At 67.4% G+C, this 57,671-nt stretch carries 47 protein-coding genes (2 of these 47 running past the window's edge); 32 read left to right on the top strand and 15 right to left on the bottom strand.

What is annotated here, in order from left to right; translation table 11 throughout:
* Together AB0K21_RS12715 and AB0K21_RS12720 are read left to right on the top strand one after the other, a co-directional pair.
* A protein-coding gene (locus AB0K21_RS12715; RefSeq protein ID WP_343968930.1) for an ABC transporter ATP-binding protein crosses the window boundary here: on the top strand, nucleotides 1-211 show its end. 554 nt of this gene lie to the left of the window's left edge; only the last 211 of its 765 coding nucleotides appear in the window; the start codon falls outside the window, past its left edge; it ends in the stop codon at nucleotides 209-211.
* Nucleotides 201-974 carry an ABC transporter ATP-binding protein gene (locus AB0K21_RS12720; protein ID WP_343968749.1) on the top strand — a complete coding sequence of 258 codons (774 nt, stop codon included), beginning with the start codon at nucleotides 201-203 and terminating at the stop codon, nucleotides 972-974. The genes AB0K21_RS12715 and AB0K21_RS12720 overlap by 11 nt, the downstream gene beginning before the upstream one ends.
* A 70-nt stretch (nucleotides 975-1,044) precedes the next feature.
* Here AB0K21_RS12720 and AB0K21_RS12725 read toward each other — a convergent pair whose 3' ends face one another.
* A complete protein-coding gene (locus tag AB0K21_RS12725) occupies nucleotides 1,045-1,593 on the bottom strand; it encodes a DUF4352 domain-containing protein (RefSeq protein WP_343968751.1) in 549 nt (182 codons plus the stop codon).
* A 242-nt stretch (nucleotides 1,594-1,835) separates the two neighbouring features.
* Between AB0K21_RS12725 and AB0K21_RS12730 the strand changes: the two genes are divergently transcribed.
* From AB0K21_RS12730 to AB0K21_RS12740, 3 genes are read left to right on the top strand one after another with little or no spacing between them, the layout of a single operon-like run.
* Nucleotides 1,836-2,699, top strand: coding sequence for an ABC transporter substrate-binding protein (locus tag AB0K21_RS12730; protein WP_343968753.1), 864 nt, complete (start codon nucleotides 1,836-1,838; stop codon nucleotides 2,697-2,699).
* A gap of 3 nt (nucleotides 2,700-2,702) precedes the next feature.
* Nucleotides 2,703-3,551, top strand: coding sequence for an amino acid ABC transporter permease (locus tag AB0K21_RS12735; RefSeq protein ID WP_364149598.1), 849 nt, complete (start codon nucleotides 2,703-2,705; stop codon nucleotides 3,549-3,551).
* Nucleotides 3,548-4,309, top strand: a complete 762-nt coding sequence (locus AB0K21_RS12740; protein ID WP_343968757.1) for an amino acid ABC transporter ATP-binding protein — start codon at nucleotides 3,548-3,550, stop codon at nucleotides 4,307-4,309. Before AB0K21_RS12735 ends, AB0K21_RS12740 begins: the two co-directional genes overlap by 4 nt.
* 215 nt (nucleotides 4,310-4,524) lie before the next feature.
* On the opposite strand, the gene AB0K21_RS12745 is transcribed toward AB0K21_RS12740, so the two are convergent.
* Entirely contained in the window at nucleotides 4,525-4,905 is a 381-nt protein-coding gene (locus tag AB0K21_RS12745) for a hotdog fold thioesterase (RefSeq protein WP_343968932.1), read from the bottom strand.
* A 106-nt stretch (nucleotides 4,906-5,011) separates the two neighbouring features.
* On the opposite strand from AB0K21_RS12745, the gene polA reads away from it, so the two are divergent.
* From polA to AB0K21_RS12790, 9 genes are all read left to right on the top strand, one after another.
* Complete coding sequence (gene polA, locus AB0K21_RS12750; RefSeq protein ID WP_343968759.1) at nucleotides 5,012-7,705, top strand: DNA polymerase I; 2,694 nt, start codon at nucleotides 5,012-5,014, stop codon at nucleotides 7,703-7,705.
* A 351-nt stretch (nucleotides 7,706-8,056) separates the two neighbouring features.
* Nucleotides 8,057-9,178 (top strand): polysaccharide deacetylase family protein, encoded by a 1,122-nt coding sequence (locus AB0K21_RS12755; RefSeq protein ID WP_343968761.1) that lies wholly within the window; start codon nucleotides 8,057-8,059, stop codon nucleotides 9,176-9,178.
* 221 nt (nucleotides 9,179-9,399) lie between these two features.
* Nucleotides 9,400-10,896: a 30S ribosomal protein S1 gene (gene rpsA, locus AB0K21_RS12760; protein ID WP_343968763.1), complete on the top strand. Its 1,497-nt coding sequence runs from the start codon at nucleotides 9,400-9,402 to the stop codon at nucleotides 10,894-10,896.
* Between the two features lie 246 nt (nucleotides 10,897-11,142).
* Complete coding sequence (locus AB0K21_RS12765; RefSeq protein ID WP_343968765.1) at nucleotides 11,143-11,592, top strand: GNAT family N-acetyltransferase; 450 nt, start codon at nucleotides 11,143-11,145, stop codon at nucleotides 11,590-11,592.
* 311 nt (nucleotides 11,593-11,903) lie between these two features.
* A complete protein-coding gene (coaE, locus tag AB0K21_RS12770; protein ID WP_343968767.1) occupies nucleotides 11,904-12,503 on the top strand; it encodes a dephospho-CoA kinase in 600 nt (199 codons plus the stop codon).
* Between the two features lie 129 nt (nucleotides 12,504-12,632).
* Entirely contained in the window at nucleotides 12,633-13,820 is a 1,188-nt protein-coding gene (locus tag AB0K21_RS12775; protein WP_343968769.1) for an SLC13 family permease, read from the top strand.
* 313 nt (nucleotides 13,821-14,133) lie between these two features.
* Nucleotides 14,134-17,163, top strand: a complete 3,030-nt coding sequence (locus AB0K21_RS12780) for a BTAD domain-containing putative transcriptional regulator (RefSeq protein ID WP_364149602.1) — start codon at nucleotides 14,134-14,136, stop codon at nucleotides 17,161-17,163.
* A gap of 163 nt (nucleotides 17,164-17,326) precedes the next feature.
* Nucleotides 17,327-22,351, top strand: coding sequence for a LamG-like jellyroll fold domain-containing protein (locus tag AB0K21_RS12785; RefSeq protein ID WP_364149604.1), 5,025 nt, complete (start codon nucleotides 17,327-17,329; stop codon nucleotides 22,349-22,351).
* Nucleotides 22,352-22,477: 126 nt separating this feature from the next.
* Complete coding sequence (locus AB0K21_RS12790; protein WP_364149606.1) at nucleotides 22,478-22,828, top strand: hypothetical protein; 351 nt, start codon at nucleotides 22,478-22,480, stop codon at nucleotides 22,826-22,828.
* 224 nt (nucleotides 22,829-23,052) lie between these two features.
* Here the strand turns inward: AB0K21_RS12790 and AB0K21_RS12795 are convergent, their stop codons facing one another.
* A complete protein-coding gene (locus AB0K21_RS12795) occupies nucleotides 23,053-23,226 on the bottom strand; it encodes a DUF397 domain-containing protein (protein ID WP_364149750.1) in 174 nt (57 codons plus the stop codon).
* Between the two features lie 265 nt (nucleotides 23,227-23,491).
* Here AB0K21_RS12795 and AB0K21_RS12800 point away from each other — a divergent pair, with 265 nt between their 5' ends.
* Entirely contained in the window at nucleotides 23,492-23,806 is a 315-nt protein-coding gene (locus tag AB0K21_RS12800; RefSeq protein ID WP_364149608.1) for a GNAT family N-acetyltransferase, read from the top strand.
* Here the strand turns inward: AB0K21_RS12800 and AB0K21_RS12805 are convergent.
* On the bottom strand, nucleotides 23,787-24,806 hold the full coding sequence (locus AB0K21_RS12805; RefSeq protein WP_343968783.1) for a peptidoglycan-binding domain-containing protein: 1,020 nt from the start codon (nucleotides 24,804-24,806) through the stop codon (nucleotides 23,787-23,789). The genes AB0K21_RS12800 and AB0K21_RS12805 overlap by 20 nt on opposite strands.
* A 757-nt stretch (nucleotides 24,807-25,563) precedes the next feature.
* Here AB0K21_RS12805 and AB0K21_RS12810 point away from each other — a divergent pair.
* Both AB0K21_RS12810 and AB0K21_RS12815 read left to right on the top strand, forming a co-directional pair.
* Complete coding sequence (locus tag AB0K21_RS12810; RefSeq protein WP_364149610.1) at nucleotides 25,564-26,520, top strand: helix-turn-helix domain-containing protein; 957 nt, start codon at nucleotides 25,564-25,566, stop codon at nucleotides 26,518-26,520.
* A 176-nt stretch (nucleotides 26,521-26,696) separates the two neighbouring features.
* Entirely contained in the window at nucleotides 26,697-32,321 is a 5,625-nt protein-coding gene (locus AB0K21_RS12815) for a LamG-like jellyroll fold domain-containing protein (protein WP_364149612.1), read from the top strand.
* Between the two features lie 401 nt (nucleotides 32,322-32,722).
* Here AB0K21_RS12815 and AB0K21_RS12820 read toward each other — a convergent pair whose 3' ends face one another.
* Together AB0K21_RS12820 and AB0K21_RS12825 are read right to left on the bottom strand one after the other, a co-directional pair.
* The gene (locus tag AB0K21_RS12820) at nucleotides 32,723-32,941 is read right to left on the bottom strand and encodes a DUF397 domain-containing protein (RefSeq protein ID WP_364149614.1); all 219 of its coding nucleotides are present in this window, start codon (nucleotides 32,939-32,941) and stop codon (nucleotides 32,723-32,725) included.
* On the bottom strand, nucleotides 32,923-33,750 hold the full coding sequence (locus AB0K21_RS12825) for a helix-turn-helix transcriptional regulator (protein ID WP_343968789.1): 828 nt from the start codon (nucleotides 33,748-33,750) through the stop codon (nucleotides 32,923-32,925). Before AB0K21_RS12825 ends, AB0K21_RS12820 begins: the two co-directional genes overlap by 19 nt.
* A 252-nt stretch (nucleotides 33,751-34,002) precedes the next feature.
* Between AB0K21_RS12825 and AB0K21_RS12830 the strand changes: the two genes are divergently transcribed.
* Nucleotides 34,003-34,422, top strand: a complete 420-nt coding sequence (locus AB0K21_RS12830) for an ATP-binding protein (protein ID WP_364149617.1) — start codon at nucleotides 34,003-34,005, stop codon at nucleotides 34,420-34,422.
* Entirely contained in the window at nucleotides 34,419-34,655 is a 237-nt protein-coding gene (locus tag AB0K21_RS12835; RefSeq protein ID WP_364149619.1) for a hypothetical protein, read from the top strand. The genes AB0K21_RS12830 and AB0K21_RS12835 overlap by 4 nt, the downstream gene beginning before the upstream one ends.
* Before the next feature lie 195 nt (nucleotides 34,656-34,850).
* On the opposite strand, the gene AB0K21_RS12840 is transcribed toward AB0K21_RS12835, so the two are convergent.
* Nucleotides 34,851-35,864 (bottom strand): hypothetical protein, encoded by a 1,014-nt coding sequence (locus AB0K21_RS12840; RefSeq protein ID WP_364149621.1) that lies wholly within the window; start codon nucleotides 35,862-35,864, stop codon nucleotides 34,851-34,853.
* Nucleotides 35,865-36,261: 397 nt separating this feature from the next.
* Here AB0K21_RS12840 and AB0K21_RS12845 point away from each other — a divergent pair, with 397 nt between their 5' ends.
* The 3 genes from AB0K21_RS12845 (at nucleotide 36,262) to AB0K21_RS12855 (ending at nucleotide 38,591) form a co-directional block, all read left to right on the top strand.
* The gene (locus AB0K21_RS12845; protein ID WP_343968797.1) at nucleotides 36,262-37,839 is read left to right on the top strand and encodes a hypothetical protein; all 1,578 of its coding nucleotides are present in this window, start codon (nucleotides 36,262-36,264) and stop codon (nucleotides 37,837-37,839) included.
* Between the two features lie 117 nt (nucleotides 37,840-37,956).
* Complete coding sequence (locus AB0K21_RS12850) at nucleotides 37,957-38,376, top strand: ATP-binding protein (RefSeq protein ID WP_343968799.1); 420 nt, start codon at nucleotides 37,957-37,959, stop codon at nucleotides 38,374-38,376.
* On the top strand, nucleotides 38,373-38,591 hold the full coding sequence (locus AB0K21_RS12855) for a hypothetical protein (RefSeq protein ID WP_343968801.1): 219 nt from the start codon (nucleotides 38,373-38,375) through the stop codon (nucleotides 38,589-38,591). The genes AB0K21_RS12850 and AB0K21_RS12855 overlap by 4 nt, the downstream gene beginning before the upstream one ends.
* Nucleotides 38,592-38,721: 130 nt before the next feature.
* On the opposite strand, the gene AB0K21_RS12860 is transcribed toward AB0K21_RS12855, so the two are convergent.
* The 3 genes from AB0K21_RS12860 to AB0K21_RS12870 are packed head-to-tail and all read right to left on the bottom strand — an operon-like array spanning nucleotide 38,722 to nucleotide 42,377.
* Nucleotides 38,722-39,495 (bottom strand): sporulation protein, encoded by a 774-nt coding sequence (locus AB0K21_RS12860; RefSeq protein WP_343968803.1) that lies wholly within the window; start codon nucleotides 39,493-39,495, stop codon nucleotides 38,722-38,724.
* 17 nt (nucleotides 39,496-39,512) lie between these two features.
* Complete coding sequence (locus tag AB0K21_RS12865; protein ID WP_343968805.1) at nucleotides 39,513-40,763, bottom strand: SPFH domain-containing protein; 1,251 nt, start codon at nucleotides 40,761-40,763, stop codon at nucleotides 39,513-39,515.
* Nucleotides 40,764-40,811: 48 nt separating this feature from the next.
* Entirely contained in the window at nucleotides 40,812-42,377 is a 1,566-nt protein-coding gene (locus AB0K21_RS12870; protein ID WP_343968807.1) for an SPFH domain-containing protein, read from the bottom strand.
* Between the two features lie 199 nt (nucleotides 42,378-42,576).
* On the opposite strand from AB0K21_RS12870, the gene uvrB reads away from it, so the two are divergent.
* Together uvrB and AB0K21_RS12880 are read left to right on the top strand one after the other, a co-directional pair.
* The gene (gene uvrB / locus AB0K21_RS12875) at nucleotides 42,577-44,688 is read left to right on the top strand and encodes an excinuclease ABC subunit UvrB (RefSeq protein WP_343968809.1); all 2,112 of its coding nucleotides are present in this window, start codon (nucleotides 42,577-42,579) and stop codon (nucleotides 44,686-44,688) included.
* Between the two features lie 136 nt (nucleotides 44,689-44,824).
* Nucleotides 44,825-45,136 (top strand): PadR family transcriptional regulator, encoded by a 312-nt coding sequence (locus tag AB0K21_RS12880; protein ID WP_343968811.1) that lies wholly within the window; start codon nucleotides 44,825-44,827, stop codon nucleotides 45,134-45,136.
* 28 nt (nucleotides 45,137-45,164) lie between these two features.
* Here AB0K21_RS12880 and AB0K21_RS12885 read toward each other — a convergent pair whose 3' ends face one another.
* Complete coding sequence (locus AB0K21_RS12885) at nucleotides 45,165-45,914, bottom strand: hemerythrin domain-containing protein (RefSeq protein WP_343968813.1); 750 nt, start codon at nucleotides 45,912-45,914, stop codon at nucleotides 45,165-45,167.
* A gap of 222 nt (nucleotides 45,915-46,136) precedes the next feature.
* Here AB0K21_RS12885 and AB0K21_RS12890 point away from each other — a divergent pair, with 222 nt between their 5' ends.
* The gene (locus tag AB0K21_RS12890) at nucleotides 46,137-47,402 is read left to right on the top strand and encodes an APC family permease (protein ID WP_364149626.1); all 1,266 of its coding nucleotides are present in this window, start codon (nucleotides 46,137-46,139) and stop codon (nucleotides 47,400-47,402) included.
* A gap of 45 nt (nucleotides 47,403-47,447) precedes the next feature.
* On the opposite strand, the gene AB0K21_RS12895 is transcribed toward AB0K21_RS12890, so the two are convergent.
* From AB0K21_RS12895 to AB0K21_RS12910, 4 genes are all read right to left on the bottom strand, one after another.
* Complete coding sequence (locus AB0K21_RS12895) at nucleotides 47,448-48,062, bottom strand: hypothetical protein (RefSeq protein ID WP_364149628.1); 615 nt, start codon at nucleotides 48,060-48,062, stop codon at nucleotides 47,448-47,450.
* A 52-nt stretch (nucleotides 48,063-48,114) separates the two neighbouring features.
* Nucleotides 48,115-48,714: a DUF4126 domain-containing protein gene (locus AB0K21_RS12900; protein ID WP_343968819.1), complete on the bottom strand. Its 600-nt coding sequence runs from the start codon at nucleotides 48,712-48,714 to the stop codon at nucleotides 48,115-48,117.
* Between the two features lie 238 nt (nucleotides 48,715-48,952).
* Nucleotides 48,953-50,086, bottom strand: coding sequence for a nitronate monooxygenase (locus AB0K21_RS12905; protein WP_343968820.1), 1,134 nt, complete (start codon nucleotides 50,084-50,086; stop codon nucleotides 48,953-48,955).
* Between the two features lie 70 nt (nucleotides 50,087-50,156).
* Complete coding sequence (locus tag AB0K21_RS12910) at nucleotides 50,157-50,954, bottom strand: acyltransferase (protein ID WP_343968821.1); 798 nt, start codon at nucleotides 50,952-50,954, stop codon at nucleotides 50,157-50,159.
* 155 nt (nucleotides 50,955-51,109) lie between these two features.
* On the opposite strand from AB0K21_RS12910, the gene AB0K21_RS12915 reads away from it, so the two are divergent.
* The 7 genes from AB0K21_RS12915 to AB0K21_RS12945 all read left to right on the top strand — a co-directional run.
* The gene (locus tag AB0K21_RS12915) at nucleotides 51,110-52,780 is read left to right on the top strand and encodes a CTP synthase (protein ID WP_343968823.1); all 1,671 of its coding nucleotides are present in this window, start codon (nucleotides 51,110-51,112) and stop codon (nucleotides 52,778-52,780) included.
* On the top strand, nucleotides 52,777-53,424 hold the full coding sequence (locus AB0K21_RS12920; RefSeq protein ID WP_343968825.1) for an NUDIX hydrolase: 648 nt from the start codon (nucleotides 52,777-52,779) through the stop codon (nucleotides 53,422-53,424). Before AB0K21_RS12915 ends, AB0K21_RS12920 begins: the two co-directional genes overlap by 4 nt.
* Nucleotides 53,425-53,436: 12 nt before the next feature.
* Nucleotides 53,437-54,363: a tyrosine recombinase gene (locus AB0K21_RS12925; protein ID WP_343968936.1), complete on the top strand. Its 927-nt coding sequence runs from the start codon at nucleotides 53,437-53,439 to the stop codon at nucleotides 54,361-54,363.
* Nucleotides 54,364-54,462: 99 nt separating this feature from the next.
* Complete coding sequence (locus AB0K21_RS12930; RefSeq protein ID WP_343968827.1) at nucleotides 54,463-55,410, top strand: ParA family protein; 948 nt, start codon at nucleotides 54,463-54,465, stop codon at nucleotides 55,408-55,410.
* Between the two features lie 30 nt (nucleotides 55,411-55,440).
* A complete protein-coding gene (locus tag AB0K21_RS12935) occupies nucleotides 55,441-56,265 on the top strand; it encodes a segregation/condensation protein A (RefSeq protein ID WP_343968829.1) in 825 nt (274 codons plus the stop codon).
* Complete coding sequence (gene scpB, locus AB0K21_RS12940; RefSeq protein WP_343968831.1) at nucleotides 56,258-56,836, top strand: SMC-Scp complex subunit ScpB; 579 nt, start codon at nucleotides 56,258-56,260, stop codon at nucleotides 56,834-56,836. The genes AB0K21_RS12935 and scpB overlap by 8 nt, the downstream gene beginning before the upstream one ends.
* Nucleotides 56,833-57,671 carry the beginning of a pseudouridine synthase gene (locus AB0K21_RS12945; protein WP_343968833.1) on the top strand. 1,054 nt of this gene lie beyond the right edge of the window, so only the first 839 of its 1,893 coding nucleotides appear in the window; it begins with the start codon at nucleotides 56,833-56,835; its stop codon lies beyond the right edge, outside the window. Before scpB ends, AB0K21_RS12945 begins: the two co-directional genes overlap by 4 nt.

Genomic DNA, 57,671 nt, shown 5'->3' on the forward strand with positions numbered 1-57,671 from the left:
GGTGGCGCTGCAGCAGCTGATCCGGGACATCCGCGACGCCGGGCGGACGATTCTGATCATCGAGCACGACATGAGCCTCATCATGGGCATCAGTGACCGCATCGCGGTGCTGGACTTCGGCCAGAAGATCGCCGATGGCCTGCCGGACGAGGTGCGGACCGACCCCCGGGTCGTCGAGGCGTATTTGGGAGCTCCCGCCGATGCTTCTTGAGGTCAAGGACATCCATGTCCACTACGGCAAGATCGAGGCGCTCAAGGGCATCTCGGTCGAGGTGAACGAGGGCGAGATCGTCACGCTCATCGGGGCGAACGGGGCGGGTAAGACCACCACCCTGAAGACGATCTCGGGCCTGCGCCCGCTGTCGTCGGGGAGCATCACCTTCGACGGCAACGACATCAGCAAGATGCCCGGCCACCAGCGGGTCGTCGCGGGTCTGGGGCAGGCGCCCGAGGGCCGGGGCGTGTTCCCGGGCATGACGGTGCAGGACAACCTGCTCATGGGCGCCTACACCCGCTCGGGTGATTTCAGCGCCGACCTGGACGAGGTCTACGAGCTCTTCCCTCGCCTGCTGGAGCGCAGGACCCAGATGGGCGGCACGATGTCCGGAGGTGAGCAGCAGATGCTCGCCATCGGCCGCGCGCTGATGGCCAAGCCCAAGCTGCTCCTGCTGGACGAGCCGTCGATGGGTCTGGCGCCGCTGATCGTGCAGCAGATCTTCTCGATCATCGAGGAGATCAACCGCCGGGGCACCACGGTGCTGCTGGTGGAGCAGAACGCCCAGCAGGCGCTGAAGCTGGCCCACCGCGCCTACGTCCTGGAGACCGGGCAGGTGGTCAAGAGCGCGCCCGCGGACGAGCTGCTCAACGACCCGGCCGTGCAGGCCGCCTATCTGGGCGGTGGAGCGGCGCACGACCTGGTCGAGGAGGCGGCGGGTGCTCCCGGCTCCGCCTCCGTGCCGGAGGAGCCGGCCTGATCGGTGCCTTTCACGGCAGAGGTGAGCCCGCCGCGCGTCGGCGCGGCGGGCTCACCCATGTCGGGGCGGCTCAGGACAGTGGCACCTGCACGCCGTCGGTGGTGCCTCCCACGCCGAGGGGCGGATCGCCGAACAGCCTGATCGCGGTGACCTTCGCCTCCTTGGGGATGTCGTACCACAGGTCCATTTCGATCCTGACGCCGGCGCCGAGCGGGAGGGTGTCCGGCTGGCGCTTGATGGCCTGCGCGAACTTGTCGATCGGGTGGCCGGTGCCGTCGGCGGTGATGAGCCGCTGCCGCTTGGCGTCGAAGCGCGAGTTGGTGCGCCCGGGGTTCTCCACGAGAATCCGCACGACCACGTACTGGCCCTTGGCCTGCCATTCGGCGTGGCTGCCGAAGAAGCCGCTCAGGCCCTTCTGCAGGCCGATCACTTGGAACCGGGTGTCGCCGTCGGTCACCGGCGCGGCCCTGATGGGGCTCTCGCCCGGTCGTACCGGGCGCGGCGGGAGCTCGTAGGTGGAGGTGGGGGAGGCGGTTGGAGCCGGCTCCTCCGCGGTGCAGCCGGACAGCGCGGCGACGACGAGAGCGACACCGGTGAACAGGGCTAGGGGGGCACGCACATCGGGCAATGTAACCGGGGCGGACCCCGAAGTTCAACGACCGGCCCGGCCGGCGTTGACGATCCGGCAAGTGCCCGTATCCCGGTCCGCGGTGGGAGCAGGGTGTGGGTCGGGGGGCTCCTGACACGGTTGTTGTCCGAATTGTGTCATACCGGTGATCTGCACGATTACGCAGGTGATGGAGCATGACCTGCATTGAGGTATCCATAAAAGAAGCGACATTTGACCGTAAGGAGGCCTTTGTGGGCCTGAGTTTTGTTTCCCGTCGTGCGATCACGGTGGGCGCCATGGTCGTCGCCGGTGCGCTCGGCCTCACGGCCTGCGGCGGTGGCGAGACCACCAGCGCGAGCCCGAGCGATGGTGCCTCGGCAAGCGCTCCCGCGGCCGCGGCCGGCCCGCAGGTGATCACCCCCGGCAAGCTGACCACCTGCACCAACCTGCCCTACGAGCCCTTCCAGTTCAAGGAGGGCGAGAAGGTCGTCGGCTTCGACGTCGACATCGTCGACCTGGCGGCCAAGAAGCTCGGCCTGACGCAGGAGATCGTCGACATCGACTTCGCCGTCATCAAGAGTGGTGCGGCGATGGCGGCGGGCAAGTGCGACGTGGCCGCCGCCGGTATGACGATCACCGAGGAGCGCAAGGCCAACATCGACTTCTCCGAGCCCTACTTCGACGCCACGCAGGCACTGCTGGCCAAGAAGGGAGCCGGCGTGGCGACCCTTGACGAGGTCAAGGCCAAGGGCCTCAAGCTCGGCGCCCAGGCCTCGACCACCGGCCTCGACTACGTCAAGGGCAAGGGCCTGGACCCGAAGGAGTTCGCCGACTCTCCCAAGGAACTGCTCGGCCTGCAGTCCGGCCAGGTCGACGTGATCGTCCAGGACCTTCCCGTCGTCCTGACCTGGCTGAAGAAGCCCGAGATCGCGGAGAAGTTCGAGCTGGTCGCCAGCCTCGACACCGGCGAGCAGTACGGCGTCGGCCTGAAGAAGGGCGCCGACCCGGTCCTGCTCAAGGCGATCAACGACGCGATCACCGAGGCCAAGGCGGACGGCACCTACGAGCAGATCTTCGTCAAGTGGTTCGGTAAGAAGCCCGGGGAGCTCGGCTAACCGATGACGGACCAGTCAACGACGACCGAGCCCACTCCCGGCGGGGGCGCCCCCGCCAGGAGTGGGCTCAGTCCCCGTAAGAGACAGCAGATCAGCCGGGCCGTCCAGTACGTCGTACTGGCGGCCGTGGCCGTCTTCCTGGCCCTGACCATCGAGTGGGGCGAGCTCGGAAAGAACTTCGCCAGGCTCGACGTCGCGGAGAAGACGCTTCCCGAGCTGTTCACGATCGCGCTGAAGAACACCATCATCTACTCGGTCGGTGGCTTCGTCTTCGCCTTCCTGCTCGGTCTGCTGTTCGCGCTGATGCGGATGTCGTCGGTGCGGCCCTACCGGTGGATCGCGATCGCCTACATTGAGATCTTCCGCGGCCTGCCCGCGCTGCTGATCTTCCTGCTCATCCTGTTCCTGCCGCTGGCCCTGAGCGGCTTCCAGGTGCCGGGCGGCACCTACGGTGAGGGCATCCTGGGTCTGACGATCGTCGGTTCGGCCTACATGGCGGAGACGCTCAGGGCGGGCCTCCAGGCGGTGCCCAAGGGGCAGATGGAGGCGGCGCGCTCGCTGGGCATGTCGTACACGCGGGCCATGGTCTCCATCGTCATCCCGCAGGCCGTGCGCATCGTGATCCCGCCGACGACCAACCAGTTCGTCTCCCTGCTCAAGGACTCCTCGCTGGTGCTGTTCCTCGGCGTCTCCGGTGACTACGTCGAGCTCACGAAGTTCGGCAACGACATGGCCTCGACCCATGCCAACGCCACGCCCATCCTGGTCGTGGGCGTGACATACCTTCTGGTCACCATCCCGCTGGGCTATCTCGCGTCCCGGCTGGAGAAGCGCCAGGCGAAGGGACGGTGACTCCGGTGAACCACGCGGTTGAGATCCGTGACCTGCACAAGCGCTTCGGCAAGCTCGAGGTTCTCAAGGGCATCGACTTCGCCGTCGACCCCGGCCAGGTGGTCTGCGTCATCGGCCCCTCGGGGTCGGGAAAGTCCACCCTGCTGCGCTGTGTGAACCTGCTGGAGCAGCCGACGTCGGGCAGGGTGGTCGTCCACGGGGTGGAGCTGACCGACCGCGACGTCGACATCGACGCCGCCCGCCGCGGCATCGGGATGGTCTTCCAGCAGTTCAACCTGTTCCCGCACATGACGGTCCTGCAGAACGTGATGATCTCGCAGCGCCGGGTGCTGAAGCGGGGCAAGGCCGAGGCCGAGAGGATCGCCAGGGAGAACCTGGACAAGGTCGGCATCGGTGAGAAGTGTGACGCCTACCCCGTTCAGCTCTCCGGTGGCCAGCAGCAGCGGGTGGCCATCGCCAGGGCGCTGGCCATGAGCCCGGCGCTGATGCTCTTCGACGAGCCCACCTCGGCGCTCGACCCCGAACTCGTCGGTGACGTGCTCACGGTCATGCGCAAGCTCGCCGAGGAGGGGATGACGATGCTCGTGGTCACCCACGAGATGGCGTTCGCCCGCGACGTGGCCGACCGGGTGGTCTTCATGGACGGCGGCGTGATCGTGGAGGACGGCCCGGCGGAGCAGGTGATCGGCGCTCCGCGGCACGAGCGCACGAAGACCTTCCTGAGCCGGGTGCTCGACCCGACGCACACGGACATCTGAGTCTCGTACCACAGGGCCCGCACCCGCCCGGTGCGGGCCTTCGCGCGATGAGGGTCGAGGTAGGCCGAGGTCAGGGAGCCCGGGGGAGGCCTTTGGCGCCGTACGGAGCTTCCCCGACCCCGTACGTTTTCTACTCGGCCTCCCCGCGGGCATCGCCGTCACCCACCGTAGCGGAATCGTCGCTCGATGATGGCAAAAAGGCGGCCCGGGTGTGTTCAGGCGTCGCGCAGCATGCAGGTGAGACGCGCGGTGCACACCTTGCGGCCCCGGTCGTCGACGATCTCGATGTCGTAGGTGGCGAGGGTACGGCCGCCGTGCAGCCGGGTGGCCACGCCGGTGACCAGACCGGAGGTGGCCGAGCGGTGGTGGGTGGCGTTGATCTCGATGCCCACCGCGATCCGCTCGCGGCCCGCGTGCATCGCCGCGCCGACCGAGCCCAGGGTCTCGGCCAGCACGCATGAGGCGCCGCCGTGCAGCAGGCCGTACGGCTGGCTGTTGCCTTCGACCGGCATCGTGCCGACCACCCGTTCCGGGGTGGCCTCGGTGATCTCGATGCCCATCCGCTCCACCAGCGTGTTCGCGTGGGCGACGCTCATCTGCTCCTGGAGGGACCGGGTCTCGTCGGGGTCGGTCATGGTCAAGGGGACGTCTCCTGTCAGGTGAGTCAGACGTTCTGTCGTACCAGGAGACTAGGCTTTCGCTGTGCCGAAGAACGAAGCGACCCCCACTCGTCCGTGTCTCCTGCTGCTGGATGGGCATTCACTCGCCTATCGGGCCTTCTACGCCCTGCCGGAGGAGAACTTCTCCACCACCACGGGCCAGACGACCAACGCGGTCTACGGGTTCACCTCGATGCTGGTCAACGTGCTCCGCGACGAGCGGCCGACCCACGTGGCGGTCTGCTTCGACCGTTCCGAGCCGACGTTCCGCCACGAGGAGTACGCCGACTACAAGGCGAACCGGAGTGCGAGTCCGGACAGCTTCCGCAGCCAGATGAGCCTGATCCACGAGGTGCTCGACGCGGTGCGCGTGCCGCACCTGTCGCTGGCCGGATACGAGGCCGACGACCTGATCGCCACCCTCGCCACCCGCGCCGCCGAGCAGGGCATGAACGTGCTGATCGTCACCGGCGACCGCGACGCGCTGCAACTCGTCGACGAGCGGGTGACCGTGCTGATGACCCGTGTCGGCATCAGCAACATGACCCGCTTCACCCCCGAGGCGGTCCTGGAGAAGTACGAGCTGACCCCGGCCCAGTATCCCGACTTCGCGGCCATCCGCGGCGACTCCAGCGACAACCTGAAGAACATCCCCGGTGTCGGGGAGAAGACCGCGGCCAAGTGGATCCGCGAGTTCGGCTCGCTGGAGGAGCTGGTCAACCGGGTGGACGAGGTCAAGGGCAAGGTCGGCGACAAGCTCCGCGACCACCTCGACCAGGTGCTGATGAACCGGCGCCTGACCCAGCTGATCCGCGACGTCCCGCTGGAGCAGGAGATCTCCGGGTTGACGGTCGGCGCGGCCGACCGCGACGAGATCAACAAGATCCTCGACACGCTGGAGTTCCGCGGCGAGATCCGTGACCGGCTGTTCAAGACGATCGGTTCGCCCGAGGCGGAGACCGAGGAGGGCTTCGAGGTCGAGGTCGTCACCCTCGGCCCCGACGAGGTGGACCCGTGGCTGCGCGCGCTGCCCGAGGGCCGCGCCGGCCTGGCCTTCAAGGGCACGTACGGCAGCGGCACCGGCCGCGTCGACAGCATCGCCATCGCGGCGGTCGGAGCCGGGGCCGCGTTCATCGACCCGACCACGCTGACCGAGGCCGACGAGGCGGCCCTGCGCGCGTGGCTGGCCGACGCCGGAAAGCCCAAGGCGGTGCACGACGCCAAGGGCCCGATGCTCGCGCTGTGGGCGCAGGGAATGGAGCTGTGCGGCCTCACCTGTGACACCGCGCTCGCCGCCTACCTGGCGACGCCCGGGCAGCGCTCGTTCCCGCTGGAGGACCTCGTGCGGGTCTATCTGCGGCGCGAGCTGCGCGGTGAGGCCGACAACGGCGGCCAGGCCAGCCTCTTCGACGACCAGGACGAGGACGCCGCCCGCGACCTGGCCCTGCGGGCACTGGCGGTCGGCGAGCTCGCCGACGCGCTGGAGGCGTTCCTGGAGCCGCTGGGCGGCATCCATCTGATGCGCGACGTGGAGCTGCCGCTCGTCACCGTGCTGGCCGAGCTGGAGCGGGCCGGCATCGCCGCCGACAAGGAGTATCTCAGCGGCCTGGAGGCCGAGTTCGGCGCCGCGGTCAAGCAGGCGGTCGAGGCGGCGCACGCCTCCGTGGGCGGTGAGCAGTTCAACCTGGGCTCGCCCAAGCAGCTTCAGGAGATCCTGTTCGTCAAGCTCAACCTGCCCAAGACCAAGAGGACCAAGACGGGCTACACCACCGACGCCGGCGCGCTGGCCTGGCTGGCCGCCCAGACCGAGCACGAACTGCCGACGATCATGCTGCGCCACCGTGACCAGGCCAAGCTGAAGGTCACGGTCGAGGGCCTGATCAAGGAGATCGCCGACGACGGCCGCATCCACACCACGTTCAACCAGATCGTGGCGGCCACCGGCCGGCTCAGCTCGGAGAAGCCCAACCTGCAGAACATCCCGATCCGCACCGCCGAGGGCCGCCGCATCCGGCAGGGCTTCGTGGTCGGCAAGGGCTTCGAGACCCTGCTGACCGCCGACTACAGCCAGATCGAGCTGCGCATCATGGCTCACCTGTCCGGCGACGAGGCGCTGATCGCGTCCTTCGAGTCCGGGCACGACTTCCACAAGGCCACCGCGGCCCGGGTCTTCGACACCGAGCCCGAGCAGGTCACCGGGGAGATGCGGGCCAAGATCAAGGCGATGAACTACGGCCTGGCCTACGGACTGTCCGACTTCGGGCTGTCGGAGCAGCTCAACATCCCCGTCTCCGAGGCCAGAGCGCTCAAGGAGGGGTATTTCGAGGAGTTCGGCGGCGTCCGCGACTTCCTCAACGCGATCGTCGCGCAGGCCAGGAACGACGGCTACACCGAGACGATCATGGGTCGGCGCCGCTACCTGCCCGACCTCAACAGCGACAACCGCCAGCGCCGTGAGATGGCCGAGCGGATGGCGCTCAACGCGCCCATCCAGGGCTCGGCGGCCGACATCATCAAGGTCGCCATGCTCAACGTGCAGGGCGCGCTCAAGGAGGCGGCGCTCGGCTCCCGGATGCTGCTGCAGGTCCATGACGAGCTCGTCTTCGAGGTGGCTCCCGGTGAGTTGGAGACGTTGCGCGAGCTGGTCACGGACCGGATGAACGCCGCCTACGCCCTGCGCGTCCCGCTGGCGGTCTCGGTGGGCGTCGGCCGTACCTGGGAGGACGCCGGGCACTGACGCCGGGCACTGACGCCGGACGCCGACGCGGGGCACTGCCACGGGCCGCTGACACGGGCCACCCAGGCCCGGGCACCGACGACCGCCCCAAGCGCCGGGGGCCGCTGGGAGCCGCTCACCGGCCGGGTGAGGGCCGCCTGCCTGCTCGGTGCCCCGCCGGGGACGGTCACCGACGGCCGCCTTCTCGGTGCCCGCTCAGTGTCCCTCCGGGGGAGGGGCGGGCACTGACGACGCCTCCGAGTGGGCGGCTGACCTCCCCGGGAGGGCTGAACTCCGCCGATTGGTCGGGCCTGTCCGAGTCTGTTCTAGGCTGGTGATCCAGTCGATAAGCTCAACGGGCGCGGGAGTGCTGTGCGGAGTCCAATCCCCCTGACGCAGATCATCATGCTCACCAATGTGGTGGTCGTCGCGGTGGCGGTGGTGGTGCTCCTGGTGCTCCCGGCACCACCCGGTCCGCCGGGCGCGGCCGGGGTCTCCGGGACGGGCCGGGTGTCCAGTCCGCCCCCGCCGTCCGCGACCCCCTCGCCGACACCGGATCTTCCCTCGGCCGAGCTGCCGCCGCCGGTCACCGCCACGCCGGAGTTCGCGCGGCAGGTGAAGGCCAACGAGGCCGGCATGGTCCCGATCCTGATGTACCACCGGATCATCGGCAAGCGGCTGGCGTCGATCGACCGTACGCCCGCCCAGCTGCGCAAGGAGCTGGAAATGCTCGCCAGGGACGGTTACGTACCGGTCACCGCGCGGGAGTTCGCCACCGGGAGGATGGACATCCCCGCGGGCAAGTACCCGGTGGTGCTGACCTTCGACGACGGTCATCCCAGCCACTTCGCGCTGGAGGCGGACGGCACCCCGGCCAGGAACACCGCGGTCGGAATCATCTATCAGGTGGCCAAGAAACACCCAGATTTCCGGCCCGTCGCCACTTTCTGGGTCAACCAGCAGCCTTTCGGCTTGCGGAACGCCAAGGATCAGGCGCGGGCCGTGCAGTGGCTGAACTCACGGGGTTTCGAGGTGGCCAACCACACCTGGGGCCATCCCCACCTGCCGAGCCTGCCCAAGAAGAAGATCGCCGAGCAGCTCGCCCGGGTCGAGCGGCTGCTGAAGCAGCTCGGCGTGCCCCCCTCCGAGACGATGGCGCTGCCGTTCGGCGCGATGCCCCGCAAGAGGTCCACGGTGCAGTCGGGAAGGTGGCAGGGTGTCTCCTACCGGTTCAAGGCCGTCTTCCTGGCCGGTGCCGAGCCGTCGGTCTCGCCGTTCGCCAAGAACTACGACCGGCGATCGGTCCAGCGGATCCAGAGCAATGGTAAAAAAGGCGAGTGCCGGAAATGGTGTTCCCAATACTGGCTGGAGTGGCTGAACAAGCACCCCCGGCAGCGCTACACGGCGGACGGCGACCCCGAGCGCATCTCCGTCCCACGGGCGCTTCGGGGTAGTATCAGGGTTGATCGGAGAGAGATGATCAACGCCTATTAGGCGAGATCGTTATCCTTTCGGCACGCGGGAGCGTAGTGTCGTCGGATTGACCACACCCGTCTGGTCTCATATGCTGATCGCTGCGTTGTGGGCTCGCGCGTGTCTCGGACGGAGTGGGCTCGCGCTCGATCACGCCGATGTGAATTCATTCGGCTGACGGTAAGAAGCCTGCCGCGCGTTCGCCACATCGACATCTGTCCGCGTTCGGAGCAACTCCACACATGACGAGCAGCACTGAGGCCACCTCGAGCACCCCGCAGGTAGCGGTCAACGACATCGGCTCCGAGGAAGAGTTCCTCGCAGCGATCGACCTGACCATCAAGTACTTCAACGACGGCGACATCGTCGAGGGCACCGTCGTCAAGGTCGACCGAGACGAAGTTTTGCTCGACATCGGCTACAAGACCGAGGGCGTCATCCCCTCGCGTGAGCTCTCGATCAAGCACGATGTCGATCCGGCGGATGTCGTCGAGGTTGGCGAGCACGTCGAGGCCCTTGTTCTCCAGAAGGAGGACAAGGAAGGCCGCCTGATCCTGTCCAAGAAGCGCGCTCAGTACGAGCGGGCCTGGGGCACGATCGAGAAGATCAAGGACGAGGACGGCATCGTCACCGGCACCGTCATCGAGGTCGTCAAGGGTGGTCTCATCCTCGACATCGGCCTGCGTGGCTTCCTGCCGGCGTCCCTGGTCGAGATGCGGCGCGTCCGCGACCTCCAGCCTTACGTGGGCCGCGAGCTCGAAGCGAAGATCATCGAGCTCGACAAGAACCGCAACAACGTGGTTCTGTCCCGCCGCGCCTGGCTTGAGCAGACCCAGTCCGAGGTTCGCCAGACGTTCCTCAACACCCTGCAGAAGGGTCAGGTCCGCAAGGGCGTCGTCTCCTCGATCGTCAACTTCGGTGCGTTCGTCGACCTCGGCGGCGTCGACGGTCTGGTTCACGTCTCCGAGCTCTCCTGGAAGCACATCGACCACCCCTCCGAGGTCGTCGAGGTCGGCCAGGAGGTCACCGTCGAGGTGCTCGACGTCGACATGGAGCGCGAGCGCGTCTCCCTGTCGCTCAAGGCGACGCAGGAAGACCCCTGGCAGCAGTTCGCCCGTACCCACCAGATCGGTCAGGTCGTCCCGGGTCGCGTCACCAAGCTGGTGCCGTTCGGTGCGTTCGTCCGCGTCGAGGAGGGCATCGAGGGCCTGGTCCACATCTCCGAGCTGGCCGAGCGCCACGTCGAGATCCCCGAGCAGGTCGTCCAGGTCGGCGACGAGATCTTCGTGAAGATCATCGACATCGACCTGGAGCGTCGCCGGATCTCGCTCTCGCTCAAGCAGGCGAACGAGGGTGCGATCGGCGCCGACGTCGAGTTCGACCCCACGCTGTACGGCATGGCGGCGACCTACGACGAGTCGGGCAACTACATCTACCCCGAGGGCTTCGACTCCGAGACCGGCGAGTGGCTCGAGGGCTTCGACAAGCAGCGCGAGGAGTGGGAGCGGCAGTACGCCGAGGCTCAGACCCGCTTCGAGGCTCACAAGAAGCAGGTCGAGGAGGCCCGCAAGGCCGAGGCCGAGGCGGGCGAGGCTGCCCCCACGTCCTACTCCGGCGAGACCCCGTCCTCGGGTGCCGGCAGCTCCACCAGCGGCTCCTCCGCTCCGGCGTCGGGTGCCCTCGCCTCCGACGAGGCTCTCGCGGCCCTGCGCGAGAAGCTCGCGGGCGGCCAGAGCTGACCTGTGCGGTAGAAGTTCCAACGGAAGGGCCCCGCTCCGGCGGGGCCCTTCCCGCGTTCCCGGCGTCTTTTCGGTACCGCGTGGCTGTTCGAGCCCTTGGACCCGATGCCTCCCCGCCGACGCGGCGTCTTGGGAACCGCCCTCCGTCGTGTCTCCTGGGTATGACCCGGTGTTCCGGGTAGCCCCGGGCGCTCTTCAGGAGGCCGCTACGAACCTTGATCGCCCGCTAGGGTAGGTGCCGTGGTCATGATCGAGTGGGCGGAGCCCGAGGACGTAGGCGAGATCCTGACCGTGCAGCGCGCCGCCCACGTGGGTGAGGCCCAGCTCTACGGCGATCCCTTCATCGCGCCCCTGGTGGAGTCGGTCGACCAGGTCCGCAGCGCGGTCGAGACGGCCATCGTGCTCGTCGCCCGGGACCGGACGCGGATCGTGGGCGCGATCCGGGGTCGGATGTCCGGCACGACCTGCCTGGTCGGCCGCCTGGCGGTCGCCCCGGACAGGCAGGGCGCGGGGATCGGCGGCGAGCTGCTGGCGGCACTGCACGACGAGGCCGCCGCGGCACTCGCCTTCGATCTGTTCACCGGGCACCTGTCGGAGGGCAACCAGCGGCTCTACCGCCGTCACGGCTACCGCGAGACCCGCAGGGAGCGGATGAGCGACCACCTGACGCTGGTGCACATGCGCAGGGAGCCGTAGGGGCCTTCAGAGGCCCTCCGATACGGCGGATGGAAAGGGGTCGCAACCGACACAAAGGGGCGGCAGAAGCCACCTCTGGCGCCGCGAAGGGCGGCTCCGGCCACCCGTCGACGGACTACCAGGGTGCGCGAGACGGGACGTGATGACCCCTCCCGGGCGACAGGGGAGACACCGACCGTCCTGTGTGGCAGCCGGTGAGGCGGGGGAGAGCAGGGGACGTAAGCGGCGAGGCGGCCTTCCGGCGCGGACCGGCGGAAGGATGTGGGGACCACGCCGCCGGTGGGCGATCCGTACCGCGTATGCTGCGGATCATGTTGAAGGTGGGTCTTACCGGCGGTATCGGGTCGGGCAAGAGCGAGGTCTCCCGGCGGCTGTCCTCCCGAGGCGCCGTGGTCATCGACGCCGACAAGATCGCCCGTGAGGTGGTCGAGCCGGGGACCCCGGGCCTGGCGCGCGTGATCGGGGTCTTCGGCACCGAGATCCTGCACGAGGACGGCTCGCTCAACCGGGAGAGACTCGGCTCGATCGTCTTCGCCGACCCGGAGAAGCTGGCCTCGCTCAACGCCATCGTCCACCCGCTGGTCGGTGCGAGGGTCGCCGAGCTGCAGGAGCAGGCGGCCCCCGGCAGCATCGTGATCTACGACGTCCCGTTGCTGGCGGAGAACAGGCTCGCCCCCATGTACGAGGTGGTGATCGTCGTGGACGCCGCCGACGAGGTGCGGGTGGCCCGGCTGGTCGAGCTGCGCGGCATGAGCGAGCAGGACGCCAGGGCCAGGCTCGCCGCCCAGGCGACCCGCGAGGAGCGCCTGGAGATCGCCGACATCGTGGTACCGAACGAGGGGACCCTGGAGGAACTGGAGGCCAGGATGGACGGCCTCTGGAAGGACCTCACCGCCCGCGCCGCCGGCTGACCGAGGTCGGGGCCGATCCCACCCCGCGGTCTCCGGCCTGGTCGGATCCAGGTGATCTGCGTCGCCCGTGCCACCGACCGAGCGCGATCACCCCTCCTGGGCCGGTCCGCCCAGGTGAGGCGTGCGATCATGGCCGATGTGCTGCGACGACTGGGCATCCTGGATTGGATCCGCTTCGGACTATTGGGCCTCGGACTCCTGTTCGTCGCGACCGGTCTGCTTCCCGTACGGGAGGCGTGGAGCGAGATGGAGCGGATCGCGTCGATCCTGCTCTTCCTGGCCGCAGTGGTCGTCCTCGCGGACCTGGTCAAGGAGGCCGGGCTCTTCGACGCGATCGCGACCCGGCTGGCGATGCTGGGACGGGGAGACCACGCCGCGCTGTTCCTGCTCTGCACGGCCTTCGCGTCGCTGGTCACCATCTTTTTGAACCTGGACACCACCGCGGTGCTGCTGACGCCCGTCATGCTCGCCCTGGCGGCCAGGACCGGGATCGCCGCGCTGCCGCTGGCCATGACGACACTCTGGCTGGCCAACACCGCCAGCCTGCTGCTGCCGGTCTCGAACCTGACGAACCTGCTGGTCGTGGGGCGGGTCGGGATGTCCGCCCGCGAGTTCGCCGGAAGGCTCTGGTTCCCCCAGCTCGTCGCGATCGCGATCACCATGATCTTCCTGTGGGTTTTCTTCTGGCGCCGGGGCCGCCGCGGCGCCGACCGCTACGTCCCGCCGATCCCCGAGCCGATCGCGGACCCGGTGCTGTTCCGGACCGCGACCGGGGTGTGCGTACTGTTCATCGCCGCGATCCTGCTGGAACTGCCGATCCAGTTCGCCGCCCTGGCCGGGGCGGCCCTGATGGTCGCCGCCTTCGCCTGGCGCGACCGCGCCAAGCTCACCTTCGCCCTGGTCCCCTGGCAGTTGCTCATCTTCGTGGTGGCCCTGTTCCTGGTGGTGCCCACCCTGAGCCGGCACGGCCTGGCCGCCCTGATGGGTACCCTGATCGGTGCCGACACGGGCGACGGAGCCTACCGGGTGGCGGCCGCCGGCGCGGTGCTGTCCAACCTGATCGACAACCTGCCCGCCTACACCGCGCTGGAGCGGGTCGTTCCCACCGACGATCGGGAACCCCTCCTCGCCCTGCTCATCGGCACCAACGTCGGCCCTGTGATCACTCCGTGGGCCTCCCTGGCCACCCTGCTGTGGTTCGAGTGGTGCCGCCGCAGGGGAGTACGGGTGCCGATGCGAACCTTCATGCTGACCGGGACCGTACTGGTCACGGTGGCCGTCCCGGCCACCGTGGCGGCACTGCTGTTCACCGCCTGAACCGTCCGGGCGACCGACGCCCATTTCGGTTTCACCGGGACACCGACGAGTGGCCCATGTGCTGGTATCGCATTCAGCGGTGCTCACCTCTCCTCCGCCCCCTATAAAGCAGGGAAAAGATCCTCATATGGATCCGGGAGAGGTTTCACCACTTCGGTTTTTGTAAATATCTTGATCTTGTATGGTTTGACACGCTACGTCGGTGTATTACGACGGCCCCGAAGGCGATGTGACTGTATGCACATGTGTTGAAACAGTACGCCAGAATTGCCGTGCTTTTTGAGACGCATCGAAGGAATCCAGAAAGGAAGACATGGAGTTTCGCGTACTCGGACCGGTGGGGATCTGGCGTGACGAGCGGTTCGTATCAATCGTCGGGCAAAAACAGCGGACCCTGTTGGCAGTCCTGGTGCTGAACGCGAACCGCGTGGTCTCACATGATCGGCTGCTGGTCGCACTGTGGGGAAGTGCCGTCCCGGCCTCCGGGCGGCGGCTGCTCCACAACCATCTGTGGTCCCTGCGCCGCCTACTGGGTGATATCGCCGCTCTCGCGAGCTCACCCGCGGGGTACGCGCTACAGCTCCCCGCCGGTTCCTCGGACCTTGACGTCTTCGACACCAAAGTAGAACAGGCTCGGACGGCCTTGTCCGCAGGTGATGCCGCACAGGCGGCGGAGCGGTTCCGCGAGGCCCTGTCGCTCTGGCGTGGTCCTGCGCTCGCCGGTACTCACCCCGAGTTCCAACTGACCGAAGGTCCCGGGCTGGAAGAACGGCGGGTCGTCACTCTCACCGAGCGAATCGACGTCGATCTCGCCCTGGGCGGGAACTCGGAACTCATCGCCGAGCTGAGGCGATTCGTTGCCGAGAATCCACTGCATGAAAAATTCCGCGGCCAGTTGATGCTTGCCCTCTATCGTGAGGGGCGGGCAGCGGAAGCGTTGGAGGAATACCGGATCGTGCATCGGCACTTCCGGAACGAATTGGGGCTGGAGCCGGGGGAGGACCTGGCCAGACTTCATCAGGCGATTCTCTCGGCCGATCCGTCACTCGATCCGGAGCCACGGCGCCTTGAAGTGCCTGTTGCTCCGCGCTCGCTGCCGATTCCCCGCCAGTTGCCCTCCGACATCGCCCGGTTCACCGGTAGGAAGGATAATCTGCGGCAACTGGACCTGATGTTGTCCACAGGCAAAGGCGGTGTCCCGGCCATGGTGATCACCTCCATCGCCGGTACGGCAGGGATCGGGAAGACCGCGCTCGCGACACACTGGGGACACCGGGTGGCCGGACTGTTTCCCGATGGACAGTTGTACGTGAACCTTCGCGGCTATTCGCAGGGGCAGCCCGTAGCGGCGGCACAGGCACTGCATCGCCTCCTGCGCGGACTGGGTGTGGCCGTGGAGGAGATTCCGCAGGAGGTGGATGAACGGGAGACCCTCTATCGGTCACTCCTGGCCGACAGGCGGGTTCTCGTCGTGCTCGACAACGCGGCGAGTCCCGATCAGGTCCGCCCGTTGCTCCCCGGCTCGCCTTCGTGCAAGGTGATCATCACCAGCCGGGATTCCTTACGAGGGCTCTGGGTCACTCACGATGTTCGCGGCATGACTCTCGACGTCCTCTCGGCCGATGAGGCACGGGACCTGCTCGTGGCCATCCTGGGAACCGAGCGGGTCCGCGGAGAAGCCGAGGCCCTGTCCCAACTGGCCCGGCTCTGCGGTCACCTGCCCCTGGCGCTCCGCCTGGCCGCCGCGCACCTCACGGGCCAGCCAAGCCTGTCCGTTGACGACATGGTGGCAAGGCTCCGGGATGAGAACCCACTGGTCGCCCTGGACATCGGAGAGGATCCACACTCCGGGGTCCGCGCCGCTTTCGAGCTCTCCTACCGGGCGTTACCCGAAACCGCTCGGCGGGTCTTTCGGCTGATGGGCTTCCATCCCGGACCCGACATCGGAGTCGACGCCGTTCTGGTCCTGGCAGGTCTGCCTTCCAGCGAGGGGCGAGCGGCGATCGACAGGCTTGTCGCAGCCCACCTGATCCAGCGAGGGGAGGTGGGACGGTTGGCGATGCACGATCTGGTGCGTGTCTACGCGCGCGACCGCAGCGAACTCGACGACCGGACGGTTGACCGGCGTGACGCACTGTCGCGTCTCTTCGACTGGTATTTGTACACGGCTGACGGGGCTATGAACCTCTTCGACCCCGGCCGACTCAGCATGCTGACGGACACTCCATCCGAGTATGGCTTGAAGAAGACGTTCGACCGGCCTGAGGCGGCGACCTCCTGGTTGGACGAGGAATATCTGTCGCTCGTGTCCATGATTTCTTACTGCGCCCTTCAAGGCTGGCATGACCACGCTTGGAAGACGGCGCGAACCCTGTCTCGTTTCTTCTATCTGCGTGATCGTATAGATGATTGGATCACCACTCACAGGATCAGCCTTGTCGCGACCCAGGAGCTCGATGACCTGCATGGCGAAGCTGAGGTTCTGGGCTCCCTGGGGTACGCTTATATTTTTGTTGGAAATTATGACGACTATCTGGAACTCCAGCAGCGAGCCCTGTCTCTGCGGCGTGCGACAGGAGACCGCAGAGGTGAAGCCAAGGCGTTACGGGACATTGGGTACGGTCTTATCCGTACGGGGAGGCCCGGCGAGGCGATTGAAATCTGTGAGCAGTCTCTCGTAATCGAACGAGCGCTCGGTGAACGCCCCGACGGGCAAGGCGCGCTATACCATCTGGCAATAGCGTACCTTCAGGTAGGGCGATTCGAAGAGGCTGCCGAGAGCCTACAGGAGTGCCGTTCTTACGTGCGGAAGGAAGACAGCCGGCATAAAGATGCTTACATTCTCCTGTACCAGGGAGACGCCTACCTGCGGCTCGGTAAGGTCGAGGCGGCTCTGAAATGTCATATGGAAGCCCTGCAGATCGGGCGAGAGATGGAAAATCCTCGCCTTGAAGCCGATGCCATCAATAATCTTGGCAGGGATCACGGGTGGAACGGGTTTCATGCCAAGGCCATTGAGTATCATGAGAGGGCTCTCGTCCAGGTGAGAGAACTGCGTGACCGGGAGCTCGAATGCGAAATTCTCTGTGACCTGAGTCGCGCTTTTCTCGTCAGCGGTGATCCGCTTGAGGCTCTGAAGCACTGTTGGTCCGCTCTGCGGTTGGCCACGGACCTGAGGTATGTCTACTTTCAGGGGCGTGCGCACCAGAGGGTCGCCGAAGCGATGGAGGTTTTAGGCGAAAAAGAGGACCTCAAGATTCATCTAGAGAAAGCCCTCGCCGTTTTCGCTCCGATGGGGGTGCCCGAGGCGGATACTGTCGCCGAACGGTTGGCGACGCTCTGAATAAAATGTTCGGCGGGGAATTCCCGCGCCGTGCGTTCCGGGGAGACGGCGCTCCAAGGCCCTGGCAAGCCCAAGGTTCGCTCTGATCTGTTCGGTGGTCGTTGAGCCGTTGCCTCTGGCCGATCATCGCCTCGCCCGGAGGTTCCCTTGCCGGGACGCATGTGTGATCCACGAGCGAAGCGCGAACATGCGGAGCCTTGACGGTGCTCTGCGGCGGACGTCGAAGCGGTTGTTCGGATGCGGCCTGATCGCGACCAAGATCGCGACATTTTGCCAGACAAGATCAACAGCACTGTTCGGCATGCTTGCCGTGATCATCTCCGGCCGGGCTTCCCATCCCACCGCCTGGCCGGTCAAGTTCCCTTTCACGATGGAGGCACCGGTGGGGTTTCCCTTACCGAACCGTCCTTCCGCGCCGCCCCCACGGCGCGGACCGAACAGACGGGTCACAACCACGGTCGTGACCGTCTCAGCCCTGGCCGCCTCGCTCCTGGTGTCGGGCAGCGCCCTGCCCGCGCAGGCCGACCCGACACCCACGCCTGCCCCTTCGGCGCCGGTCCAGACGCCGTTTCCCCTCCCGGAGGACCCCGACGCCCCGCTGCGCGCGGCGGTCGCGGAGGCCAGGAAGCAGAACAGGCCGGTCGAGGCCACAGGCGCGTTCACCGAGACCACACGCACCTGGGCCTTCCCGGACGGCAGCCTGAAGACGGAGTCGTACTCGGGTCCCGCCCAGGTCAAGCAGGACGACGGCAGATGGGCGTGGATCGACACCACGCTGGTGGAGAAGGACGGTGTCCTCAAGCCCAAGGTGGCCAAGGCGGATGTGGCCTTCTCCCTCGGCGGGGACGGTGCCCCGTTCGCCGTGATGAAACGCGACGCGAAACAGAGCCTCAGCCTGTTGTGGGACGGGGCACTGCCCCGTCCCACGGTGAAGGGCAACGTCGCCACCTACCCGGACGCCGCAGGAGCCGGGGCGGACCTGGTCGTCACGGCGCTGCCCACCGGTTTCCGGCATGACGTGGTGCTGCGTGAGCGCCCCAAGGGGCCGTTGGAGATCCGCATTCCGGTGGAGTCGCCGGAGTTGACCCTCACCAAGTCCAAGCAGGGCGGCCTGCAGCTCACCGACGACAAGGACAAGGTCGTCGCCCAGGCGCCGCGACCGGTGATGTGGGACAGCACGGGCGCCGGCGCGGTCTCGCGGAGCGCCCCGATCTCCACCTCCGTCGTCGATGACGGAGGCAGGCGGACGCTGGTCCTCAAGCCGGACGCCGGCTGGCTGGCCGACCCCGCCACCACCTTCCCGGTCGTGGTGGACCCCACCTCCACGCTGACCGTCAAGACCGACACGCTGCTGTCCAGCGGGGCGGACTGCAACACCAACGACCAGCCGGGCGCCACGCTGCTGAAGATCGGTGCGGCCTACTACGGCTGCAACGGGGTGGACGCGGTCAACTACTGGCGCTCGTACCTGAGGTTCGATGTCGCCGGCCTGGTCGGTAAGCCCATTATTTCCTCCACCATGCAGCTTTGGCGTACCGAGTCACCCGCCTGCCACCAGCGCGGCAACGGCAAGGTGTACGCCACCCGTGTCAACACTGCTTGGACTCCGGGCAGGATGACCTGGTCCAACAAGCCCGGCACTCTCGACTTCGTGGCCACTCCCTGTCCGACTACGAATGTCCTCACCCCTGGCGTGATGACCTGGCCTATCACCAACTGGGTCAAGGACTGGGTCGCGGGCCAGCCCAACTATGGCATCGGGCTTGAGGGCCCTACCGAGAACGTCGATCGCTACAGCGGCTACTCGGCGGTCTTTCACTCCGCGGAGACGACCGGCACCGGCGCCACCCCGCCCAAGCTGATCACCCAGTACATCCTGCCGCCGGAGATCCCCAGGGTGACCGCCGAGTCGGTCGACTCGACGGACGGCGAGCACGCGATCGTGCGTGAGAGCTCGGCCAAGGTCGGTTACACGAGCACCTCCGTCGACGGCAGGAACATCGACTACTACGTCTCCGTCGTCGAATCCACCGCTCCGCTCCCGACCTGGACCACGGGTGGCGGCGAGGTCGGCAAGTGGAGCTTCACCGAGGGGACCGGGGGCACCGACTCCAGCGGCAAGGGCAACACTCTGGTCTTCATCGCCAACCGCTACTCGTGGATCGACGGCAAGGACGGCAAGGCCCTGTTCCTCAACGGCGCCGCCGGCACCCCGTCCACCGCCTCCACCGAAGAACCGGTACTGCGTACGGACAAGAGCTTCTCCGCGGCCGGTTGGGTACGCCTGGACGTCGGGACCAGCACCATCCCGCTGATCAGCCAGAGCGGCACCGTCAACAGCGCCTTCAGCGTCGGCTATGAATCCACCGGTGGTAAGTGGAACATGCAGATGCACCACGACAACACCGCCGGCAGCGCGGTGACGGAGATCAAGTCCTCCGCGGCGGCGCAGATCGGCACCTGGACCCACCTGGCAGGCGTCTATGACGCCGTCGCGAAGAAGATCCGCCTGTACGTCAACGGCGTCCAGGCCGCGGAAGCCGACTACACCGCCACCCCCTGGCAGGCCGACGAGACCTTCGAACTCGGCAACGGCAAGCACGCCGGAATCAGCTACTCCTCGGTCAAGGCCGTCTACGACGAGATCCGCGCCTACGACCGTGCCCTGAGCCCCACTGAGATCCAGTGGATGCTCAACCTCACTCCGCCTACCAACGCCAACCTGCCCTCCGGCCAGGCCGCGTCCATCACCTACGACGTCAGCAACGTCGACAGCTTCAAGATCTCCGTCCGGGCCTGCATCAACGGGGCCACCCCGATGACCTGCAGCGAAAGCCCCTACTACCGCATCACCACCGACGCCCCCTACCTGCCCACCGACACCGAGACCGGCATGGCCGACCCGAACCAGCCGATTCTGTCTGGTGTGGTCAATCGTCCATCCGGAGGACAGGTCACTGCCAAGTACTACCTGTATGACAGCGTCGGCGCGCCGGTTGGCTCCAGCCCACTCGCTGAACTCACTGTTAATGGTGGTCAACGGGCTTCATTGAAGATCCCCGCGAATATCGTTCACTCGGGGCGAACCTACACTTGGCAGATGCAAACCTGTACCCAGGAGGTATGCACGCCTAAGATCGATCCAGTGAGTTTCACTGTGCCGGGTGAGGCGCCACCGGAGGAATACGAGCCAACGCCGATTGCACTCCAGCAGGATCACTTTGTCATGAAGATGGCGAAGATCGATCCTAACGCCTGTAACGGCTCCGCCTGTACGTTCGCTGACAGCTCGACGATCCAGGTTGGTGGACTAGGCGGCGACAAACTGGCAAGTGTCGTGAAAATTAGGTTGAATGAGATTCCCGATGGATCCATTCCTATTGAGTCATTGCTAGATCTCGGCACACCGAACTGTGGTGAGAGCGCTTGCCCGACAGACGCTACGATCAAGATAACACGCCTGGATAACGAAGTTGCCGCCGAGACCAAGACCGCTGATCTGTCCAGGAGCACTAACGCAGGCTCGATCCACAACATCAGCATTACCGATCCTAAACGAGACATCGTCGGGGATGAGTCAGCATGGCTGCTGCTGGAATCCGACAGTGAATTTGTGATCAATTTCGGTACATCGAACGCGATCACAAAGATGTCGCTCACGGTCGGCTATCTGGCGCCTGGGCCACCGAGTAAGGTGCGCAACCTGACGGCTTCTCCTGGGGACGGCGGGGCTATCGCAACATGGGGAGTGCCGGAAAATACTGGGTCACTGGCTCTTCTAAACGGTTACGATGTGGAAGTTCTCTTACCTGGTGATGAGATCGTGCGCACGCTTCAGGTTGAGAACCCTTCGGCCACTGTCACGGGCCTGTCCAACGGTACTGTCTACACTCTCCGCGTAGCAGCACGAACCCGTTTCGGTAAAAGCGATTGGGAGAACATCACAGTGACTCCCAAGCAGGTAGAGTTGCCGCCTCAGTCACCAGGATCCAGGATGTGTCCGACATCAGTCGGGACGCAAATGCTAACTGCGAAGCTAGAAGATTACTACAACATCCAAAACGGCGTGGTGGAAGGTCACTACCCGGATGTATGGAGCGGAGCTATCGGCGGTGGCACCTCACGGCTAGAAGTTCAATCCAACGGAACGCTTGATCCTAGTCACCCAATGGCTGCCAAACTTGCTTTGATCAACGCGAACCTGATCGCTGCGAAGCAGGGCATGGATGCTATAGATAGACGGCGAGAGGACTCCTCGGTCTCCATCAGTGATGCTACGGCCTACAATGCGCCAAACGGTGACGTCACTCTTAGGGCAACAGTCCAACACACATGGACTGAAGTAAGTGTTAATAGCGAGGGGGATGAGCACCGACAGTCTAATTCCATGGGCGGTTCCTATGATTTCTCCTTCGGTAAGTGCGGTGGCTGGGGAACGGTCGTCTCCGTGGTAATCGAGGTAGATACCACAGGGATGGATATGGTCATCGAAGGTCCCGGCCCCGATGGGGAAGGCGATACATGCGGTTCACGGGCGGGCGTCGCGGCGAGGACTTTACAGTCGAGTGGATGCAGTGCGGCAGGCGGCCCTAGAGGGCCTAATCCGAACGATGTCACGGCTTACCAGTTCGACTGTGCTGGAGATGGCTGTAGGTTCGACACCTACGGAAAGCAAACTGTCATGGCTGGAATGGTCCTCGAAGCTGGAGGAGCCCTCCGCTATAAGGGATATAACAACTGGCTCGTGGGTGGTCCAACTGCGATCGATGTTAATGACCTCAGAGGGTGGGCCAGGGTCAATGTCACTCCAGCGTTCGAGAAGGCTAAAAAGAACAAAGCCCTACTCAAGAGCATCTCGCTGAAGCTGGATAGCATCGCCGGGTTCTCCATCAAGCTTGGCAGTTTGGCTTTTGATGGAGGAGGTCCAGGAGTGGGCTTCAGTGTTTCGAAGGACTCGGCTCAGTATTCGAAGCAAGGTAGTGCTGGTAGCCGATCTATTATGATCCCGCCGCCGGACAAGGTCAGACCGTTTACGGTGGGTTGCGATAACTTCGCATGTGCGTTCATGTTCGTTCGGCACTCGATGAATGTGAATCTGGACTACAAGAGCGGTGGCTGGGATCTAGGGGACCCCATGAGGCTGGAGTCTCCATGGCGTCAAGCCATCACGAAGATATATCCGGGCTAAGCTATTCTCCGCGGCAGTAACCATAGGCTGGGTGGATGCAGAATACACATGCTGCGTCCACCCGGCCTACAACTTGAGAGGGAAGGCTCAATGGTCCAGCCAGACCACGTTAAACGGAACTCAAAGATGGCTAAGGTGCAGACTCTTTTGTGGGCCCAATCTGCCATCTGGTTTTCTTGCCTCGCAATCCTCTTTGTTGCGCCGTTCAGCCCACTTTGGGCGCAGTGGGCCTTGCCGCCTCTTACCGTTTTTTCTGTCTTCTTCGGGGTTCTTTGTGGAGTGCTTGCTGCCCTTCGCTCCTTTCGGTGGGACTGGATAAGAATCACAGTTATTGTCGTGGGCGGACTTTCGGTCCTGTACGGGCTGTTCTACGCGATCTTTGCTAAGAACATCGCCACGCTGGTCGCAGCGGTACTGATGGTCATGACCATCTCCTTGCTGCGCGGAGTCGAAGCCAAGGAATGGTTCAGTAAGTAGTTTACTACTGCCATCACCATATGAGTCGGCAGCAAGCCGAAGCCACATCTTTCATGCCTACCAGTCGTTTTTTGCTATTTTTGCCTATAGTCTGAACCTGCCGCCGGGAAGCTGTGCATCCCATCAAAGTCGGCACCCGACCGTTGAAGCGGTTGGGTGTGGGTGATTCTTTGAAAGGGAGGGTTCTCTGGTTAGATCTAGATGCTTAGAATCTGTAGGGGCTATCAGTCGAAGTAGCCCGACTTTACGGCATTGAGGAAGGTGTGCCATCCGCCTGGGGTGAAGGTGAGAGCTGGGCTGGCGGGGTTTCTGCTGTCGCGGATGGCGATGGTTCGGGGGAGTTCGGCGACTTCGACGCAGTTTCCGCCACTTCCGCTGCTGAGGGACTCTTCCTCCAGGTGGCCTTGGAGAGGTCGAGGCCGGTCGGGTCTGTTGCTTCCATTGGTCTCTCGCTTCTTTGATCATTTCTAGTACGGCAGCGGCCATTTGCTGTGTGAGCTGGGATGATGCGGTCATAGTCGATGCGGTCTTGTGACGGGATCCCGGCGCAACGAGAGCAGCCGCTCATGATCAAGTACAAGATCCAGAGCGGCTGCCGCCCTCACAGTAGAGGCCGCGCGGGGCCAGCGGAGCACCGAGGAACTCATGACCACACTCGCTCCGATGTTCACGGCATCAACACCGTGCACCTGGCCTACGTCTGGGGAGGGCCCGGATCGCCTGGTCGGCTACGTCCAGGCCACCGTGGCCGCCGGCCAGGCGTCCGTGGCCTGGGTCGTCGGCACCCCCTGGCAGGGCAGGGGGATCGCCGGCGAGGCCGCGCTCGCCCTGCTTTCCTGGCTCAGGGAACACGGCGTCACCGACGTCGTCGCGACGATCCACCCCGACCACGGCGCCTCCTCGGCCCTGGCCCGCCGCCTCGGTCTCGTGCCGACCGATGCCCGGATGGACGGCGAGGTCATCTGGCGCTCCGAGTGACCTCTCTGTCCGGGGTCACCGGCAGCGCCCCCGGCTGGCACGACCAGTGCCGGAAGTCTCCGGTGCGCCGCCACAGGGCATGGGCGGCGCGGATGTTCCACTCAGGGTCGAGGGCCATCGCCTGGGTTGCGTCGGCGCGATAAACCTCCAGGTCGGTGAACTGGAACAGGCCCCACCTGCGCACGCCGGGCTCGGTGCTGTAGATCCACAGGGGGTCGGCGTTGGACAGGCAGTGCACCAAGGCGACCGCCCCCGAGGGGTCGGCGGTGAACACCTCGCGCAGCCGCCGCTCGACCCGGGAGGCCGGCCACCGGGCGCCGACCTCGAACCCGGCGGAGGTGAGCGCTGACCACGTCTCGTCGTCCGCCATTCCGGTGTTCGCCAGCCCCACGAGGGTCTGGAAGGCGACCATGCGCATCTTGGTGTACGGGCCGTACCACGCGTCGGCGGGCAGATCCAGGCCGCGCCGTCGCAGCTGTTCCTGCAGCCTTCTGACACACGTGCCGTACGCGCCGACCATGAGCGGGCGCGGGCACTCCTCGACGGCGATGCTCCCTTGGGAGAAGGCGGACGAGGAGACGTACGCCGAGCCACCGGCAACGGCGAGCAGCAGCGCGGTCCCTGACGCCACCACGGCGAGCCACCGCCGCCGGGGCGGGCGGGGTGCCGGGCGGGGCGTGACCGCCGGGGAGACGTCGGCCGGTGCGGCCTCGGCGACCGCGAGTCTTCTACGGGCGGTGACCCACGCGGTGACGGCCTCCGGCCCGCATCCGCACGCACGGGCGTACGCCCGCAGCAGCTCCTCCCGTGGCAGCCGGTCCCTGCGTAGCACGGCCACCAAGGTGCTGTGCGGAAGAACGTCACCCGCCCCCGCCGCGTTGCGCTCCAACTGGCGGAAGGTCAGTCCCGACCACGCACGCAACCGTCGCATCTCACCGACGAACTCCGCCGCGCTCCCCGCGCGCCCTGGGTCGGGCGGCTCCTCCGCTCGCTCGGCCATCGTCCCTTCCCTCCGCCGGTCCGATGAACAGCTCTACCTGCAGGGACAAACCAAACCATAGTGGACCACTCATATGCCTTGCCGCGAAGGAGGCGTCCAGCACAGTGTCGGGCCCAGCACCCGCCGATCACCTCGATGAAGGAGTATCCTTGCGCCGCCGTATCGCCGCCGCTCTCTTCGCCGTCCCGACGACCCTGGGCGCCGTCGCCGCCGCTCCCGCCGCCGGGGAGTGACCCCCTGCTGCTGAGCCCCGGGGGCCCGCGATACCGACCAGGGGATCACCGAAGGTGGCGGGCTCCGGCCTCGCCTCGGACGATGGCGGGTTCATGCCGGCGTTATGCCAGGTGAGTGAGGCGGAGAACCGGCCCGGCGGGTAGCGGGTTCGGGTCCTTGGTCGGGCATCGCGAGGCGTCGTTCCCGGCCGCACTGTTCACCGACACCTGTCCCTCACGTGGCGGGCGCCTCGGCACGCCGCCGCAGGCGCCGGCCGCGATGCTGCCGTTGCAGACGCTGTACGGCGCCGCACGAACGGGGGCCGGGCCCTTGGCCACCCCACTTACCCTCGCGCAGCACCCGGTAGGGCGCCGCATGGATGGACGCCCCTGGAGCGGAGCGGAGGTGAACGGGGGCCGTTACCGGCGGAACCCGTACACCACATCCGTGGACTTGACCTGAATCACAGGGGGCACACATGGTAGTCACGGAATTGCAGACAGATAACCTGGCTCCAGAGGATCGTTTTCCCTCCTGGTTCGAGATGGCATCGAAGTCTCACCTGCCCTCCCGGGTTCGCATCGACGGCGACGCCGACTTTCAGGCTTCGGTGCGGGTGCTGAACCTCGGCGAGGCGCAGGTGTCGACGCTGACCCACCCGGCGCTGTGGTCGGAGCGGACCGCCAAGCTCGTCCGGCAGTGCGATCCGGAGGTTTACCAGCTCCATCTCATCGTCAGTGGTGGTGGCACGCTGGCGCAGGGCGGCCGGGAAGCCGTGTTCGGCGCCGGGCAGTTCATTCTCATCGATTCCTCTCATCTCTACCGGGCCTGGCGGTCGGCGAAGGACGGCAGGAGCGAGACCGTGGTCGTCCAGTTCCCCCGGGCTTCGCTGGGCCTGCGCTCCAGCACCGTCGGCCGGCTCGCCGCGGTGCCGTTCTCCGCCCGCGGCGGGATCGGCGCCGTACTGGCCGGCCACCTGTTCGAGCTGATGAGAAACGCCGAGGACTACACCGAGGCCGACAGCGCCGCCCTGGGCGGCATCACGCTGGACCTGATCGCGGCCGGCTGCGCCCACCAGCTCGACGCCGCCGCCTGCCTGTCGCCCGAGGCGCGGCAGCGGGCTCTGCTGGCCCAGGTCCATCGTTTCATCCGCGACCGCCTCGGCGACCCGGCTCTGACCGCGGATCTCATCGCGGCCGCTCACCAGATCTCCATCCGGCACCTGTACAAGCTGTTCCAGGCACAGGGCATGACGGTCGCGGCCTGGATTCGCCAGTGCCGTCTGGAGCGATGCCGCCGCGACCTGGCCGACCCCGCCTTGGACTCCCGTCCGATCCAGGCCATCGCCACCCGCTGGGGCTTCATCGACGGTGCGCACTTCAGCAGGGTCTTTCGCGCCGCGTACGGCACCTCGCCCCGCGACTACCGGCACCTGGCCCGGCACGACGAAGCCGTGCACGAATTGACAATAACCGCGCAGAAAACGTCAACAACGTCCTAACCGGTTTCCGGCATGATCATGGAACAAAGGTGCCGGAACATCAGCGGCCTGTCGACAAGCTTCACCTTGAAGGCTGTGCTCACCCAGCATTTATGGTGATTCTCCTTGTATTGCTATGTGAACTTGGCTAAAGGTGAGGCTTGTTTGCTGGTTGCCCCTTAAAGGAAAGGGTGTCAGTGAACAAGCTGGTCAGCGTGGCGAGGCGGTCAAAACCACCTCGTCTTTTCCTGCCTGTGGCGATGGTGCTCACAGTCACGGCATCGGTGCTGGTGGCAGGCGTATCAGCGTCCGCCCAGGCCGATCCGCAACCGACCCCGCCCTCCACACCTTCGACAACCACCTTCCCGCGTCCGGAGGACCCGGACGCGCCGCTGCGTGCGGCGGTCGCGGAGGCCAGGAAGCAGAACAAACCGGTGGCGGTGGAGGCCGCCTTCACCGAGACCTCACGCACCTGGGCGTATCCGGACGGGCATCTGTCCACCCAGTCCTACAACGGCCCTGCCCAACTGCGGCAGGCGGACGGCTCCTGGGCGTGGATCGACACCGCGCTCGTCGAAGAGAACGGCGTGCTCAAGCCGCGTCTGGCCAAGGCCGGTCTGCGGCTGTCGGCCGGGGGTACCACACCGTTCGCCACCATGCGGCTGGGCCGTACGGACAGCTTCGGCCTGTCCTGGCCCACAGCGCTGCCGAAGCCGCAGGTCAACGGCAACGTGGCCACCTACGCCGGCGCCGCCGGCCCGTCGGCGGACCTGGTGGTGACCGCGCTGCCGACCGGGTTCCGGCACGATGTGGTGCTGCGTGAGCGGCCGAGTGGGCTGGTGGAGTTCCGGCTGCCGGTGCACGCTCCGGGGCTCACACTTCGTGAGACGAAGTCCGGCATGCTCACCTTGTCAGCGGGCAAGGGCCGCAAGGTGGCCTCCGCTCCCGCGCCACGCATGTGGGACGCGACCGCCGCCAAAGCCGACGCCAAGCAGCCGGGCCGGGAAGCCAGGGTCGACACCGAGGTGAGGACCGAGAACGGCGGCACCGTGCTGGTGCTCAAACCGGATCCGAAGTGGCTGGCCGACCCGGCCACCCGGTATCCGGTGCGGGTGGACCCCACCACCACGCTCGGGGTGACGCAGGAGGTGTCGGTCAAGTCCCCCGTCTACCAGCAGGGGCCGGGCCTGGTCTCCCGCTCCAACCACAGAAGCTGCCCGACGCCAGGCAGCTGCGGCTACCCCAACGAGCAGGCCACCCGCGCGCTGCTGGCGTTCGACACCGCCGCCATCACCGGCCGCCATGTGGTCAAGGCGACCATGCAGCTGTACCTGAACGGCAACGCCACGTGCGGCACCCTGCAGTCGGTCGCGGCCCATCGGATCACCGAGGCGTGGGTCGCCGATGACACCTTTTGGGAGAACCAGCCGGCCACCAGCCCCAACGAACGCTCCTCGCTCGACCCGTGCGCCCAGGTCACCACGGACGGCGCGGTCTGGAGCTGGGACCTGACCACGATGACCCGCGCCTGGGCCTCCGGCACCCCCAACCACGGCCTGCAGCTGCGGCTGGGCAGCGAGCTCCCGGTCCCCAGGGACACCGGAGAGAGCTACTCGTTCTGGGCCCAGTTGTGGGGCGGCCCGAAGGTGCCCAAGCTGAGCGTGGACTGGGTACTGCCGCCGGTGATCCCCACCGTCTCCGCCGAGTCGATCGACTCCATGGTCGGCAACGACGCCATCGCCCGCAGCACCAACGTCAAAGTCACCTACAGGTCCAGCGTCCCGGAGACGGCCAACCTGGACTACACCGTCACCGTCAACGACTCGACCATGGCGCCCCCGGCCGCGCAACTGCCCGTCGGGGAGGCGGCCTGGTGGAAGCTGGACGAGACCTCCGGCACCAGCGCCGCCGACGCCACCGGCAAGGGCTTCAACGCCACCCTGAGCGGCACCTACAGCCGCGTCCCCGGCCAGCTCGGCCAGGCGGTCAAACTGTCCCCCGGCGGGCGGGCCCGCACCAGCGGACCTGTCCTGAACACCAACCAGAGCTACACGGTCACCGCCTGGGCCCGGCTCGACAGCGGCGCCGCCGACCAGGCCGTGTTCTCCCAGAGTGGTACCAACCAGCCCGCCTTCAGCCTCGGCTACCTCACCTCCAACGCCGCCGAGCTGGACCAGCGCTGGATCTTCAATGTGATGGACAGCGACAGCGCCACCGACATCGATCCCATCCCCGTCGGGTCGAAGAAGCTGGCGAGCGTCGGCCGCTGGACCCATCTCGCGGTGCAGTACGACGCGACCGCGCACAAGATGCGCCTGTACGTCGACGGCGAGCTCAACGCCGAACGCGACCACACCGTCACCTGGAACGGCCGTGGCGCCTTCGAACTCGGCCGCGGCAGTCTCTTCGGTGAAGAGGACACCACCTTCGACGGCGCCGTCGACGACGTGCACGCCTACCAGCGCGTCCTGACCGGTGACGAGATCCGCTCACTGGTCGGCGTGCCCGGCACCACCACCCACAACGACATCCCCTCCGGCCAACCGCTGGACAAGGTCTTCACCCTCGACAACCCGGCCAGCTTCAAGTTCGTCGTCAAGGCCTGCCGCAGTGGCGTCACCCCGCCCTCCTGCAACGAGAGCCCGGCCTACCGCATCACCAGCGACGCCCCGACGCTGCCCTCCGACACCGAGACCGGCATGGCCGACCCGATCCAGCCGATCCTGTCTGGCATGGTCAACCGCCCCTCCGGCGGCGCGGTGACCGCCAAGTACTACCTCTACGACAGCAACGGGCTACCGGTCGGCTCCGCCCCCCTCGGCGCCCGTACCGTCAACGGCGGCGAACGCGCCTCCTTCCAACTCCCGGCCAACACCGTGCAGCCCGGCAGCACCTACAAGTGGCAGATGACCGCCTGCGTCACCGGCCCGCAGGACGGGGGCGACCCCGGCACCGATCCCACCCCCAACCCGACACCCACCCCCAACCCGACACCCACCCCCACACCGACTCCGACTCCGACCCCGACGCCTGCCGGACTGGTGGCGGCCTACGGCATGAACGAAGGCACCGGCACCGCCATCGCAGACGCGACCGGCACCAACAACGGCACCGCAAGCGGCACCACGTGGACCACCGGCAAATTCGGCCAGGCCCTGTCCTTCAACGGCACCACCAGCTGGGTCACCGTCAACAGCTCCCCCTCCCTGCGGCTGACCAACGCGCTGACCCTGTCGGCCTGGGTCAGGCCCACCGCGCTGGACGGCTGGCGCACCGTCATCGCCAAGGACCACAACGGTTTCAACGACCTGTCCTACAGCCTGTACGCCACCGCCGAAGGAGCCCCCACCGGCTGGTTCACCATCGACGACGTACCTGAAGTCGTCACCGCGACCACCGCCCTGACCACCAACACCTGGGCCCACCTCGCCGTCACCTACAACGGCAGCACCGCCCGCCTCTACCACAACGGCACCCAAATCGGCCAAGCGGCCATCACCGGCGCGATCATGAACGACGCCGGAAAGCTCCACATCGGCGGCAACACCGCCTACGGCGAATATTTCAAGGGCGCCATCGACGACGTCCGCATCTACAACCGCGCCCAAACCGCCGCCGAGATCACCACCGACATGAACACCCCCCTCGGTGGCACCACGGCCTCAACTGTTACGTCGAAGACGACGACCAGCGCCACCACATCAGACGATTCAGGCATCGAAGAAGTCTGCACCCCCAAGACCGCCCCCGCTTCCTTCACCACACCTGGCACACCCCCGCCGCCCCCGGTGGAGGATGTCCGGCATCTGACACTGGGCAAGGACAGCTTCGTCATCAAAACCGCCAAGGTCGATCCGACCGCCTGCGACGGCTCACCCTGTACAGTGACGGACTCGACCGTCATGCAGATCGGCGGTAGCGGTGTTGACAAGACCGCAGCGGTGATCGCATTCCGGCTGGACGAGCTTCCGGACGGTGCGGCCGTATCGGAGGGCATACTCAAGATGGGCACCCCGGTCTGCGCCGGAGGTGTGTGCCCTGCGGACGCGGCAATCACCGCCACACCGCTGAGGAGCCCGGTCACCGGTGACAGTAAGGGCTCGGATTTGGCGGCTGACGCTGACACCAGTGCCACGCCGTTGTCTCTGCCGTTGAACACTCCGCAGGCCGACATCGCAGGCAGCGAGTACCAATGGATCCTGCTCACCTCCAACACCGACGCGACGATAACCTTCGGCGACACGGTAGCCATCGAGCAACCGACGCTTGCCCTCACCTATCTGCTCGCCGGCCCACCCAGCAGGGTGCTCAATCTCACCGCATCCGGCGGCGACGGCAGCGCTATAGCCAGTTGGGGGATACCGGAATCCAACGGCAGCGTTGCGATGCTGGACGGCTACGACATCGAGGTCGCCAATAGCAGCGGCACCGTGGTGAAGACTCTCGACGTCAAAGAGCCGTACGGGGCAATCACCGGGCTGACGAACGGGGAATTCCACACGGTAAAGGTTCGCGCCAAGACCGCATTCGGACAGGGTGACTGGGAGGCGACGACGGTCACGCCGAAGGCCGTGCCGCCACCGCCGGTCAAGGACGCGACCCAACCGTGCATCCCATTCCTGGACGGCGAGCAGCCGCAGACCAAGGCCGCCGCCGAAGAGTCAGGGGCGGCGGAGTACATCCAGCGCGTCAAGGCCTACTATCAGGCGCAGGACGCTGTACTGGAGGGGCGGGCTGCGACGATCTGGGACGTGTCAGGTGTGACCCCTGATGCGCCGAGCACCGCGAAGTTGTCGCTGCTGAACACGGCCCTTGTGCAGTACGACGCCAGCATGGAGCAGATGGAAGAGACACGCAGCGACTCCAGTGTCACGCTGGACGACGTGGTTATTCAGCCCGGTCCGGGGGGATCGGTTCACGTTGTCGCCTCCGTCACGCGGGCCTGGACTCAAACCTCGCCAGACCCTGGTTCAGGGATGGGGGCCAGTACGAAGGGTGTCGTCCATCCGAGCGAGTCGACCATCTCGATTCACGTGTTCGACCGGTGCGGCAATATGACCGAGATTCAGGCTCCAATGCCGAAATATCAAGACTCCACGGACGGTTATGACCGCTGCGCCGGGTTCGTCGACCCAGGCGGCGGCGAACACGAGGTGTGTGAAGACTCGGCAGGTGGTGCCGGCGGGAGCGCAGGGCCGGTGGGGCCGGAGGGATGGGGCGCCCTCAGAGTCTGCTCTGGTGCCGCCTGTAGGTCGGATATCTTCGGCTGGAACTATGTCACGAAGGGACTCCCGTTTGAGGCCGGCGGCGTCCTCAGATGGCAATATGAAAACACCATACTTCCTCTTCAAGTGAAGGAATGGAGCGTATACGCAGAGGTCAAACCATCGGGGTCGTTCGGCAAGAGCAAGGTCGACAAGCTGATCCTCGACAATCTTCAGCTGAAAGTCGATACGAGCTTGACGTTCAGATCCCCCCTCTGGTCCCCCTCCATCTCGTGGCCTCCTGGGTTGGGCATCGCGCAAACCGATACAACCGGCACTCTCTCCTACGACGGCCCGACCCGTGTGAAACAGTTGTTCCCGGAGCCTCTCAGGTCGTTCTCCCTAACATGCGGAAATCTGTTCTGCGATGGGTTTAGCGGGGTCAAGCATACAGTGAGGGGAACGCTCAAGGTTCTTGCGTTGTGCAAGGATGACGCCACCGAACCGTCGCACTGCGCCAGTCGAGACAAGACGATTTCGATCAATGAGTTCGGTGGAAAATTCTGGTGGGCTAAAACCGTGTGGCCTTATAACTACGACGACAGGATTAATGGGTAAGTCTGGCGCTGCGCATCGTGCACCCTCATTGAGGCGACGGGCGCGAGCGCGATCGGCCACGCGGTTCACCGGACGATAAGAGGTGGCTGGGGGGGTGGGTAGCCCACACCCCCGGCCACCTGTGGCGTGTAGATTTGAACGCGGCGCGAGGTAAAGTCTATGGCTTCATTGCCACCTTACATAGCCGTGACCTGGTGCTTGAACTGCTTGCAAAGCCGGAGGTCCGCACCATTCACATCGTTGAGCGCGGGCGACAGCCCGAGTGAGTTGTACCTACGGGAAGCTGCACCATATCAAAACGGCACCCGACCGTTGGGACGGTCGGGTGCATGTGGTTTTCAGGCGCGAGTGGATCTCTGAGCAGGAATTTGAGGTCCGGCCGCGAAGAGAGGTCCGGCTGGTCAGTCGAAGTGGCCGGACTTTACGGCGGTGAGGAAGGTACGCCATTCGGTGGGGGTGAAGGTGAGGGCTGGGCCGGTGGGGTTTTTGCTGTCGCGGATGGCGATGGTTCGGGGGAGGTTGGCGACTTCGACGCAGTTTCCACCGCTCTCGCCGCTGAGGGAGCTCTTCTTCCAGGTGGCCTTGGAGAGGTCGAGGCCGGTCAGGTCTGCTGCTTCCATTGGTCCCTCGCTTCTTTGATCATATCTAGCGACTGGCTGGGACGAAGTGCCTCTGTTCGAATCCTGTCATATCTATCCCAGACGACACTTACCAGACTGTGTTCCGCTGAAACTTCGCCTTCTCCCGCCGACTCTATGGAGACGGCGGTCGGCGCGTCCGAGAGTTCGGCGAGAACGAATCCGGACAGCAGCCCTGTCGTGCAGGAGGTGTCGTGGGGAACGATCTGCACCTTTACGTTCTGCCAGTCGGCGGCGGAGGCGAGATGGTCGAGTTGCTCGTACATGACCTCCGGACCTCCCATAGGGCGGCGGAGCACCCACTCGTCGAGAAGCGCCCACAGGATGGTCGGGGTCTCCCTTTTGAAGATCAGCTGTCGTCGGACGCGAGCGCTGACCTGGTTTTCGACCTCCTGTTCCGAGGCGGCCAGGCCGCCACGGACAACGGCTCGTGCGTAGTTCTCCGTCTGGAGCAGGCCGGGGACCAGGAGCGGGTCCCAGCAGCGCAGCACGCGGGCGCGGGGTTCGATCTCTTCGGACCATCTCAGGAACCAGCGTGGTCCGGTGGGGGCGGTGATGTTCCGGCAGAGGTGGGTGAAGTGGTCGTCCGTCTTGAAGAACCTGTCGCAGCGGGCCGCCAGGTCAAGGCTGGGGTTCCGGTTGCCGATCTCGATGTGGCCGATGAGCGACGACGAGACGCCCAGGTGAGTGCCGAGCCGGGTCTGTGACAGGCCCGCCTCCCTGCGGGCCCGTGCCAGCTCGCGGCCGAAGCGCTGGGCCGGTGTCAGGCGCGGGTCGAGGTCGTTTCCCATTTCACCTCTCCAACGTTTTGATGACGTCGGCCGTCAAATAAATGACAAATGGCTACACCATGTGTAGAGGGTCGTCGTTCATTTGTCGGTCGATTCTTTCTGTAATGGCAGCCTAACCCTGTGCACTCTATGGTGCCAAGCCTTTATCCGGGTGATGTCAAGGAACTAAATGGACAATTCGCCTGGTTAACGGAGACATTGTGACAGGCGTTTTCTGGGCGCCTGGCACCTCGCAGGAATGGCGGTGATCCAATGGGCGCCGAAGCGGTTCCCGCGCTCGGTCTGCTGGGCAGTGTCGAACTGCCCGGGGTGGCCGAGTCGGTCGGTGTGGCCCGGCGATACGTCAGGGGAGTGCTGGAGAAGTCAGGTCTGCGGGACACCTACGACGCGGAGCTTCTGGTCAGCGAGCTGGTGTCGAACGCGGTGCGGCATTCGGAGTCGGGACGCGCCGGCGGGCTGGTGACGGTCGTGGTGGCGAACTGCGGTGAGACCGTGCAGATAGCGGTGGGCGACAGCGGCTCCGCCACCTGTGCCCCGAGGATTCCGGCCGGACCGGACGAGGACGCCGAGGGCGGCCGTGGGCTCTGGCTGGTCAGCGAGGTCGCGCTGTCCTGGGGTTGGTACGAGGGCGCGGTGGGGCGGATCGTCTGGTTCCGGCTGGCACGACGATGACCGACGCGCCGGCCCCCGGGGAGATGGCCGTCCTGATCGCCCGGTGCGGCAGGCAGTGGCTCATCTCCGAGGCTGCCGGAGGCGGCTACTACGCGGTACGCCGCCATGGCCTGTCCGAGGAGGGTGGCCTGTCCAATGTGATGTGCACGGCCACCCTCGGTGAAATGGCCCGCCGCCTGGCAGCCGAGAGGAGGCGCGAGAATCGGCCACCGGGACAGTCGTTCGCGGGCTGAGGTTCGGTGGTCGAGCAGACCGTTGTTCCAATCAGTCGCGAGGCGTCATATGTTGACGACTGCCCGCGCCCCCGTCCTTTCCTTAAGCGACCAAATGAGGTGTCAGGGGTGCGTAATCCATATGCCTATCGGGAGGGCGAATCAATGCCCCGGACCGCTTCGAGGAATGAGGCGCCCGGGGCGGGAGGCTCACCGCTAGTCGGGGCAGTAGAACCAGTAGCGGGCCTGGCCGGACACGCTCGTGTACGGCTCGTCGATCTCAAGGCGCCAGTACCCCTGCTCCCCGCGCCGGCCGGCGGGCACCGTCCACTGCCTGGACACGTCGACGATGCCGGCCGAGGTGAGCGTCAGTGAGGTCCACGGGTCGCGGACCCAGGCGTTGTTCGTCTGGGCGCTCTTGCGCGCGTACGCGTAGCGGATGGGACCCGGCCCCAGCGCGGTGATCGAGCCCTTCAGTGTGAAGATGGCGGGCCTGGGCAGCTCGCAGCTCTCATCCTCGCTGGTGAACTCCACCTGGGTCAGATTCGGCGTCGCGAGGGGCCGGCAGGTCGTGGACCAGGCGGTCAGGCCGGACATGAGGGGGGTGGAGTTCAGGTCGGGGAACAGGAGCGCCACCTTCCCGCTGCCCGGACGCTGTCGCGGCAGCCGCGGGCCGTCGACGTACTGCGTGCCGCCGTCCTCCGTGATCTGTACGGTCTGCACCTCGCTTCCGAGCAGCGGCTGTTCGTTCTCGTCGACCCACTGGTAGCGCGTCGTCCCCTTGCCGGAAGTGATCTTGGCCCGCAGCGGGGTCGAGAAGGCCGGACCGCACGCGCCGTCGTAGTTCAGCTCGCTCACGGTGGCGATGTCGACGGGCGGGGCCGCGCAGGTCGTCGTGCTGCTCTGACTCAGGGTGCGATGCGAGGCGGGTGCGGTGATGGCGAGGTGGTAGCTGGTCGAACCCGTGCGCGTGCGGAGCAGGACGCCGGTGATCTCGCGGGATCCCGGGCCGTCGAAGACGAGTGTCAGATAGGTCTCGCCTGGGCCGGTGTAGGTCAACCGCGCGGTCACCCTGACACCGTTCTCGGCTCCCCGGCACAGCCCGGTGTAGGTGGGGTCGGCCTGGACGCTGTGGACGACCAGTTGCCTCTCCGCGGCGACCGCCTGGGCGGGGGCCGGTGACAACGCGGTGAGCAGGCCTAAGACGAGCAGGGTCGTGACACGTTTCATGGGACCTTCGTTTCGCCATCGGAATGTCGTGGGCGGCGACCGATCCCCGGGCGGGCCACGACGTCGCGCCGTGGCCCGCCCGGACACGTGGCGCGGAGCCTTCCCCGTGTTCACTCCGTTCGCCACCGCTCATCGCGCCCCTCCTCAGGCGGAGGCATCCCGCTGTCGCATGCTCGCCCACGGCGCTGGGAAGCGGCTTGTGGACCACTGGAAAAGCCGGAATACGGGGTTCAGGACAGGCGGCCCGGACCGCCTTCGCAGGTGGTGGCCTGGCAGCCACTTCGTGGGCGACGGCGCGAGCCGGGAACCGGTCGGTGGGGTCTTCATTCACGTACAAGTGAACAACAAGCGGCGGTTGAGACCTTGGTCTGGTGTCGGGGGTGTCCAAGGAGGATTCATGCGCTTACGAAGATCGTCGCTGACCGCCGCGATCGCGCTGCTCGCTCTGCTCTGCGTGCCCGCCCTGCCGGCCCAGGCGTACCCGGTACAGGGCGACCTGCCCTGGTCGGTGCTGCTGTGCAAGTTCGCCGACCGTCCGGAGGAGCCCAGGCCCCCGCAGTTCTTCCGGGAGCTGTTCACCGACGCGGGCAAGGGCCTCGGCGGGTTCGCCGACTACCTGGCCGATCAGTCGGGCGGTCGGACGAGCGTGGCGGGATCCGTGGTGAAGGGCTGGTACACGATGCCCTTCACTCTGGAGCAGGCCAGGACCAAGAGCCGGTGGCAGCGAATCGAGGACTGCGTGCAGACGGCCGCCGCCGCGGGCTACACCGTTCCGTCCAACCACTGGACCGCCGTCATGATCAACGCCCCGGTGGACTCCGGCAGCTGGGGAAAGCGGGTGCTGCTGGACCCGCTCGCCTGGAACCTCGGATTCGCCACCCACGAGTTGCTGCACGGCTACGACAGGGACCACTCCTTCTCCGACGACCCCACTTTCCGCCTGGTCGACTGGGCACAGTTCGGCGAGTACGACGACCAGTGGGACATCATGAGCGCCATGCACATCCACACGTACCGGACAGAGAGGTTCGGCACCAGCGCGGTCGGCCTCAACGGTCCCACCCGTGACGAGATGGGCTGGCTGGAGCCGCACCGGATCGTCACGCTCGGCGCGGACGGCGTGGCGAGCCGGACCGTCCGCCTCGTACCGCTGGACCAACCCGGCAAGATCGGCACACGGATGGTACGCGTCCCGTTCGACGCCGCCGACCCGTTCCACTACTACACGGTGGAGTTCCGCAAGAAGACCGGCCAGAGCGCCGGCATCCCCGCCGACCTCGTGCTGCTGCACGAGGTCAAGAACGGCGTGTCGTACCTGCTGAAAGACCGTATAACGCGCAATCCCGTGACGTCGCTGAACACCAACGGGGTCAGCGTCTCGATCGACTCCGTGGGGCAGGAGGAGGCGGTCGTCACGGTCAGCACCGATCTCCCCCAGAAGTGTCTGAACGGCTACGTCCACCGCAAGGCGACGTACGACGACCTGGTGTGCGTGACACCGGCCGTCTACGAGCAGACCCAGGCCGACACCGCGGACGCTCCGAACTGGCAGGAGGACGGCCAGTGCGTCTTCGCGTACACGCGGCGACTGGCCACGCCGCACGACAATGTGTGCGTGTCCCCCGGCACGCGCCGTCAGGTGATCTCCGACAACGCCGCCGCCGCATCACGGAGCAACCCGGCCAAGCTCGTCCTGGGCCCCAACGCCTGCAAACCGGGCTATGTCTGGCGAGGAGCCGACGACTTCGACCAGGTCTGCGTCACCCAGGAGGTCCGCGACCAGGTCATCGCCGACAACATGATGGGGGCCGGTCGCTGGACGGACGGCCCGGACGGGCCGCGCAGTTGCATCCAGGGCTACGTCTGGCGGGAGGCGTTCGCCGGGGACAACATCTGCGTGACACTCGACCGGCGCGAACGCGCCCACCATGACACGCACACCTCCTGGGACCGGGTCCTGCGCCCGGCAGGTTAGCGGCACCCGCCCGCCCCCATCGGATGTCGTCGGGCAGTCGTGCGTCACAGCAAAGCGGAGACATCGTGACAGGCGTTTTTCGAGCGACTGGCACCTTGCAGGAATGGTGATGATCCAATGAGTGCCGAAGCGGTTTCCGCGCTCGGCCTGCTGGGCAGGGTCGAACTGCCCGGGGTGGCCGGGTCGATCTGTACGGCCCGGCGATATGTCAGAGGCGTGCTGAGGAGATCAGGTCAGCGGGATACCTACGACGCGGAGCTTCTGGTCAGTGAACTCGTGTCGAACGCGGTGCGGCATTCGGAGTCGGGACGCGCCGGCGGGCTGGTGACGGTCGCGGTGGCGAACTGCGGGGAGAGCGTCCAGATAGCGGTGACCGACAGCGGGTCCGCCACCTGTGCCCCCAGGATTCCGCCCGGGCAGGACGAGGGCGCGGAGGGCGGCCGTGGGCTCTGGCTGGTTCGCGAGCTGTCCCTGTCGTGGGGTTGGCACGAGGGCGCGGCGGGCCGGATCGTCTGGTTCCGACTGGCGCGACGATGACCGGGGGACCGGGGGAGATCGCCATTCTGGTCGCCAGGTACGGCAGGGACTGGCTCATCTCCGAGACGGCCGGCGGCTACCGTGCCATACGCAGGCACACCCTGTCCGAGGAGCTCCTCGGCGGGGATGACCTGCTCAACGTGATGTGCACGGAAACCCTCGGCGAAATGGCACGCCGCCTGGCGGCCGAGAGGAAGCGCGGGAATCGCCTCTGAAAGTAGGCCGTCTGAAACGCGAAACGGCCGTGCCCCGATGACGGGGCACGGCCGTGTGTGAGAGGCCAGAATCAGCCGTGTTTCTGGGCCATGGCCCCGATGGTGGGGGCCCGGCCGTGTGTGTGAGAGGTCAGAACCAGCCGCGCTTCTGGGCCATGGCCTGGAGGCCGCCGCGCAGCGACTGCTCGACCTGGCCCGGGTGGTCGTTGTAGTGGATGGTGAAGCGGCTGTAGCTGTCGTGGCTGGAGGACAGGAAACCGCCGCGCTTGTCGGCCTCCAGGATGACGTCCATCGCCTGGGGGCCGGCGATGAAGGTCAGCTCCAGCTCGTTGAAGTGGCGGTGGTACTCGCCGCCCGCGTAGTACTCGATCTCCTGGAAGAACGGCATCCGCGAGCCGTGCAGGGTGCCCCGCTCCAGGTCGGCCTTCTTGAAGCGGAAGCCCATCCGGTCCAGCGCGCCGAGCAGGTGGTCCTGGGCGGGCAGCGGGTTGACGAACAGCGGGTCGAGGTCGCCCTTGTCGAGCGCGCCGGCCAGGGCGAGCTCGGTGGAGACGCCGAGCTGCATGCCGCGCAGCGGGTGGCCGCCGATGGCGCTGATCGGGGTCTCCCAGGGGACCTGGATCTGGAAGGGGGCCGACTGCGGGGCGCCCGCGGCCAGGTGGAACGGCCCGGTGATCTGCTGGCGCAGGAAGCTGTAGGTCGACTTGTACTCGTTGTCGCCGCTCTCGACCTCGACGACCGCGGTGAAGTCGATGAAGATGCCCTCGACCCGGTAGTCGGAGCCGCCGCCGCGGAAGTTGACCTGCCCGCGCAGGACCTCGCCGGGCCGTACGTGCGAGTTCTGCAGGACCGTGTCGACCTCGACACCCGCCCCGAACGCGGCCATCAGCTTACGGAACACCATCTTGACTCCAGGTTTTCTCAGGGGATTTGGTTCGGCGGGGCGACCTGGCCGTTGCCGCCGCCCAACTGGGGCAGGAGCTGGGCCAGAAGCAGGGTGGACAGTGCGGAGGTGTCGCCGGAGGCGCCGGTGGTGCGGACGACGACGGGACGAGGTGCGCTCTCCGCGAGTTTGGCGCCCACGTCGAGCCTGCGGCGGGCCAGCTCGTACTGGAGCACGGCGCGGTTGTCACGGTAGGAGTCGGCCAGCCTGCGCAGCCCCTTCGCCTCGTTCTCGGCGGAGGTGAGCTCGGCCCGGCCCCTGGCCTCGATCTCCCAGCGCACCCGCTGCGCCTCGGTCTCGTGCTCCTCCAGCATGCGGGCGACGTCCTTACGCGCCGTGTTGGCGGCGGCGCGCACCTCGACGATACGCGCGTCCCGCGTCTTCTTGGCGCGTTCGATCTCCATCAGCAGGGTGTCGATCCTGCGCTTGCGGGTGAGCTCCCACTCGCGCTCGAAGGCCGACAGCTCCTTGGCGACCTTCTCCCGGGTGGCCAGGTGCTGCTGGTACTGGTCGGGCAGCTGCACGTCGGGGATGTTGGCGCCGGTGATCCGCACGCCGTACCGGCCGAGCTGGCGGGTGAGGAGTTCCTGCATGTCGCCGACGTCGGAGCCGCGCAGGTCGTAGGCGCGTTCGGTCCGCACCAGGCGGCTGCGCTGGCGGATGGCGTCCTGTACGGCGCTGCTGAGCACCAGGTCGAAGTTGCCGGCGCCGATCGTACGGACGAAGGCCACCGGGTCGACGATGCGGAACTTCAGGAAGAACTCGATCGACTTGAGCGGGACGTTCTCCGCGGTCGGGCAGGCCACGATCGGCGCGGAGTAGGGGATCTCGGTGGAGGTGTCCACCACCGCGTCCACCCGGTCCCACGGCAGCCACAGGTAGTGGCGGCCGGGAGGCAGCGTGCCGACGATCGCGCCCCACCGGCTGCGCACGCCGGTGGTGCCCTCCTCGATCTCGATGATCGCCCGGCGCCAGAGCCAGATCAGCGCCACCACCAGGAAGAACACCGCGCCGACCGCGGCCAGCAGGGAGAACACCCCGTCGGCCAGCGCGGCGGTGCCCGCCAGGTAGAGGGCGAAGAACAGCAGCGTCACCCAGGCGAAGCCGCGCCGGTCCTTGGGGATCACCACCGGGACCAGCTGGCCCGACTCGCCGCCGCGCAGCAGCTGGCGGATCTCCGACCAGGAGGCCAGAGATTCCTTGATCTTGGAGAATTCTCCGTTGCTCACTGGGTCCTCACCGCTCCTCGTTCGCCTCGTGGTCCGTTCCGGTGCACGTCAGTCCTCGTCTCGTACCGGAGCGGCGACGTCGGCGGGGGGATTGAGCAGGGCGGTGATCTCCGCCCCGCGCTCCTCGACGCGGCCGCCGATCTCGGCCATCCGGGCCCTGATCGCGGCCATGTCCGCCTCGGAGAACAGCTGTGCCTCGCGGCTGCCGACCAGCTGCCTGGCCAGCGCGAGCAGGTCGAGGTCGACGTCCTCGCCGACCTGCACCAGGCGCGGCAGGTGCGAGGCGACGGACTCCAGCTTGTCGAGCAGGTCCTGCTGGAACCGGTAGTCGAGGATCTCCGGCGCTTCGGCGGCGCTCAGCGCGCGGATGTCCAGCGCCTGGGCCTCCAGCAGCGCCGCGTTGGCCTTGGCGGTGGACTCCGCCTCCACCAGCCGCTGGCTCGCCTGGGCCTTCGCCTGGTGCGAGGCGCGTTCCAGCGCGGTGTCCATCCGGGCCTGGTATCCGGCGATCTCGGCGTGGATGGCCGACAGCTGCTCCTGCAGCCCGGCCAGCTCCTTGATCAGGTCACCCTCGTTCTGCTCCTTGCGCAGCTGGAGCTCGTACTCGTAGGTGTACGCCTCCTTCGCGACCCTGATCATCTCGGGGGCGGCGAGGTCCATCCGGTACTCCTGGCTGGACGGCTCGGCGTGCGTGATGTTGACGTCGGTGAGCCGTACGGCGGGCAGGAACTGCTGGTTGAGGTTGTCCAGCATGCCCATCGTGCTCTCGCCGACCAGGTCGTAGATCTCCTCGGCGCGCTGGGAGTAGATCAGCGAGCGGGTGACCTCGCTGATGGCGTTCTGCAGCTTGGCCTGGAAGCCGCTGACCGAGCCGAGCACGAAGATGAACTCGGCCGGGTCCTCGATCCGGAACTGCAGGAACAGGTCGACGCTGGCCTTGACGCCCTGCTGGGTGGGAGCCTCGCGGATGGGCGCGTTGAAGGGGTACTCGCGGGTGGTGTTGACGATGTAGCTGACCCGCTTCCACGGGTTGAACAGCGTCACCCGGCCCGGCTCGGCGATCTGCACGAGCTTGCCGAACTTGGTGATCAGGGCCTTGCAGCCCTCGGGCACCATGACCACGCTCCTGCGCCACCACAGGAACACCGCGGCCAGCACCAGCACGGCCCAGTAGTGCGGGCCGAACAGCACCCGTGCCCCGTCCGGGAGGCCGGTGGCGACCAACCCGACCAGGCCGAGGCCGGCCAGCACCACCAGCGGGATGATCACCTTGGCGGCACCGCTCTTGGGGATGACCACGGGGGAGATGACGTGGACGGACTCGCCGTGCTGGCCCTTGCCGCCGAAGCTCCGGTTGACGATCTCGCCCGCCTCGTTGAGCGGCGCGCTGCGGGCCTCGATGACCGTGCCCGGGGAGGCGCCCTGGTCACGGGCGGCCGCGAAGTCGGAGGGGTTGAGCGCGAAGCCCGCGTTCCCCGAGCCTCCGGAGTCACCCGGTCCACCGTTGGGCTGCCCTGTCATCTGGCCCGCGAACTGTCCGACGGCCTGCCCGACCACCTGGCGCATGTCGCCGCCCTGCCCTATCGTCTGGGCCGCGGCCCTCGCGTACTGCATGGCTTCTCTTGGCCGGGACATCACACCTCCGAGGTAGTCGTATGTCGAAAGCTCGATATATCACGCTTTGTGAGCGCAGGCACGTCGACCAGTAAAGGGGACCTCGCTTGCGGTTCACTTGCTTCGCGGTTAATCCGGGTGCCCCGGTGAGGGACCGTACGGAGAAGGATTGTCGGTCACGCCGCCTACAGTGGAACAGGTGAGGCCGGTAACAGATTTGCAGCGCAAGGTGGCCCCCTTCGAGGTCGTCACCGACATGACCCCTTCGGGCGACCAGCCCACCGCGATCGCCGAGCTCGAACGGCGCGTCAAGGCGGGTGACAAGGACAACGTCCTGCTGGGCGCCACGGGTACGGGCAAGACCGCCACGGTCGCCTGGCTGATCGAGCGCCTCCAGCGACCCACCCTGGTCATCCAGCCCAACAAGACGCTCGCCGCCCAGTTCGCCAACGAGCTGCGCGAGATGATGCCCAACAACGCGGTCGAGTACTTCGTCTCCTACTACGACTACTACCAGCCCGAGGCGTACGTCCCGCAGAGCGACACCTACATCGAGAAGGACTCCTCGATCAACGAGGAGGTCGAGCGGCTGCGCCACTCGGCGACCAACTCGCTGCTGACCCGCCGCGACACGATCGTGGTCGCCTCGGTCTCGTGCATCTACGGCCTGGGCACCCCGCAGGAGTACGTCGACCGGATGGTCAGGCTCAAGGTCGGCCAGGAGATCGAGCGCGACAGCCTGCTGCGCCGCCTCGTCGACATGCAGTACACCCGCAACGACCTGGCCTTCACCCGGGGCACCTTCCGGGTGCGCGGCGACACCGTCGAGATCATTCCCAAGTACGAGGAGCTCGCCGTCCGGATCGAGATGTTCGGTGACGAGATCGAGAAGCTCTCCACCATGCATCCGCTGACCGGCGAAGTGATCACCGAGGACACCGAGCTCTACATCTTCCCGGCCTCGCACTACGTCGCGGGCGCCGAGCGGATGGAGAAGGCCATCCGGGGCATCGAGGCCGAGCTGGCCGAGTCCCTGGAGACCATGGAGCGCCAGGGCAAGCTCCTTGAGGCCCAGCGGCTGCGCATGCGCACCACCTACGACCTGGAGATGATGCGCCAGATCGGCAGCTGTTCCGGCATCGAGAACTACTCGCGGCACATGGACGACCGCGAGCCGGGCAGCGCGCCCAACACCCTGCTCGACTACTTCCCCGAGGACTTCCTGCTGGTCCTGGACGAGTCCCACCAGACCGTCCCGCAGATCGGCGCGATGTACGAGGGGGACGCCTCCCGCAAGCGCACCCTCGTCGACCACGGCTTCCGCCTGCCGTCCGCGATGGACAACCGCCCGCTGAAGTGGGAGGAGTTCCTGGAGCGGATCGGCCAGACGGTCTACCTGTCGGCCACCCCCGGCCCCTATGAGCTGGGCCGCTCCAAGGGCGACGTGGTCGAGCAGGTCATCCGGCCGACCGGCCTGATCGACCCCGAGGTGATCGTCAAGCCGACCAAGTCGCAGATCGACGACCTGATCCACGAGATCCGCACCCGCACCGAGAAGGACGAGCGGGTCCTGGTCACCACGCTGACCAAGAAGATGTCCGAGGACCTCACCGACTACCTGCTCGAACTCGGCATCCGGGTCCGCTACCTGCACAGCGAGGTCGACACCCTGCGCCGCATCGAGCTGTTGCGCGAGCTGCGGATGGGCGAGTTCGACGTGCTGGTCGGCATCAACCTGCTCCGCGAGGGCCTCGACCTGCCCGAGGTGTCGCTGGTGGCCATCCTCGACGCCGACAAGGAGGGCTTCCTCCGTTCGGAGACCTCCCTGATCCAGACCATCGGCCGCGCGGCCAGGAACGTCTCCGGCCAGGTGCACATGTACGCCGACCGGATCACCCCCTCCATGGAACGGGCGATCGACGAGACCAACCGCCGCCGGGCCAAGCAGATCGCCTACAACGAGGCCAACGGCATCGACCCGCAGCCGCTCCGCAAGAAGATCGCCGACATCCTCGACTCGCTCAGCCGGGAGGACGCCGACACCGCCCAGCTGCTCGGTGGCAGCGGCCGCCAGCAGTCGCGCGGCAAGGCACCCGTCCCCGGTTTCGCGGTCAAGCAGGCGGGCCAGCACGCCAGGGCGATCGCCGGAGAGATGCCCAGGGCCCAGCTGGAGGCGCTGATGGAGTCGCTCACCGAGCAGATGCACCAGGCCGCCGCCGACCTGCAGTTCGAGGTCGCCGCCCGGCTCCGTGACGAGATCAAGGAGCTCAAGCGAGAGGTCCGCGACATGCGCGAGGCCGGGGTCTCCTGACTCACCCGTGGCCGAGGTGGCGTGCACGCGTCCCTCGACCACGGAACCACCGGTGGCTCACCGCGAGGGCGGCTATCGGTATCGTCATTTCTCTGTCACCGAACGTTCACCGGTGACGCGGAAGGCAGGGGGGCGCATGCGGGAGTTTCTGCGTGGTGCGGTGCGGCTGCACATCCTGCACCACGCGGCCGAACAGGATATCCACGGTGCCTGGATGGCAGAGGAGCTGAAGCGGCACGGATATGCGATCAGCCCTGGCACGCTGTATCCGACCCTGCATCGGCTGGAGGCGGACGGGTTGCTGACCTCTGAGCAGCGCACCGTCGAGGGGCGGGTGCGCCGGGTGTATCGCGCGACCCAGGCGGGACGCGCCGCTCTCACCCAGGACCGGGCCGCGCTGGCCGAGTTGGCCCGCGAACTCCTCACCGAGGCCGAGTGGCGGTCCTAGACCACAGGGACGACTGCCGGCACGGGTTTCACACCCGCGGGGTGAACCGGGCCAGGTCGTAGATCCCGAGAGCCTTTTCGATGTCGGCGACCTGGCCGACCACGCCGGTGAACCCGCTCTGGCCGAAGCGGCGGTGCTCCTCGTCCTCGAAGGTCTCTCCCAACCGGAGGAACTCCTTGGCGGGGACGACGTCGCGGAAGACGGGGAAGACGACGGTGTCCTCGCGGGCCTCGTGCGGCTCGTACATCCGGATGAAGGCGGCCATGGCGGCGACCAGTTCGCGGCGATCCCCCGTTCGCGGTGTGGCCGATGCGCCGGTGGCCCGCAGGATGCGGTCGGTCAGGACGCGACCTCTCTGATGCTGAAGCAGTAGAACCGAGACGGTGTCGGTGAGCTTGCCGGCCTCGCGCAGCCGCGGGAACACGTACTGCTCTTCCAGATGCTCGTGGTAGTCCTGGATGAAGTCGCGGATGATGCGCGCCCCGGCGTTCAGCGGCTGAGCCGGCACCGGCTCGCCGCCCTCGATCCGCCGGATCCCCTCCCGGTAGATCAGCAGGACGCGTTTGAGCACCCCGTGTTCACGCATGAGATCTTCCGGTGGTGTCACCGGCGCCTCCTGCTCCTGGGCGGCGGATCCCGACGCGGATGGGGACGCCCCGGCTTCGACCGGGCTCACCGAGCCGCCGCAGGCGGCAAGGGGGAGACCTCCCGCCATGGCGGCGGCGGACAGTCCCAGTAGGTCACGTCGGCGCACCTCGGGCGACTGCGAGCTTCCCATCGGGCCCCCCTTTTTTCTGGCCGCTGTCCCACCGTCCCTGCCTCCGGGTCATTCCCGTGGGGCAGGGCCTCACGCGACGGCCTTGGCAATGCTCCCGTCGACTGCGCACATCGCGGTCACGGCTTTGCCGGCCGGTTCCGGGGTGGGGGGATTCCTGCACGGCTCGACTCGATATCGTGAACCGATATCGAGTTTCGTTTTATGTCGGACGGAGCGTGTGCCATGGCGGAGGTATCGGCCGGAGCCGGGCAGCAACGGCTGGAGCGTCGCCTGGGTCTGGGAGACGCGGTGGTGATCGGCCTGGGTGCGATGATCGGAGCCGGGGTCTTCGCCGCACCGGCCCCCGCGGCCGCCGCGGCCGGATCGGGACTGCTGCTGGGGCTGGCGCTCGCGGCGGCGGTGGCCTACTGCAACGCCACCTCCTCGGCACGGCTGGCGGCGCGCTACCCCGCCTCCGGCGGCACCTACCTGTACGGCCGGATGCGCCTGGGCCCCTTCTGGGGGTACCTGGCGGGGTGGAGCTTCGTGGTCGGCAAGACCGCCTCCTGCGCGGCGATGGCCCTGACCGTGGGCCTCTACCTGTGGCCGGGACACCAGCGGGAGGTGGCCGTGACCGCCGTGGCGATGTTGACCGCGCTGAACTACACCGGGGTGCAGAAGGCCGCGTGGCTGACCCGCACCATCGTCGTGGTCGTGCTGGCCGTGTTGACCGCCGTGGTGGCGGCGGGCCTGACGAGCGGGCCTGCGCGGCCCGTCCTGCCGGACATCGTCTCCGAGGCCGGCGCGGGCGGGGTGTTGCAGGCCGCGGGCCTGCTGTTCTTCGCCTTCGCCGGATACGCCCGCATCGCCACCCTGGGTGAGGAGGTGCGGGATCCCGCTCGCACCATTCCCCGGGCGATCTCCATCTCGCTGGGCGTCACCCTGGTCGTCTACGTCTGCGTGGCCGTCACCGCCCTGGCCGTCCTCGGCCCCCGGCGCCTTGCCGAGAGCTCCGCGCCACTGGCCGAGGTGGTCGCCGCCGCCGGCCTGCCGGCCCTGGGCCCGGTCGTCCGCGCCGGTGCCGCGGTCGCGGCTCTGGGTTCGCTGCTCGCGCTGATCCTCGGGGTTTCCCGCACCACCATGGCCATGGCCAGGGACCGGTACCTGCCGCCCGCCCTGGCCGCCGTTCACCCGCGCTTCAAGGTGCCGCACCGGGCGGAACTCGCCGTCGGCGTCATCGTCGTCGTACTCGTGCTGACCACCGACCTGCGCGGCGCGATCGGGTTCTCCTCCTTCGGCGTCCTGGTGTACTACGCCATCGCCAACGCCTCCGCCTGGACCCTGCCCCCCGGTGAAGGCCGCCCGCCCCGGGCCGTTCCCGTGCTCGGACTGGCCGGTTGCGTCGCGCTGGCCTTCAGCCTCCCGCCGATGGCGGTGCTCACCGGCGGCGCGGTCCTGGTGATCGGGGCCGTTCTGTACGGGGCACGCCAGAGGCTGAGCCGCCGCTGACCCCACCCGGGGTCTCCGCCGCGAGCGGCGACGGCGCGCGCGGGGTCAGCGGAGGTCGTCGGGGAGGGGGCGGTTGATCGTGGTGCGTTTGTAGAGCTCGTCGATCTGGTCCAGCGGGTCGGGGGCCCGGCGGCGGGCCTCGATCTCCAGGTCGGTGCGGTCCTGGATCTGGTCGATGCCCCCGGCCGAGTGCGCCATCTGGTCGTTGCGCAGGTCGGCCCTGATCCGGGCGCAGGACGTGGTCAGCTTGGCGTGGTGCTCGCGCAGGCGGCCCAGCGCCGTGTGGTCGATGTAGGGCGAGACCCGCCGCTCCTGGGCGTAGTGGGCGAGCTGGGCGTCGAGCTGCTCGGCGTGCGTCGCGATCTCTCCCACCAGCTGGGGCAGATCGCCCAGTCCCCAGCCGTCGCGCAGCGCGTGGTCCACCGCCTGGCGGGTCAGGGAGACCTCGCGCCGCAGGTCGAGACGCATCCGTTCGGTCTCCGCGGCGTCACCGGTGCCCATCGCGGCCATGTGGGAGGCGACCCGGGTGGAGACGCTCTTGGCCTTCTTCGTGGCCTTCTTGCCGACCTTGACCAGCAGATAGATCCCGACTGCTCCCAGGAGAAGGAAGAACAGCAGGATCACCAGCAGGATCATGAGGAATTCGCCGATCGGAACCACCTCCCCACGGGGGTTGGACGAGATGTTTAGAGCATAGTCCGCGAGCGCGGTCTCATCGCAGGCTCGGGCCGGTCACCCGGCTCCGCCTCCGTCGCCGTATTCCGCGAATCGCCCACCAGGCGAGCAGCGCCAGCCCCGCCACCACCAGGACGACCAGGACGGGCAGGAAGATCGCCACCAGGCTGATGCCCAGTGCCCCGGCGTCCTCGACGGTGCTGACCACGGGCGCGCCCACCCCGGCCGTGGTGGCGTTCACCACGGGCCTGGCGGTCGTCTTCATGACGTGCACGGCCAGCGCGATCCCGATGCCCAGCACCCAGCTGAGCCAGGGGTTGTGGCTCATCCAGGTCGAGCCGTCCAGCCGGGCCGCGGCCTCGGTGGCGCTGAAGACGACACCGCCGGAGGCCGGGCGGACGACGGTCTGGATCATGTCGTTGACGCTGTCGACCACCGGGACCTTGTCGAACACGAACTCCGCCAGGAGCAGCACGCCGATGATCCCGAGCACCCAGCCGTTGGCGAGCCAGGCGAACTCCTGTGGCAGCCGTACCTGGTCGGTGAAGTTGGCGAGCAGACCGACCACCAGCAGCGGGATGTAGGCGTTGAGCCCGGCCGCGGTGGAGAGCCCAAGGCCCGTCAGTGCCGCGAGCATCGCACCTCCATTGTCCTCTCTGCCCCCTCCAACGTCTCACGGCGGCTGATCGATCCCGCTCGGTTCCCTCTCCGGGTATCGCTCCGGTCTCGGTGGCCGCCCCGGGGAGCCGGAGGGGTCCCGGGTGACCAGGGGATACGGAAAGAGCCCATCGGGCGTCACCGAGGCCGAGAAATCCACCGAAACCGGGGGCGCGCCGAAACAGCTGGAACAGCAGGAACCCGAGGAGGGGAGCCGGTCAGGTGCCGGTGAGGCGGTCGAGGCGCTCGACCGCGGCGGCGAACTCCTCGATCATGTCGTGGACCACCCGGCGGGCCGGTCTGATCTGGTTCATCTGTCCGACGACCTGCCCGACGAAGTAGGTGGCGAGCTCCCCGGCGCCGGGGGAGCCGCTCTCGGCGGCCCTGCCGATCCTGGCCATCGCGCCCTCGGCGAGGAGCATCTGCAGCGGCATCGGCAGCGCGCCCGGGCTCTCCGGGGCCCCGTCCCACTCGTCGGTCCAGGCGGATCTCAGCTGCCGGGCGGGCTTGCCGGTGCGCGACCGGGACCGCACGGTGTCGGAGGAGGTGGCGGCCAGCATCTTCTGCTTGACCAGGGGCAGGGTCTCGGCCTCCTCGGTGGTCAGCCAGACCGAACCGCACCACACCCCCTCGGCGCCCAGCGCGAGCGCGGCGGCCATCTGGCGGCCTCCCGCGATGCCGCCGGCCGCCAGCACCGGGACGTCCACCGCGTCCACGACCTGGGGGACGAGCACCATCGTGGAGATCTCGCCGGTGTGGCCACCCGCCTCGGAGCCCTGGGCCACGATCACGTCGGCTCCGGCGGCGACCTGGCGGCGGGCGTGCTCGACGGTACCGACCAGCGCCGCGACCGGCACCCCGGCCTGCCTGGCCTTTGCCGTCATCTCCGGCGGAGGCGGGCCGAGCGCGCTGGCGATGAGGCCGATCGGGTGTTTGAGGGCCACGTCGATCAGCCCGGTGGCGCCCTCGGCGGTCACCCGGCGGCCCATCTCGTCGGCGCGGCCGGCCGTGGCGCGGGTGAACGCCTCGGCCCCGCCCACGCCGTACTTGCCGAGCAGGTGTGCCACGAAGTCGCGGTGCCGCTGGGGGATGTGGTCGGTGAGGCTGGTGTTCCGGCTGGCGGCCGAGGCGTCGATCTTGCCGGGAACGAGCACGTCCACCCCGTACGGGCGGCCGCCGACGTGTTCGTCGATCCAGCTCAGTTCGGTGTCGAGCTGCCCGGGGGAGTAGGCGACGGCGCCGAGCACGCCGAACCCGCCCGCGTTGGTCACCGCGGCGACCACGTCGCGGCAGTGGCTGAAGGCGAAGAGCGGGAACTCGACGCCGAATCTCTCACAGATCGTGGTCCGCATGAGGTGACCGTAAGTCACAGAACCTTGTTCGGTCCAGTGTCGTGACCGGGTACGGAACCGTGCGGTCGACCTACGCCGGGGAAGGCGGTACGGCCGGTCCGGCCAGGGCGCCGGTCGGCTCCGCGGCCTCGCCCTCCGGGCCGCCGGAGGTCTCCGGGCCGTCAGGAGTCTCCGGGCCGCCGGAGGTCTCCGGGCGGTGGGGAGTCTCCGGGGCGGGAGGCTCCGCGCCGCCGAGGTGGGGTGGCAGCCAGCCTTCGCCGGGCACGTAGTGGCGTACCACCTTGGCGGGGATGCCCGCGATCACACTGTGGTCGGGGAACTCCCCGCGCACCACGGCCCCGCCGGCCACCACGCACTGCCTGCCGATCCGGGTGCCCGGCAGGATGATCGCACCGGTGCCCAGCCATGATCCCGACCCGATGGAGACGGGGTTGTTGCGCGGCCACTGGCGGCCGATCGGCATCTCGGGGTCGTCGTAGACATGGTTCTGGTCGGTGATGTAGACGTACGGGCCGGTGAAGACGTGGTCGCCGATGTCTATCGACTGGTGGCCCACGATGTGGCTGCCCCGGCCGATGGAGCAGCTTCCGCCGATCCGTACGATCGAGTTCGGGCCCAGGTCCACCCCGGGGCCCATGCCCGCGGAGATGGAGACCCGCTCGCCGACCAGGGTGTGGTCGCCGATCTCGATCCAGGCCTCGCCGAAGACGGCCCCGACCGGGAACGACAGGCAGGCGCCCTCGCCGAGGCGCCGGAACCGGTATCCGGCGGGACTGGCGGGGCTGACGGTGCCGGCCGCGCGGATCGCCGCCCAGAGTCGGTGGATCAGGCTGCCCGCGGCACGCCGTACCACCCCACGAAGTGACATAACGGATCAAGTTACTGCTTGGTTAGGTTTGGTAGGAATGCGGGTGGGGGTTGTTCGGGCACTTCGCCGGTACCGTTTGATATTCTGAGAGCCCGTGGACCTGTAGGCCATTCACAAGGGTGTGCCGACTGATCTTCAACACCACGGGAGCCTTCTTGCGCAGCGCCGCACACACCAAGCATCTGTTCGTCACAGGCGGCGTCGCCTCCAGTCTGGGTAAGGGACTGACGGCGTCAAGCCTCGGCCGTCTTCTCAAGCTGCGCGGCCTGCGGGTCACCATGCAGAAGCTCGACCCCTATCTCAATGTCGACCCCGGCACCATGAATCCGTTCCAGCACGGCGAGGTCTTCGTCACGGACGACGGCGCCGAGACCGACCTCGACGTCGGCCACTACGAGCGGTTCCTCGACACCGAACTGCACGGCTCGGCGAACGTGACCACCGGTCAGGTCTACTCCAACGTCATCGCCAAGGAGCGACGCGGCGAGTATCTCGGTGACACCGTGCAGGTCATCCCGCACATCACCAACGAGATCAAGGACCGCATCCGGTCGATGGCCGGTCCCGACGTGGACGTGGTCATCACCGAGGTCGGCGGCACCGTGGGCGACATCGAGTCGCTGCCCTTCCTGGAGGCCGTCCGCCAGGTCCGCCACGAGGTCGGCCGCGACAACGTGTTCTTCCTGCACGTCTCGCTGCTGCCGTACATCGGGCCGAGCGGAGAGCTGAAGACCAAGCCGACCCAGCACTCGGTCGCCGCGCTGCGCAGCATCGGCATCCAGCCCGACGCGATCGTGCTGCGCTCCGACCGTCCGGTCACGAACGCGATCAAGCGCAAGATCAGCCTCATGTGCGACGTCGACGAGGACGCGGTCGTCTCCGCCGCCGACGCCGCCAGCATCTACGACATCCCCAAGGTGCTGCACGCGGAAGGCCTGGACGCCTACGTGGTGCGCCGCCTCGGCCTGCCCTTCAGGGACGTCGACTGGAAGGAGTGGGAGCAGCTCCTGCGCCGGGTGCACCGCCCGGCCAACGAGGTCACGATCGCGCTCGTCGGCAAGTACATCGACCTGCCCGACGCCTACCTGTCGGTCACCGAGGCGCTGCGCGCGGGCGGTTTCGCCAACGACGCCCGCGTCAACATCCGCTGGGTGAAGAGCGACGACTGCGAGACCCCCGAGGGGGCGGCCCGCGAGCTCGACGGCGTCGACGGCGTCCTGGTCCCCGGCGGCTTCGGGGTGCGCGGCATCGAGGGCAAGGTCGGCGCGATCCGGCACGTCAGGGAGAACAAGATCCCGTTGCTCGGCATCTGCCTCGGCATGCAGTGCATGGTCATCGAGGCGGCCCGCAACCTCGCGGACATCGAGGACGCCGGCAGCACCGAGTTCGACGAGGAGACCACCCACCCGGTCATCTCCACCATGGCCGACCAGCAGGACGTCGTCTCCGGCGAGCGCGACATGGGCGGCACCATGCGGCTGGGCCTCTATCCGGCCAGGCTCGGTGAGGGCACCCTGGCCCGCCAGCTGTACGGCATGGCGAAGGTCGACGAGCGTCACCGCCACCGCTACGAGGTCAACAACTCCTACCGCGAGCAGCTGGAGAAGGTCGGCATGGTCTTCTCGGGTCTCTCGCCGGACGGCCGCCTGGTGGAGTACGCCGAGCTGCCCACCGATCTCCACCCCTTCTTCATCGGCACCCAGGCGCACCCCGAGTTCCGCTCCCGGCCGACCCGCGCGCATCCGCTGTTCAAGGGCCTGATCGGCGCCGCCCTGGCGTACGCGGAGACCCGTGGCAGCGTCGCCAAGGCCGGGCGGGGCAAGTGAGCGACACGCGAGAGGGACGGAGCGAGGGCGTCCTGGAGGTCCTGGACGTTCCCGAGGAGTGGAAGGTCACCTCCTCCACCGAGCACTTCCGCGCCCGGGTCATCACCGCCGTCACCGACGCGGTGGTCATGCCGGAGGGCGAGGTCGTCAACCGTGACTACGTGGTCCACCCCGGCTCCGTGGTCGTCGTCGCCCTCGACGACCGGGAGCGGGTCCTGATGATCCGCCAGTACCGCCACCCCGTCAGGCGGCTGCTGTGGGAACTGCCCGCGGGGCTGCGCGACGTCCGCGGAGAGTCCCTGCAGGCGGGGGCGGCCCGCGAGCTCGCCGAGGAGGCGGGCTACCGGGCGGACACCTGGCACACCCTCGTCGACGCCTTCACCTCGCCGGGAATGACCGACGAGCGCACCCGGATCTTCCTTGCCAGGGACGTCGCCCCCATTCCCGAGGGGGAGCTGGACTTCGTCCACCGGCACGAGGAGGCCGACATGCCGGTGGTCTGGATTCCCCTGTCCGACGCGGTTCGGCGTGCCATGGCGGGAATGATCCACAATTCCCAAGCCGTGGCCGGTATTCTCGCCGCATACGCCGCTTCGGCGGATGGATTCGCCTCGCTGCGGCCCGCCGACGCACCGGAGGCATGACAGGAGGACACCCTGAGCGAGACGGAGGCCGTCCTCTTGCGCTACCTCGCCCACCTGGCGGGGGAGCGGGGCCTGGCAGCCAACACGCTGGCCTCCTACCGCCGTGACCTCCTGCGATACGTGGAGCATCTCAGGCGCCGCGGTCGCGTCACGTTCGCCGAGGTCGCCGAGGACGACGTCGCCGCCTTCGTGGCGGCGCTCAGGGAGGGCGACGGGGAGCATCAGGCCCTCGTCGCCGCCTCGGCGGCGCGGGCCGTCTCCGCGGTGCGCGGGCTGCACCGCTTCGCGCTGAGTCAGGGCCTCTGCCACCACGACCCCGCCCACGAGGTGCGCCCGCCGCGCCAGCTCAGGCGGCTGCCCAAGGCGATCAGCGTCCGCGACGTGGAGCGCCTGATCGCCGCCTCCGGGCCCGACGGCGCCCCTCTCACCCTGCGCAACCGGGCACTGCTCGAACTGCTGTACGGCACCGGCGCGCGTATCTCCGAGGCGGTCGGGCTCACCGTCGACGACGTCGAGCTGGGGGCGGAGGCCCAGCGGGTGCGCCTGCGAGGTAAGGGCGGGCGTACCCGCCTGGTGCCCCTGGGCGGCTTCGCGGGGGAGGCGCTGGGCGCCTACCTCACCCGTGCCCGCCCCCGCATCGCCTCCCATGGCCGCGGCACCTCGGGGCTCTTTCTCAACGCCAGGGGTGGCCGGCTCACCCGGCAGGGAGCCTGGGAGGTGCTCCAGGGCGCCGCCGAGCGCGGCGGGCTCGAAGGAGTGTCGCCACATATGTTGCGACATTCGTTCGCAACCCACCTCCTTGACGGCGGTGCGGACGTTAGGGTGGTTCAGGAACTACTCGGCCACGCCTCGGTGACCACCACCCAGGTGTACACGCAGGTCACGGTCGACAGGCTCCGGGAGGTCTATGCCGTGGCGCATCCGCGCACGCGGGATTGACCTTCCTTATGTCCGGGCGTGCCGCCTTGCCGCATACGTGTTGACGCCATAGTGTCCGTCCGGACGGTCCGGTTAGAGGCCGTCAGGGAGGTTCGACTGGTGACTGTGACCACCGACGGTTCTATCCGGGGAGCGGCCCCGGCAAACCCCGAGAATCCCTGGGGCGACACCAAGACCGCCGGGACCCCTCGCAGTGGGGGAGTCCTCGGCCCGACCGGGCGTCCCCGCCCCGTTTTCCCTGATCCGCCCCCTCGCGCCGTGCACGGACCGGCGAGGGTCGTCGCCATGGTCAACCAGAAGGGCGGCGTCGGCAAGACGACCACCACGATCAACCTGGGCGCCGCGCTGGCGGAGGCCGGGCTCAAGGTTCTGCTGGTCGACTTCGACCCGCAGGGTGCCCTCTCGGTCGGTCTTGGGATCAACCCCCTCCAGCTCGACCTGACGGTCTACAACCTCCTCATGGAGCGGCAGATCACGGCCAGGGACGTGCTGCTGGAGACCGGTGTCGAGGGCATGGACCTGCTGCCCAGCAACATCGACCTGTCGGCCGCCGAGGTCCAGCTCGTCACGGAGGTCGCCCGCGAGCAGGTGCTCGGCCGGGTCATCAAGCCCCTCCTGCCCGAGTACGACGTCTGCCTGATCGACTGCCAGCCCTCCCTGGGGCTGCTCACGATCAACGCGCTGGCCTGCGCGCACGGCGTCATGGTGCCGCTGGAGTGCGAGTTCTTCGCGTTGCGCGGTGTCGCGCTGCTCATGGACACCATCATCAAGGTCCAGGAGCGCATCAACGACGAGCTGGTCATCGAGGGCCTGCTCGCCACCATGTACGACGCGCGCACCCTGCACGGCCGCGAGGTGCTGGCCCGGGTCGTCGAGGCGTTCGACGACAAGGTCTACCACACAGTGATCAATCGGACGGTTCGCTTCCCCGACGCGACCGTGGCCGGTGAGCCCATCACCAGCTTCGACTCCTCCTCGCTCGGCGCCAGCGCGTACCGCGAGCTCGCCAGGGAAGTTCTCGCCAGGTGGGCCGCGCTGGAGCGGTGATCCCACCCGCCGGTACGGGACAATGGAGGGATGACCGAGCAGCCGAAGACCGCCGATGACACCTTCAAGGTGCATCTGGAGGTCTTCGAAGGCCCATTCGACCTCCTGCTCGGTCTGATCTCCAAGCACAAACTGGACATCACCGAGGTCTCGCTCAGCCAGGTCACCGACGAGTTCATCTCCTACATCCGGGCCAGGGGCCCGGAGTGGGACCTGGACCAGACGAGCCGTTTCCTGCTCGTCGCGGCGACCCTGCTCGACCTCAAGGCGGCCAGGCTGTTGCCCGCCGGCGAGGTGGACGACGAGGAGGACCTGGCTCTTCTGGAGGCCCGCGACCTGCTCTTCGCCCGCCTCCTGCAGTACCGGGCCTACAAGGAGGTCGTCAAGGTCTTCTCCGCCAGGATGGCCGAGGAGGCGCTGCGCTTCCCGCGTACCGTGCCGATGGAGGCCCGGTTCGCGGGCCTGCTGCCCGAGCTGATCCTCGGCATCGGCCCCGACCGCCTCGCTGAGATCGCCCGGCGGGCCTTCGCCCCCAAGGTGCCCCCGTCGGTTTCCGTGGCCCACATCTACCAACCACTCGCCAATGTCCGCGATCAGGCGGTTATCCTTGTCGAGCGGCTGCGGCGGTTACGCCGGGCGACCTTCCGGGCACTCACCTCCGACTGCGCCGGCACCTTCGAGATCGTCGCTCGTTTCCTGGCGGTCCTGGAACTCTACCGGGAGGCGGCCGTCTCCTTCGAGCAGATCGAGCCTCTCGGGGAGCTGCACGTGACCTGGACCGGCAGTGACGACGGTGACGTCGCCGTGGCCGACGACTACGACGAGACCCCGAAGAGAGAACCCGCCGATGACTGACGTGGCGTCCGAGCCTGAGCCGAGCGCCGGTCCCGACCTGCGCGCCGGGCTGGAGGCCATCCTGATGGTGGTCGACGAGCCCGTCGCCGAGGTGACCCTCGCCCAGGTGCTGGAGCGGCCCGTCCACGAGGTCGGCAGGGTGCTCCGGGAACTCTCGGCGGAATACACCGAAGCCGGGCGGGGTTTCGACCTGAGAGAGGTCGCGGGCGGCTGGCGTTTCTACACGCGGGCCGGGTGCGCCTCACTCGTGGAGCGGTTCGTCCGCGACGGCCAGCAGACGCGTCTGACCCAGGCCGCGCTGGAGACCCTGGCCGTGGTCGCCTACCGGCAGCCGGTGAGCCGGGCCCGGGTGGCGGCCATCCGCGGTGTCAACAGCGACGGCGTCATGCGCACGCTGGTGACGAGGGGGCTGGTCGAGGAGGCCGGCACCGAACCGGAGGGCCAAGCCGTGCTCTACCGGACAAGTTCGTATTTTCTCGAGAGGATGGGCCTGCGGGGGCTCGACGAGCTTCCAGAACTGGCGCCTTTCCTGCCCGACGACATGGAATCCCTAGAGGAGCAGAAGCAGTGAACAACAGCCGTAGCACCCCGTCCGGTGATGGACGCGGTCAAGGCCGTGGCGGAGCCCCGCGCGGTGGCAATCCCCGTGGGGGCTCGCAGTCCGGTGGATTCCGGGGCGGATCCTCCCGAGGCGGATCCTCGTCCGGCAGGTCCTCGTCAGGGGGCTCCCGTGGTGGTTCGCAGGGCGGTTACCGTTCGGACGGTCCGCGTCGTGACGACCGCGGTGGTTTCCGCGCCGAGCGCGACGGTTCGCGCAGCTCGTCCGGCAGGTCCTCGGGTGGTTTCCGGTCCGACGGTCCGCGCCGTGACGACCGTGGTGGTTCGCAGGGCGGTTACCGTGCTGACGGTCCGCGTCGTGACGATCGTGGTGGTTTCCGTGCTGAGCGTGATGGTTCGCGCGGCTCGTACGGGAGCAGGCCCTCGGGTGGTTCGCAGGGCGGTTTCCGGTCCGACGGTCCGCGCCGGGACGACCGTGGCGGTTCGCAGGGCGGTTTCCGCGCTGACGGTCCGCGCCGTGACGATCGTGGTGGTTTCCGTGCTGAGCGTGATGGTTCGCGCGGCTCGTACGGGAGCAGGCCCTCGGGTGGTTCGCAGGGCGGTTACCGGTCCGACGGCCCGCGCCGGGACGATCGTGGCGGTTACCGGTCCGACGGGCCGCGTCGCGATGATCGCGGCGGTTCGTCGTTCGGCGGGTCCCGCGACGGTTCGAGGAGCCGGTACGGCAGGCCCTCCGAGGGCTCCCAGGGCGGCTACCGCTCCGACGCTCCGCGCCGTGAGGACCGTGGCGGTCCGAGGAGCGATTTCCGGTCCGATGCCCCGCGTCGTGACGACCGCGGTGGTTCGCA

The sequence above is a fragment of the Streptosporangium sp. NPDC049248 genome (assembly GCF_040678965.1).
GTDB lineage: Bacteria > Actinomycetota > Actinomycetes > Streptosporangiales > Streptosporangiaceae > Streptosporangium > Streptosporangium fukuiense.

What these genes read in the sequence shown, in the direction of transcription:
- AB0K21_RS12820 (WP_364149614.1), bottom strand. Translation starts at nt 32,941, where the DNA reads ATGGAAGCAGCAGACCTGACCGGCCTCGACCTCTCCAAGGCCACCTGG.
- AB0K21_RS12835 (WP_364149619.1), top strand. Translation starts at nt 34,419, where the DNA reads ATGACCGACGCGCCGGCCCCCGGGGAGATGGCCGTCCTGATCGCCCGG.
- AB0K21_RS12780 (WP_364149602.1), top strand. Translation starts at nt 14,134, where the DNA reads ATGGAGTTTCGCGTACTCGGACCGGTGGGGATCTGGCGTGACGAGCGG.
- rpsA (WP_343968763.1), top strand. Translation starts at nt 9,400, where the DNA reads ATGACGAGCAGCACTGAGGCCACCTCGAGCACCCCGCAGGTAGCGGTC.
- AB0K21_RS12885 (WP_343968813.1), bottom strand. Translation starts at nt 45,914, where the DNA reads ATGGGAAGCTCGCAGTCGCCCGAGGTGCGCCGACGTGACCTACTGGGA.
- AB0K21_RS12775 (WP_343968769.1), top strand. Translation starts at nt 12,633, where the DNA reads ATGGCCGATGTGCTGCGACGACTGGGCATCCTGGATTGGATCCGCTTC.
- scpB (WP_343968831.1), top strand. Translation starts at nt 56,258, where the DNA reads ATGACTGACGTGGCGTCCGAGCCTGAGCCGAGCGCCGGTCCCGACCTG.
- AB0K21_RS12720 (WP_343968749.1), top strand. Translation starts at nt 201, where the DNA reads ATGCTTCTTGAGGTCAAGGACATCCATGTCCACTACGGCAAGATCGAG.
- AB0K21_RS12805 (WP_343968783.1), bottom strand. Translation starts at nt 24,806, where the DNA reads ATGGCCGAGCGAGCGGAGGAGCCGCCCGACCCAGGGCGCGCGGGGAGC.
- AB0K21_RS12890 (WP_364149626.1), top strand. Translation starts at nt 46,137, where the DNA reads ATGGCGGAGGTATCGGCCGGAGCCGGGCAGCAACGGCTGGAGCGTCGC.
- AB0K21_RS12735 (WP_364149598.1), top strand. Translation starts at nt 2,703, where the DNA reads ATGACGGACCAGTCAACGACGACCGAGCCCACTCCCGGCGGGGGCGCC.
- AB0K21_RS12845 (WP_343968797.1), top strand. Translation starts at nt 36,262, where the DNA reads ATGCGCTTACGAAGATCGTCGCTGACCGCCGCGATCGCGCTGCTCGCT.
- AB0K21_RS12910 (WP_343968821.1), bottom strand. Translation starts at nt 50,954, where the DNA reads ATGTCACTTCGTGGGGTGGTACGGCGTGCCGCGGGCAGCCTGATCCAC.
- AB0K21_RS12880 (WP_343968811.1), top strand. Translation starts at nt 44,825, where the DNA reads ATGCGGGAGTTTCTGCGTGGTGCGGTGCGGCTGCACATCCTGCACCAC.
- AB0K21_RS12905 (WP_343968820.1), bottom strand. Translation starts at nt 50,086, where the DNA reads ATGCGGACCACGATCTGTGAGAGATTCGGCGTCGAGTTCCCGCTCTTC.
- AB0K21_RS12860 (WP_343968803.1), bottom strand. Translation starts at nt 39,495, where the DNA reads ATGGTGTTCCGTAAGCTGATGGCCGCGTTCGGGGCGGGTGTCGAGGTC.
- coaE (WP_343968767.1), top strand. Translation starts at nt 11,904, where the DNA reads ATGTTGAAGGTGGGTCTTACCGGCGGTATCGGGTCGGGCAAGAGCGAG.
- AB0K21_RS12765 (WP_343968765.1), top strand. Translation starts at nt 11,143, where the DNA reads ATGATCGAGTGGGCGGAGCCCGAGGACGTAGGCGAGATCCTGACCGTG.
- AB0K21_RS12840 (WP_364149621.1), bottom strand. Translation starts at nt 35,864, where the DNA reads ATGAAACGTGTCACGACCCTGCTCGTCTTAGGCCTGCTCACCGCGTTG.
- AB0K21_RS12790 (WP_364149606.1), top strand. Translation starts at nt 22,478, where the DNA reads ATGGCTAAGGTGCAGACTCTTTTGTGGGCCCAATCTGCCATCTGGTTT.
- AB0K21_RS12810 (WP_364149610.1), top strand. Translation starts at nt 25,564, where the DNA reads ATGGCATCGAAGTCTCACCTGCCCTCCCGGGTTCGCATCGACGGCGAC.
- AB0K21_RS12870 (WP_343968807.1), bottom strand. Translation starts at nt 42,377, where the DNA reads ATGCAGTACGCGAGGGCCGCGGCCCAGACGATAGGGCAGGGCGGCGAC.
- AB0K21_RS12850 (WP_343968799.1), top strand. Translation starts at nt 37,957, where the DNA reads ATGAGTGCCGAAGCGGTTTCCGCGCTCGGCCTGCTGGGCAGGGTCGAA.
- AB0K21_RS12825 (WP_343968789.1), bottom strand. Translation starts at nt 33,750, where the DNA reads ATGGGAAACGACCTCGACCCGCGCCTGACACCGGCCCAGCGCTTCGGC.
- AB0K21_RS12745 (WP_343968932.1), bottom strand. Translation starts at nt 4,905, where the DNA reads ATGAGCGTCGCCCACGCGAACACGCTGGTGGAGCGGATGGGCATCGAG.
- AB0K21_RS12900 (WP_343968819.1), bottom strand. Translation starts at nt 48,714, where the DNA reads ATGCTCGCGGCACTGACGGGCCTTGGGCTCTCCACCGCGGCCGGGCTC.
- AB0K21_RS12830 (WP_364149617.1), top strand. Translation starts at nt 34,003, where the DNA reads ATGGGCGCCGAAGCGGTTCCCGCGCTCGGTCTGCTGGGCAGTGTCGAA.
- AB0K21_RS12935 (WP_343968829.1), top strand. Translation starts at nt 55,441, where the DNA reads ATGACCGAGCAGCCGAAGACCGCCGATGACACCTTCAAGGTGCATCTG.
- AB0K21_RS12800 (WP_364149608.1), top strand. Translation starts at nt 23,492, where the DNA reads ATGTTCACGGCATCAACACCGTGCACCTGGCCTACGTCTGGGGAGGGC.
- AB0K21_RS12855 (WP_343968801.1), top strand. Translation starts at nt 38,373, where the DNA reads ATGACCGGGGGACCGGGGGAGATCGCCATTCTGGTCGCCAGGTACGGC.